Origin of the sequence: Streptomyces sp. NPDC002795 (assembly GCF_042888725.1) — a bacterium.
Classification (GTDB): Bacteria; Actinomycetota; Actinomycetes; order Streptomycetales; family Streptomycetaceae; genus Streptomyces.
On record NZ_JBIAQB010000023.1, the window covers coordinates 1 to 44324 of the forward strand.

40 protein-coding genes are annotated in these 44324 nt (G+C 70.2%); 22 read left to right on the top strand and 18 right to left on the bottom strand.

The features are described from left to right. Positions 1-116: 116 nt before the first annotated feature. The 3 genes from ACFYWS_RS39030 to mce form a co-directional block, all read right to left on the bottom strand. Positions 117-1052 carry a cellulose-binding protein gene (locus ACFYWS_RS39030; protein ID WP_389284435.1) on the bottom strand — a complete coding sequence of 312 codons (936 nt, stop codon included), beginning with the start codon at positions 1050-1052 and terminating at the stop codon, positions 117-119. A 192-nt stretch (positions 1053-1244) separates the two neighbouring features. Further along, positions 1245-5255: a polarized growth protein Scy gene (scy, locus tag ACFYWS_RS39035; protein WP_389284436.1), complete on the bottom strand. Its 4011-nt coding sequence runs from the start codon at positions 5253-5255 to the stop codon at positions 1245-1247. 242 nt (positions 5256-5497) lie between these two features. Next, positions 5498-5938 carry a methylmalonyl-CoA epimerase gene (gene mce / locus ACFYWS_RS39040; protein ID WP_389284438.1) on the bottom strand — a complete coding sequence of 147 codons (441 nt, stop codon included), beginning with the start codon at positions 5936-5938 and terminating at the stop codon, positions 5498-5500. Between the two features lie 137 nt (positions 5939-6075). On the opposite strand from mce, the gene ACFYWS_RS39045 reads away from it, so the two are divergent. The 3 genes from ACFYWS_RS39045 (at position 6076) to ACFYWS_RS39055 (ending at position 9739) form a co-directional block, all read left to right on the top strand. Continuing rightward, positions 6076-7278 (top strand): acetyl-CoA C-acetyltransferase, encoded by a 1203-nt coding sequence (locus ACFYWS_RS39045; RefSeq protein ID WP_389284439.1) that lies wholly within the window; start codon positions 6076-6078, stop codon positions 7276-7278. 60 nt (positions 7279-7338) lie between these two features. Then, complete coding sequence (gene meaB, locus ACFYWS_RS39050) at positions 7339-8295, top strand: methylmalonyl Co-A mutase-associated GTPase MeaB (protein WP_389284441.1); 957 nt, start codon at positions 7339-7341, stop codon at positions 8293-8295. Positions 8296-8434: 139 nt separating this feature from the next. Beyond that, positions 8435-9739 carry an MFS transporter gene (locus ACFYWS_RS39055; RefSeq protein ID WP_389284442.1) on the top strand — a complete coding sequence of 435 codons (1305 nt, stop codon included), beginning with the start codon at positions 8435-8437 and terminating at the stop codon, positions 9737-9739. Here ACFYWS_RS39055 and ACFYWS_RS39060 read toward each other — a convergent pair. After that, positions 9691-10344, bottom strand: coding sequence for a PepSY domain-containing protein (locus ACFYWS_RS39060; protein ID WP_389284444.1), 654 nt, complete (start codon positions 10342-10344; stop codon positions 9691-9693). The two genes, ACFYWS_RS39055 and ACFYWS_RS39060, sit on opposite strands and share 49 nt — an antisense overlap. Before the next feature lie 136 nt (positions 10345-10480). Between ACFYWS_RS39060 and ACFYWS_RS39065 the strand changes: the two genes are divergently transcribed. Both ACFYWS_RS39065 and ACFYWS_RS39070 read left to right on the top strand, forming a co-directional pair. Further along, positions 10481-11206 (top strand): response regulator transcription factor, encoded by a 726-nt coding sequence (locus tag ACFYWS_RS39065; protein WP_389284446.1) that lies wholly within the window; start codon positions 10481-10483, stop codon positions 11204-11206. Positions 11207-11211: 5 nt separating this feature from the next. Further along, positions 11212-12621: a sensor histidine kinase gene (locus ACFYWS_RS39070; RefSeq protein ID WP_389284494.1), complete on the top strand. Its 1410-nt coding sequence runs from the start codon at positions 11212-11214 to the stop codon at positions 12619-12621. A 4-nt stretch (positions 12622-12625) separates the two neighbouring features. Here the strand turns inward: ACFYWS_RS39070 and ACFYWS_RS39075 are convergent, their stop codons facing one another. From ACFYWS_RS39075 to ACFYWS_RS39090, 4 genes are all read right to left on the bottom strand, one after another. Beyond that, positions 12626-13102 carry a MarR family winged helix-turn-helix transcriptional regulator gene (locus tag ACFYWS_RS39075; protein WP_389284447.1) on the bottom strand — a complete coding sequence of 159 codons (477 nt, stop codon included), beginning with the start codon at positions 13100-13102 and terminating at the stop codon, positions 12626-12628. Between the two features lie 95 nt (positions 13103-13197). Beyond that, positions 13198-13944 carry an AIM24 family protein gene (locus ACFYWS_RS39080; RefSeq protein ID WP_389284495.1) on the bottom strand — a complete coding sequence of 249 codons (747 nt, stop codon included), beginning with the start codon at positions 13942-13944 and terminating at the stop codon, positions 13198-13200. Between the two features lie 38 nt (positions 13945-13982). Next, the gene (locus ACFYWS_RS39085) at positions 13983-14636 is read right to left on the bottom strand and encodes an AIM24 family protein (RefSeq protein WP_389284497.1); all 654 of its coding nucleotides are present in this window, start codon (positions 14634-14636) and stop codon (positions 13983-13985) included. Positions 14637-14641: 5 nt separating this feature from the next. Continuing rightward, positions 14642-15280, bottom strand: coding sequence for an AIM24 family protein (locus ACFYWS_RS39090; RefSeq protein ID WP_389284449.1), 639 nt, complete (start codon positions 15278-15280; stop codon positions 14642-14644). 130 nt (positions 15281-15410) lie between these two features. On the opposite strand from ACFYWS_RS39090, the gene ACFYWS_RS39095 reads away from it, so the two are divergent. From ACFYWS_RS39095 to ACFYWS_RS39115, 5 genes are all read left to right on the top strand, one after another. Next, positions 15411-15755: a DUF3817 domain-containing protein gene (locus tag ACFYWS_RS39095; RefSeq protein ID WP_389284451.1), complete on the top strand. Its 345-nt coding sequence runs from the start codon at positions 15411-15413 to the stop codon at positions 15753-15755. Then, complete coding sequence (locus tag ACFYWS_RS39100; RefSeq protein ID WP_389284452.1) at positions 15752-16045, top strand: MTH1187 family thiamine-binding protein; 294 nt, start codon at positions 15752-15754, stop codon at positions 16043-16045. Before ACFYWS_RS39095 ends, ACFYWS_RS39100 begins: the two co-directional genes overlap by 4 nt. A 104-nt stretch (positions 16046-16149) precedes the next feature. Next, the gene (locus ACFYWS_RS39105) at positions 16150-16320 is read left to right on the top strand and encodes a thiamine-binding protein (RefSeq protein WP_389284454.1); all 171 of its coding nucleotides are present in this window, start codon (positions 16150-16152) and stop codon (positions 16318-16320) included. Between the two features lie 115 nt (positions 16321-16435). Beyond that, positions 16436-18214: a glycosyltransferase family 2 protein gene (locus tag ACFYWS_RS39110; protein WP_389284456.1), complete on the top strand. Its 1779-nt coding sequence runs from the start codon at positions 16436-16438 to the stop codon at positions 18212-18214. 3 nt (positions 18215-18217) lie between these two features. Next, positions 18218-20173 (top strand): galactose oxidase-like domain-containing protein, encoded by a 1956-nt coding sequence (locus ACFYWS_RS39115; protein WP_389284458.1) that lies wholly within the window; start codon positions 18218-18220, stop codon positions 20171-20173. A gap of 52 nt (positions 20174-20225) precedes the next feature. On the opposite strand, the gene ACFYWS_RS39120 is transcribed toward ACFYWS_RS39115, so the two are convergent. Further along, positions 20226-21311, bottom strand: coding sequence for a glycoside hydrolase family 6 protein (locus ACFYWS_RS39120; RefSeq protein WP_389284460.1), 1086 nt, complete (start codon positions 21309-21311; stop codon positions 20226-20228). Between the two features lie 207 nt (positions 21312-21518). Here ACFYWS_RS39120 and ACFYWS_RS39125 point away from each other — a divergent pair, with 207 nt between their 5' ends. The 6 genes from ACFYWS_RS39125 to ACFYWS_RS39150 all read left to right on the top strand — a co-directional run bounded on the left by ACFYWS_RS39125 (position 21519) and on the right by ACFYWS_RS39150 (position 26799). Beyond that, the gene (locus ACFYWS_RS39125; RefSeq protein ID WP_389284462.1) at positions 21519-22028 is read left to right on the top strand and encodes a MarR family winged helix-turn-helix transcriptional regulator; all 510 of its coding nucleotides are present in this window, start codon (positions 21519-21521) and stop codon (positions 22026-22028) included. Between the two features lie 67 nt (positions 22029-22095). Further along, entirely contained in the window at positions 22096-22434 is a 339-nt protein-coding gene (locus ACFYWS_RS39130; RefSeq protein ID WP_389284463.1) for a DUF3817 domain-containing protein, read from the top strand. 103 nt (positions 22435-22537) lie between these two features. Beyond that, entirely contained in the window at positions 22538-23119 is a 582-nt protein-coding gene (locus tag ACFYWS_RS39135; protein ID WP_389284465.1) for a sugar O-acetyltransferase, read from the top strand. 10 nt (positions 23120-23129) lie between these two features. Next, entirely contained in the window at positions 23130-23675 is a 546-nt protein-coding gene (locus ACFYWS_RS39140) for a TetR/AcrR family transcriptional regulator (protein ID WP_389284467.1), read from the top strand. Between the two features lie 129 nt (positions 23676-23804). Continuing rightward, positions 23805-25505, top strand: a complete 1701-nt coding sequence (locus tag ACFYWS_RS39145; RefSeq protein ID WP_389284469.1) for a methylmalonyl-CoA mutase — start codon at positions 23805-23807, stop codon at positions 25503-25505. Between the two features lie 199 nt (positions 25506-25704). Further along, positions 25705-26799, top strand: coding sequence for an alpha/beta fold hydrolase (locus ACFYWS_RS39150; RefSeq protein WP_389284470.1), 1095 nt, complete (start codon positions 25705-25707; stop codon positions 26797-26799). A gap of 28 nt (positions 26800-26827) precedes the next feature. On the opposite strand, the gene ACFYWS_RS39155 is transcribed toward ACFYWS_RS39150, so the two are convergent. After that, positions 26828-27490, bottom strand: a complete 663-nt coding sequence (locus ACFYWS_RS39155) for a TetR/AcrR family transcriptional regulator (RefSeq protein WP_389284472.1) — start codon at positions 27488-27490, stop codon at positions 26828-26830. A gap of 417 nt (positions 27491-27907) precedes the next feature. Here ACFYWS_RS39155 and ACFYWS_RS39160 point away from each other — a divergent pair, with 417 nt between their 5' ends. The 4 genes from ACFYWS_RS39160 to ACFYWS_RS39175 all read left to right on the top strand — a co-directional run bounded on the left by ACFYWS_RS39160 (position 27908) and on the right by ACFYWS_RS39175 (position 32109). Further along, a complete protein-coding gene (locus tag ACFYWS_RS39160; RefSeq protein ID WP_389284474.1) occupies positions 27908-28879 on the top strand; it encodes a tetratricopeptide repeat protein in 972 nt (323 codons plus the stop codon). Between the two features lie 646 nt (positions 28880-29525). Next, positions 29526-30143 carry a DUF6230 family protein gene (locus tag ACFYWS_RS39165; protein ID WP_389284475.1) on the top strand — a complete coding sequence of 206 codons (618 nt, stop codon included), beginning with the start codon at positions 29526-29528 and terminating at the stop codon, positions 30141-30143. Between the two features lie 156 nt (positions 30144-30299). Continuing rightward, positions 30300-30866: a DUF6114 domain-containing protein gene (locus ACFYWS_RS39170; RefSeq protein WP_389284477.1), complete on the top strand. Its 567-nt coding sequence runs from the start codon at positions 30300-30302 to the stop codon at positions 30864-30866. A gap of 106 nt (positions 30867-30972) precedes the next feature. After that, complete coding sequence (locus tag ACFYWS_RS39175) at positions 30973-32109, top strand: hypothetical protein (RefSeq protein ID WP_389284478.1); 1137 nt, start codon at positions 30973-30975, stop codon at positions 32107-32109. Between the two features lie 106 nt (positions 32110-32215). On the opposite strand, the gene pyk is transcribed toward ACFYWS_RS39175, so the two are convergent. The 3 genes from pyk to pta all read right to left on the bottom strand — a co-directional run bounded on the left by pyk (position 32216) and on the right by pta (position 37035). After that, the gene (gene pyk / locus ACFYWS_RS39180) at positions 32216-33646 is read right to left on the bottom strand and encodes a pyruvate kinase (protein WP_389284480.1); all 1431 of its coding nucleotides are present in this window, start codon (positions 33644-33646) and stop codon (positions 32216-32218) included. 74 nt (positions 33647-33720) lie between these two features. Beyond that, complete coding sequence (locus ACFYWS_RS39185) at positions 33721-34935, bottom strand: acetate kinase (RefSeq protein WP_389284482.1); 1215 nt, start codon at positions 34933-34935, stop codon at positions 33721-33723. 24 nt (positions 34936-34959) lie between these two features. Further along, positions 34960-37035 carry a phosphate acetyltransferase gene (pta, locus tag ACFYWS_RS39190; RefSeq protein WP_389284484.1) on the bottom strand — a complete coding sequence of 692 codons (2076 nt, stop codon included), beginning with the start codon at positions 37033-37035 and terminating at the stop codon, positions 34960-34962. A 295-nt stretch (positions 37036-37330) separates the two neighbouring features. On the opposite strand from pta, the gene ACFYWS_RS39195 reads away from it, so the two are divergent. Beyond that, the gene (locus ACFYWS_RS39195; RefSeq protein ID WP_389284486.1) at positions 37331-38356 is read left to right on the top strand and encodes an ATP-dependent 6-phosphofructokinase; all 1026 of its coding nucleotides are present in this window, start codon (positions 37331-37333) and stop codon (positions 38354-38356) included. A 13-nt stretch (positions 38357-38369) separates the two neighbouring features. On the opposite strand, the gene ACFYWS_RS39200 is transcribed toward ACFYWS_RS39195, so the two are convergent. The 4 genes from ACFYWS_RS39200 to ACFYWS_RS39215 form a co-directional block, all read right to left on the bottom strand. Continuing rightward, a complete protein-coding gene (locus ACFYWS_RS39200) occupies positions 38370-39056 on the bottom strand; it encodes a helix-turn-helix domain-containing protein (protein ID WP_389284498.1) in 687 nt (228 codons plus the stop codon). Between the two features lie 60 nt (positions 39057-39116). Further along, positions 39117-39941 carry a carbohydrate ABC transporter permease gene (locus tag ACFYWS_RS39205; protein ID WP_389284487.1) on the bottom strand — a complete coding sequence of 275 codons (825 nt, stop codon included), beginning with the start codon at positions 39939-39941 and terminating at the stop codon, positions 39117-39119. Beyond that, positions 39942-40748 carry a carbohydrate ABC transporter permease gene (locus ACFYWS_RS39210; protein ID WP_389284500.1) on the bottom strand — a complete coding sequence of 269 codons (807 nt, stop codon included), beginning with the start codon at positions 40746-40748 and terminating at the stop codon, positions 39942-39944. 104 nt (positions 40749-40852) lie between these two features. Further along, positions 40853-42220, bottom strand: a complete 1368-nt coding sequence (locus ACFYWS_RS39215) for an ABC transporter substrate-binding protein (RefSeq protein ID WP_389284489.1) — start codon at positions 42218-42220, stop codon at positions 40853-40855. A 171-nt stretch (positions 42221-42391) separates the two neighbouring features. Between ACFYWS_RS39215 and ACFYWS_RS39220 the strand changes: the two genes are divergently transcribed. After that, positions 42392-43435 carry a YncE family protein gene (locus ACFYWS_RS39220; RefSeq protein WP_389284490.1) on the top strand — a complete coding sequence of 348 codons (1044 nt, stop codon included), beginning with the start codon at positions 42392-42394 and terminating at the stop codon, positions 43433-43435. Positions 43436-43466: 31 nt separating this feature from the next. Here ACFYWS_RS39220 and ACFYWS_RS39225 read toward each other — a convergent pair whose 3' ends face one another. Then, positions 43467-44150: a response regulator gene (locus ACFYWS_RS39225; RefSeq protein WP_389284492.1), complete on the bottom strand. Its 684-nt coding sequence runs from the start codon at positions 44148-44150 to the stop codon at positions 43467-43469. Positions 44151-44324 lie beyond the last annotated feature (174 nt).

Below are 44324 nucleotides of genomic sequence, written 5' to 3' on the forward strand. Positions count from 1 at the left end.
TCTTCCCTCCGGAGGACTGATCCGCGGCCCGCACCGTGGTTGCGCTCCCGGGGCTCCGCCCCGGACCCCGCTGCTCAATCGCCGCAGGGGCTTGATATGCCGAACCGTCGAACCGGTCAGCGACTCTGCTGGGCCGGCACCCCGCGGGTGGCCGGCTCGTCCTCCGCGGGGGCGCCGGCCGCGGCGACCGCCGCACCGGTGAGGGTGGCCAGCATTTCGCGGACGTTCGTCAGCTGCGCGTTGATCGAGTCGCGGCGGTTCGTGAGAGCCGCCAGCTCGCGCTCGGATTCGCTGCGGATGCGGTCCGCCTTGGCGTTCGCGTCCGCGACGATGTCCTCGGCCTGGCGCTGAGCCGTCTCCACCGTCTGCCGGGCACGGCGCTCGGCGTCGGTGCGCAGCTTCTCGGCCTCCAGGCGGAGCTGCTCCGCGCGGTGCTCGATCTCGGCGAGGCGCTTCTCGGCCTTGGCCTGACGCGAGGCCAGGTCGCGCTCCGACTGCTCGCGGCGCTTGGCCAGGTTCGTCTCGAAGTCGGCGGCGGCCTGGGCGGCCTTGGCGCGCGTCTCCTCGAAGAGGGCGTCCGCCTCCTCGCGCTTGGACTGCGCGTCCTTCTGCGCCTCGGTGCGCAGCGTGGTGGCCTCGCCCTTGGCCTTCTCGACGATCCGAACGCCCTCGTCCTCGGCCTTGGACTTGCGCTCGGCGGCGAACGACTCCGCGTCGTTGCGCACCTGCTGGGCCGCGGACTCGGCGAGCTCCCGGTGCTGCTCGGCCGCCCTGCGGGCCTCTTCGCGCAGGTCCTTGGCCTCCTCCTCGGCGAGGCGGAGAATCTTCTCGACGCGGGCGCCCAGACCGGCGTACGACGGCTCCGCGTCGTTCACCTGCGCCTGAGCGTTCTGCGTCTCGAGGTGGAGTTCCTCGATGCGCTTTTCCAGAGCAGTGATACGGGCAAGAGCGCTGTCACGGTCGGAGACGAGCTTGGAGATCCGTTCGTCCACCTGAGCGCGGTCGTACCCACGCCGCACAAGCTCGAAGCCGTAGGGGGAAGTGTCGCTCATGGGGTTCCTGTCGAATGAGACCGGTGAGGTGATAGGGGGAATCCTAGGGGGCGTAGCGGCGTGTCATCGGGCAGATGTCGGATTGATCAGCCTTCAACTCTAGAATGACCCTCCTTTTGAGTGGCGTAAGGACGGAGCGCTTGCCAGCACAGGACCAAAGGTCCTTGGCGAGCACGGTAGTTGACCGAAAGGCTAGCCCTCCGAGCCCTTGCCACCCGAACGTGTGGCCCCCGCTGCGGCCCCCGCCTTGACGCCGCCCGCGGCGGAGCCGCCATTGGATGCGGTCTTGCCTCCCCCGCCCGTCGGGGCCTCAAAACTCTCCAGCGCCTCCAGTACGTCCTGGACACGGGAGATCTCGGCGTTGATGTCCTCGCGGCGCCTGACCAGCACGTCGAGATCCCGCTGACCCTTTTCGATCATGGCGGTGGCCTCCTGCTCGGCATCCGCCTTGATCTTGTCCGCCTCGCGGGACAACCCGGCCTTCTTCTGCTCGGCTTCCTTGAGAAGTCCTTCGGCCTTCTTCACGGCCGCGATCCGGACCTTGCCGGCCTCCGAATTCGCGTCGTTCAGCAGCTCCTTGGCCTTCGTCTGCGCCTCGGAGAGCTGCTCCTCCGCGGCCTTGACCAGGGCGTCGCAGCGTTCGCCCGCGTTCTTCATGGTCTCCGCCGACTCGCGGCGCGCGTACTCGTGCAGCTCCTCGATCTCGGCCGTGATCCGGTCGCGCAACTCCTCGGCGCGCTCCCTGATCTGCGTCGCGTCCCTGCGGGTGCCGACCAGCAGTTCGTCCGCGTCCGTACGGGCCTTCTCCACGATCGAGTTGCCCTCGACGGTCGACTCAGCGACCAGGCGCTCGGCCTCCGTGCGGGCCGCGCCGACCATCGTGTCGGCCTGCGCCTCCGCGTCGGCGGTCGTCTTCTGCGCCGTCTCCTGCGCCTCGCGGGTCAGCTTGTCGGCCTCGGTCGCGGACTCCGTGATGAGCTTGTCGACCTGCTCCGCGGCCTCCGTACGCCGCTTGTTGGCGTCCTTGCGGGCCTCGTCCAGGGTGTGCTCGGCCTCCTCGCGCGCGGCCGCCGTGATGCGGTCCGCCTCGGCCGCCGCGTCCGCCTTGACGTGCTCGGCGGCGGTGCGGATCCGCTCGGCGTGCTGCTGCGCGGAGGTGACCGTCTCGGCGGCCTCCGCGCGCAGCCGCTCCGCGTCACCGGAGGCGTCCGAGATCAGCTTCTCGGCCTTGGCGACGGAGTCGGTCCGTACGCGCTCGGCCTCGGCCCGCGTCTCGCTGGTCAACTGCTCGGCGGCGGACGTCGATTCGGCGCGCAGCCGCTCCGCCTCGGTGCTCGCGTCACCGACGAGCTTCTCGGCCTTGGCCGTGGACTCGGAGCGGACCCGCTCCGCCTCCGCGTTGGTCTCCGTCGTCAGGCGCTCGGCCTCGGCGGTCGCCTCGGTGATCAGCGTGTCGGCCTGCTCGGCCGCTTCGGAGCGGATCCGGTTGGCGTCATCGCGGGCGTCCGCGCGGGTGCGCGACGCGTCCTGGTCGGCGGCCGCGCGCAGGTCGGAGGCCTCCGTACGGACCTGCTGGGCGTGCTCGGAGGCGTCCGTGCGCAGCCGCTCCGACTCGGTGAAGGCCTCCGAAACGGTGCGCTCCGCCATGGACTTGGCGGCCTCCGCCTCGGCGGTGGCGTCGGAACGGACCCGGTTCGCGTCCTCGGTGGCGCGCTCCCGCTCCGCGTAGGCGTCGGAGCGGACCCGGTCGGCCTCCTCCTGCGCCTCCGTCCGCGTGCGCTCCGCGGCGTGCTCGGCGGCGCTGCGCAGCCCGGTGATCTCCTCCTGGGCCTGCTCGTGCAGCCCGGCCACGGAGTCGCGCACCTGCTGCGCCGTCTGCTCGGCGGTGCCGACCATCTCGGTCGCCCGCTGGTCCGCCTCCTCGACCAGGCGGACGGCCTCGGTCTGCGCCTCGTCGACGCGGGCACGCGCCACGGCGAGCAGTTCCTCGCTCTGCTCGCGGGCCCGCGAGCGCTCCTGCTCGGCCTCCTCGCGCGCGCTGCCGAGCGTCTCCTCGGCCTCGCGGCGGCGCCGCACCGCTTCCTCCTGGGCGGCGGCCAGCGTCTCCGCGGCCTCGGTGGCGATCCGCTCGGCGGCGGTCTGCGCCTCGGCGCGGATCCGGTCGGCGGACTCCTGCGCCTCCGTCTTGAGCCGCTCGGCCTCCGCGGCGGCCTCGGACCGCAGTCGTACGGCGGCGTTCTCGGCCTCGGAGCGGGTCGTCGCCGCGTCGGACGCGGCCTCCGTACGAAGACGCTCGGCCTCCGTCTCGGCCTGCGCCTGCACCGTACGGGCGCGCTCGGAGGCGTCCGCGCGCAGCCGCTCGGCCTCGTCGGCGGCCTCGCGGCGCAGCGTCTCGCCCTGCTCCCGCGCCTCGTTCAGCGCCGTCTCCGACGCGGTCAGGCGCTCCTCGGCCTCCGTGTGCAGACGGGTCAGCTCGCGGGCCGCCTCCTCCTGCTTGGCCCGGGCCGCCTGCTCGGCCTCGTCCTTGAGCTCCTGCGCCGCGCGCTCCGCCTCGGACCTGGTGGCCTCTGCCTGCTCCTCGGCCTCGGTGCGGTACCGCTCGGCCTCCGCGCGCGTGCGCTCCAGCGTCTCCTCGGCCTGCTTGCGCAGCGACGTGGCCCGCTCGATGGCCTCCGTACGGACGCGCTCGCTCTCCGTCGTCGCGGAGGTCCGCAGCTCGTCCGCGTCCGCCTTCGCCTTGGAGAGGAGCTGCTCGGCGGTGCTGGCCGACTCCTCGATCTGCTGGACGGCCTCGCGGCGGGCCTCGGCCCGGATCCGCTCGCCCTCCTCGACGGCCTCGGCCCGCAACTGCTCGGCCTCGCCGCGCAGCCTGCGCGCCTCCTCCTGGAGCTCGACGGTCTTGGCGCGGTACTCCTTGGTGTCGTCCTTGGCCGCACCCTTGAGTTCCGTCGCCAGATCGTGCGCCTCGGCGCGCAGCCGGTCCGCCTCCGACTCGGCGTCGGCGCGCAGCCGCTCGGCCTCGTCGGCCGCCGCCTTCGTCGTCGCCTTGGCTTCCTCGGACGCCTTGTTGAGCACGTCCTCCGCGGTGCGCGCGGCCTTCGCGAGCTCGCCGGCGGTCTCCTCGGCGGTGACCGTACGGGCCTTCTCCTTGGCCGCGGCGATCAGCTTCTCGGCCTCGGCCTTGGCGTCGGCGACGACCTGCTCGGCCTCCGCCTTCGTGGTCTCCGCGTCCTTGGTGGCCTCCTGGACGAGGCGGGCCACCTGCTCCTTGGCGGTGCGCGTGCGCTGCTCGTTGGCCGCCTCGGCGCTCGCGAGCTGCTTGCCCGCCGAGTCCTTCGCCTCCGCGAGCACCTTGTCGGCCTCGGCGCGGGCCTCGCGCAGCGCGCTGTCCGCCTCGGCGATCTTCTGCTCGGCGGCGCGGCTCAGCTCGCCGGACCGGCGGCGGGCCTGCTCGGACTCCTCGCCCGTCGTCGTCCGCAGCTGCTCGGCGTGGTCGGTGGCCTCCTGCGCCTGCGTCGACGCGGCGTTCAGCAGGCGCTCGGCGTCCTGCCGGGCGCGGGCCAGGATCGACTGCGCCTCGGCGCGCGCGTCCTCGGCCTCGGAGGTGAGGCGCCGGCGGGCCTGGTCTGCGACCCGCTCGGCCTCGGTGCGGGCGGCGGCGAGCGCCTGGTCGGCCTCGGCGCGCGACTCGTCGAGGAGGCGGCGGGCCTGCTGCTCGGTGCGGGCACGCAGCTGCTCGGCCCACTGCACGTTCTCGTTGACGTGCGTCTCGACCGTGCGGCGGCGCTCGGAGAGTTCCTGGTCGAGCTGCTGGCGGCGGTTGACGGCCTCCGTGTGCAGCTCGGACTGGAGCCGGGACTGCTGCTCGGCGTGTTCCTGGAGGATCCGCTGGGTCTGCGCGCGGGCGTCGCGGAGCTCGCGCTCGGCGTCGGCGCGCAGCTGGTCGGCCTGGATCTGCGCGTTACGGAGGAGCTGCTCGGCCTGGTAGCCGATGTCCGACCCGTCGTAGGCAGGCCGGGACGCGAGGCTGCGGCGCGCCTCGTGCAGCTTGGCGCGCAACACCTCCACCTGGTAGCCGAGGTCCTCGGCGTGCTGGACGGCCTTCTCCCGATCGGTCTTCAGCCGGTCCATCTCGGCTTCGAACCGCGAGAGATGGTCGGTCTCAGCCGGCCGTCGGCCGTCCTGGCTCTCATAGCCCCGCACTGCGCGGTCCCATCCGTCCCCTGGTCGCAAGTTCTTCTTACGAGCCCCGCCCATCCCGCGAACGGAGCCCCCGGGGAATGGTGTCAGATCGAATCGGACGGTGCCGCCGGACCGGCGCGGCTGATGCCGTGTGCCGCCCGACTTGCCCCGACCCTCGTCCCCCGATACCCGGACCCCGGCCCACGACCGGCCGTTGGAGACGGCAGCCGCCCCACAAGCCTACCGGCCCCACTATGTGGAGGTCAGTGCTCCGCCGAGTCCTTCGGTGCGGCGGTGACGAGTTCGGTGAGTACGCCGTGGCAGTCCTTGGGGTGCAGGAACGTGATGCGGGAGTCCATCGAGCCGCGCCGGGGCTCTTCGTAGAGGACGCGTACGCCCTTGGCCTTGATGTCGTTCGCGTCCGTGTCGACGTCGGCCGTGCCGAAGGCGATGTGGTGCACACCCTCGCCGTTCTTGGCCAGCCATTTACCGACGGCGGAGTCCTCGCGGGTGGGTTCGAGCAGCTGGAGGTAGGTGGCGCCCCCGTCGCTCGTCCCGTTGACCTTGAGCATGGCCTCGCGTACGCCCTGCTCCTCGTTGACCTCGGAGTGGTACACCTCGAAGCCGTACGTGGCCCGGTAGAACTCGACGGTCTTGTCGAGGTCGAAGCAGGCGATCCCGATGTGGTCGATTCGCGTCAGCATGCTGTAAGTGCAGCGCGGTTCGAGGTGGTTACGCAACGTGCGCGCGATCACACCCCGGTGGCGATGACGTGCGCGATACCGGTCAGTACATTCGAGTAAACCCTCGTTCACTCCTCACCACCAAGGGGCCGTGCCTCATGTCAGGAACGACCGGTACCACGTCAGTGATCGTCGCGGGCGCGCGGACGCCCATGGGCCGTCTGCTCGGCTCGCTCAAGTCCTTCTCCGGAGCCGACCTCGGCGGCTTCGCGATCAAGGCCGCCCTCGACCGTGCGGGAATCGGTGGCGACCAGGTGCAGTACGTGATCATGGGCCAGGTGCTGCAGGCCGGGACGGGGCAGATCCCGGCGCGCCAGGCCGCGGTCAAGGCGGGCATTCCGATGAACGTCCCGGCGCTCACGATCAACAAGGTGTGTCTGTCCGGGCTCGACGCCATCGCGCTGGCCGACCAGCTCGTTCGCGCCGGCGAATTCGACGTGGTCGTGGCCGGTGGCCAGGAGTCCATGACGAACGCTCCGCACCTGCTGCCGAAGTCCCGCGAGGGCTACAAGTACGGCGCGGTCGAGATGCTCGACGCGATGGCGCACGACGGCCTCACCGACGCCTTCGAGAACATCCCCATGGGCGCGTCGACGGAGAAGCACAACACCCGCCTCGGCATCGCCCGCCCCGAGCAGGACGAGATCGCGGCACTCTCCCACCAGCGGGCCGCCGCCGCGCAGAAGAACGGCATCTTCGAAGCCGAGATCACGCCCGTCGAGATCCCGCAGCGCAAGGGTGAGCCGGTCGTCTTCAGCAAGGACGAGGGCATCCGCGCGGAGACCACCGCCGAGTCGCTCGGCAAGCTGCGCCCGGCCTTCGCCAAGGACGGCACGATCACCGCAGGCACCTCCTCGCAGATCTCGGACGGCGCCGCGGCGGTCGTCGTCATGAGCAAGGCGAAGGCGCAGGAGCTGGGCCTGGAGTGGATCGCCGAGATCGGCGCGCACGGCAACGTCGCGGGACCGGACAACTCGTTGCAGTCGCAGCCTTCGAACGCCATCCAGCACGCCCTCAAGAAGGAGGGCATCGGAACCGAGGACCTCGACCTCGTCGAGATCAACGAGGCCTTCGCGGCGGTCGCCGTGCAGTCGATGAAGGACCTCGGCGTGTCCTCGGACAAGGTGAACGTCAACGGCGGGGCCATCGCCCTCGGTCACCCGATCGGGATGTCCGGCGCGCGCATCGTGCTGCACCTCGCCCTGGAGCTGAAGCGGCGCGGCGGCGGCATCGGCGCGGCCGCCCTGTGCGGTGGCGGCGGTCAGGGTGACGCGCTGGTGGTGCGGGTACCCAAGGCGTAACGCCTTTCGTATTCGTCCTACGCCTTCGTCGGTGTACGGGAACTGGTGAACGGAGCTGTGATGCAGGACGTCCCCACGCTGGTCGCGCAGGCGAGGGAGGGCAGGCCGCGTGCCGTGGCCCGGCTGATCTCGCTGGTGGAGGGGGCGTCCCCACAGCTGCGCGAGGTCATGGAAGCGCTGGCCCCGCTGACCGGGAACGCGTACGTGGTCGGGCTCACCGGCTCGCCCGGTGTCGGCAAGTCGACCTCCACGTCGGCGCTCGTGAGCGCGTACCGGCGGGCCGGGAAGCGGGTCGGCGTGCTCGCCGTCGACCCGTCGTCGCCGTTCAGCGGCGGCGCGCTCCTCGGCGACCGGGTCCGGATGTCGGAGCACGCGTCCGACCCCGGCGTCTACATCCGCTCGATGGCGACGCGCGGACACCTGGGCGGCCTCGCCTGGGCCGCGCCGCAGGCGATCCGCGTCCTCGACGCCGCCGGCTGCGACGTGATCCTGGTCGAGACGGTCGGCGTCGGGCAGTCCGAGGTCGAGATCGCCTCGCAGGCGGACACGTCGGTGGTGCTGCTCGCGCCCGGCATGGGTGACGGGATCCAGGCGGCCAAGGCCGGAATCCTGGAGATCGGCGACGTGTACGTGGTCAACAAGGCCGACCGGGACGGGGCCGACGCCACGGCCCGCGAGCTGAACCACATGCTCGGCCTCGGCGAATCCCGCGGACCCGGCGACTGGCGCCCCCCGATCGTGAAGACGGTCGCCGCGCGCGGCGAGGGCGTCGACGAGGTCGTCGAGGCCCTGGAGAAGCACCGGGCGTGGATGGAGGAGCACGACGTGCTCTCCGAGCGCCGTGCGGCGCGCGCGGCCCGCGAGGTCGAGACGATCGCGGTGACGGCACTGCGCGAACGGATCGGCGACCTCTCCGGGGACCGCCGCCTGGGCGCACTGGCCGAACGCATCGTGTCCGGCGACCTCGACCCGTACCGGGCGGCGGACGAGCTGGTGAAGGGCCTCACCGAAGCCTGACCGGGGCCCCGGCGGTCTGTTCACCGTCGGGACCCGCTGTTACGGTGCGGCCATGTCTTTCCTCCGTGTGTAGAGAACTCCGGTGCGTCCACGCCCCGTTGAGTTCTCCACGCATGCTTCGCTCCGGAGGAAAACCGTCATGTACGCCGCCGTGTTGCGGACCCCGTACGCCCTGCGCACCTTTGGTGCGGCCCTGCTCGGGCGCCTCTCGTACGGGACCGTCGCTCTCTCCCTGATGCTCGCCGTGACCGCCGCCACCGGCTCGTACGCCGTCGCGGGCGCGGTCATGGCGCTGTACGGCGCCGCCAGCGTGCTGCTGTCGCCGCTGCGCGCCCTGTTCATCGACCGGTACGGGCCGCGCCGCGCGCTGCCCCCGATGGCCCTGTCCTACGCCGCGTTGCTCGCGGTACTCGCCGCCGTCGCCTGGCGGCCCGGGGCCCCTGGCTGGCTGCTCGTCGCCCTCGCCCTGCCGACCGGGGCGCTGACGCCGCCGCTCGGGCCCGCCATGCGCACCGTGTGGGGCCAACTTCTGTCCGACCGGCGGCTGTTGCAGCGTGCCTACAGCCTCGACGGGGTCGCCGAGGAGTTGCTGCTGGTGTGCGGCCCCGTGCTGGTGGGTGTGCTGGTGCTGTGGGCCCCTGCCGCTTTCGGCGTCGCCTTGAGCGCCGGGCTCGTGGCCGTCGGAACGCTGGTGTTCGTCGCCTCGCCCGCCGTCGCGGGGGTGGCCCCGGTACCGCGGGAGGCCGGGCGACGTCGTACGGCCCGGGGGAAGGTCGCCCGTCGCCTCTGGCGGCCCGTCGTCGTGACCCTCGGCGTCGGGATCGCGCTCGGAGCGGCCGATCTGCTCGTCCTCGCGTTCGCCGAGGACCGGGGCCGGGGCGGGGCCGCCGCGTGGATCCTGGCGGCGCTCTCGGCGGGCAGCGCGGTGGGCGGGCTCGTGAACGGGGCCGTGGACTGGCGCGGGGCGCCTCGTGTCCGGCTGGCGTTCCTTGCGGTCGGCCTCGCGGCGGCGCTGGGGGGAGCGGCGCTGGCGCCGGGCCTCGTCGCGCTCGCGGTGGCGGCGGCGTGCGTGGGCCTGTTCGTCGCGCCGGCCCTGACCACGGCGTACCTGATCGCGGACGATGCGGTGGACGCGGGGTTCCGTACGCAGGCCGGGGCGTGGGTCAACACGTCCCTGAACGCGGGCTGTTCGGCCGGTACGGCGGGCGTCGGACTGCTGGTCGGCCACGTTCCGCTGTCGCTGTGCTTCGCGGCGGCGGCGGTGGCTCCGCTGGTGGCGGGGATCGTGGCAGCCAAGCCATTGCGGAGCCCCGGGAGCGCAACCCCGCCGGGGCTGAGGCCGCGGGGCTCCGCCCCGGACCCCGCGCCTCAATCGCCGGCGGGGCTTGAGGTGGCTCAGTCGTCGTCGCCGTCGTCGTCCGAACCGTCGTCGTCCGACGAGTGATCCACGGTCACCGCACCCGACTGGAGGTCCACATGCCAGTCGTGCTCCGTGCCGTTCTTGGACGTCGTCTCGACCTCCCAGACCTTGACCGAACCGTCGTCGTCGGCGTCCACAGAGGTGACCGTGCCCTTCGAGGCCGCGGCCTTGGCGGCGTCCTCGGCCGACGTCGACGCGTCCTTCAGGGTCGCCGCGACGCGGGCCGCGCTGTCGTCGCCGTCGTCGTCGCGCTCGGTGTGGGAGCCGAGCACCTTGCCGGTGCCCGGGTCGATCTCGACGTGCTGCCACTTGTCGCCGGAGCCGATCACGTCGACGTCCCAGACGAGCCGGCCGTCGTCGGAGTCGAGGTCGGCGCCGACGGCCGTGCCGGGCGTGTGCTTGAGGGCGGCGGCGATGGCGTCCTCGGCCTTCACCTTGGCGCCCTTCGCCTCGTTGATCTCCTCCTGGTCGTCGCTCACGCCGTCGTCGTCCTTGACCCGAACGGACGACTGCTTCGCCGAGCTCGACGAACCGTCGTCGCCGGAGACCGCGACCGCGGTGGCCGTGCCCCCCGCGCCGAGCAGGGCCACGGCGGCGATGGCGGAGATGACAGTGGTACGGCGCTTCATGAGCTTCTCCCGTGTCTGGTGGGCGGCTTCGGGCCGCCCTGTCCGTCCTTCGAGAAACACATTGCCCTGACGACCCTGAAGCCCCGCTGAAGGACCCTGAAGGGTTCTTCAGGTTCGACCTGCCACCCTTGCCCACATGCGCCCACCCGTCTCCCACCACCGCCCCACCGGAGGCGCTTCGCGCCGCCCCTTTCGATTCTTGATCGTCGAGGACGAGAAGCGGCTCGCCCTGTCGCTCGCCAAGGGACTCACCGCCGAGGGCTACGCCGTCGACGTGGTCCACGACGGCCTGGAGGGCCTGCACCAGGCGAGCGAGGTGGCGTACGACCTGGTCGTGCTCGACATCATGCTGCCCGGCATGAACGGCTACCGGGTCTGCGGTGCCCTGCGCGCCGCCGGCAACGACGTGCCGATCCTGATGCTGACCGCGAAGGACGGCGAGTACGACGAGGCCGAGGGGCTCGACACCGGCGCGGACGACTACCTGACCAAGCCCTTCTCGTACGTCGTGCTGGTCGCGCGCGTGAAGGCGCTGCTGCGGCGCCGGGGAAGCGCCGGTGGCGCCAGCCCCGTGCACACCGTCGGGCCCTACGCCGTCGACACCGCCGCGCGCCGCGTCACCCACGCCGACGACGGTGAAGTCCCGCTCACCACCAAGGAGTTCGCGGTCCTTGAGCAGCTCGTGACACGCGCCGGTGAGGTCGTGTCCAAGAGCGAGATCCTCGACCACGTATGGGACTTCGCGTACGAGGGGGACCCGAACATCGTCGAGGTGTACGTGAGCGCCCTGCGTCGCAAGCTCGGTTCCTCCCTCATCCGCACGGTGCGCGGCGCCGGATACCGACTTGAGGTGCCCCGATGAGCAGGCTGCGCAGGCCCTTCAGCTCGGTGCGGGCCCGCGCCGCTCTCGCCGCGACCCTCGTCGTCGCGGTCGCCCTGGTCGCGGCCGGCGCCACCGTGCTGCTCTCGCTGCGCGGCAACCTCACCGATCAGGCGGGCGGCGACGCCGACTCCACGGCCCGCCGCGTCGCCACCTCCCTGGCCACCGGCACCGCGCCCGACGCGCTCGACCTGGACGACGAGGACCCGGTGCAGGTCGTCGACGAGGACAACAGGGTGCTGGCCACGTCCGAGGACCTGGAGAAGATCTCCGGCACCGGCGTGAGCGGCGTCAAGCCGGGTGCGGCGCGCCCCGATGACGACGGCGACGACGACGGGGGAGACGACAGCAGGCAGAACGGCAGCGTCTCCAACGACACCGACTACACCGACGGCAGCGCCACCATCGACGGTGACAGCGCCGACTACCGGTTCGCCGCGGTCGAGGCCGAGGACACCGCGTACGGGGATCTGACCGTCCACGCGGGCGGCTCCCTCGAAGCCGAACAGAGCGCGGTCAACACGGCGTTGACCTCCATGCTGATCGGTTTCCCGGTGCTGCTCGTCATCGTGGGCGGGGTGACGTACCTGGTGACCCGGCGCGCGCTGCGGCCCGTGGAGGGCATCCGCGCCGAGATGGCCGCGATCACGGCGTCGCAGGACCTGGGAAGGCGGGTGCCGGAACCGGACACCCACGACGAAGTGGCCCGGCTCGCCGGCACCACCAATGAGACGCTCGCCGCGCTTGAAGCCTCCGTTGACCGCCAGCGCCGGTTCGTCGCCGACGCCTCGCACGAGCTGCGCAGCCCGATCGCCTCGCTGCGCACCCAGCTCGAAGTCGGCGCGGCCCACCCGGAGTTGCTCGATGTGGACGGCGCGGTCGAGGACACGGTGCGTTTGCAGGAGCTGGCCGCGGATCTGCTCCTCCTTGCCCGGCTCGACGCGGGGGAGAAGCCCGGCGGCGCCGAGGTCGACCTCGGCGCCCTGGTGCGCGAGGAGCTGTCCCAGCGCATCGGCGACCGTGTCCCCGTCACCGTGGACGTGACTGCCGTGCCCCAGGTCAGCGGCTCCCGCGGGCAGTTGGCGCGGGTCCTCGGCAACCTCGTGGACAACGCGCAGCGGCACGCCCGCGCCGGGGTCCGGGTGGCGGTGCGTGCGGAGGACGGCCGCGTGGTGCTGAGGGTCGCCGACGACGGGCAGGGTGTGCCGGAGGGTGAGCGGGAGCGGATCTTCGAGCGGTTCGTACGGCTCGACGACGCGCGCACCCGGGACGGCGGCGGGGCCGGTCTCGGTCTCGCCATCGCCCGGGACGTGGCGGAGCGGCACGGCGGCTCGCTCACGGTGCGCTCCGCGCCGGAGGGCGGCGCGCTCTTCGAGCTCGCGCTGCCCTCCGACTGACGGACTATGGTTTGCCGCGTTGCGAACGCAGGTGTTCCGCGATCGGGGAGAGGGCCTGGCGCAGGCTGCCCAGCTCCTGTGCGGAGACGAGGTCCACGAAGTTCCTGCGGACGGACGCCACGTGGTGCGGGGCGACCTTCCGCATGGTCTCCATGCCGTGGTCGGTGAGCACGGTGTAGAGGCCCCGGCGGTCCGACTCGCAGTTCTCGCGGCGGACCAGGCCCGCGTTCTCCATGCGGGTGATCTGGTGCGAGAGCCGGCTCTTGGACTGCAGGGTCGCGGCCGCGAGGTCGCTCATCCGCATCCGGAGATCCTCGGCCTCGGAGAGGTTCACGAGGATCTCGTAGTCGTTCATCGTCAGGCCGAAGGGCTGGAGATCCTTCTCCAGCTGGTAATTGAGCAGTCTGTTGACCTCCAGGTGGGTGCGCCAGGCGCACTGCTCCTCGTCGGTCAGCCACGGTGTGGCCGTCTCGGTCTCCATGGAATCGATTCTACCTAAGAAGTTGAAAGGTGAACGAATGTGGGGGGTGACACACTACGCACTCGCGTTCGACGTCACACTCCGCAGGTTACCGCTCACAGCCCGAAGCGACGCTGGAGGTCGCCGAGCTGTCCGGGAAGACGCGGTGCCGCCGATTGACCCGGGGACGCGCCGGGTCGGCCAGGAACTCCTCCCTGGTGAGGTACGTCACCCACCGGCTGTTCCGGCATCAACGACTCGCTGGATTGCAGCAGCACCGTCCCGGCGCCCACGAACTCGAACTGATGCTCCTCGCCCGAGACCCCGCCGACGCCCGTCATCGCACGTAGACCGCCGATCACGCCCGTCAGATATCCGTGGTCGTAGTGATGGCAGGGCGAGGGGCAGTCGGCCCAGCCGACGAGCGCCTGCGGATCGACCCGGATCGGCGGCTCCATGAACACAACCGGACCGTTTGATGCCGCGACGAATTTGCCGGTGCCAATGAGTGTGAGGAAGCCGGGAACGATCGATTGCTTCAGCGCGAGAGTTGGCTGAAAAGCGAGCAGATTCCCCGCGCGGACGGTCAGGTTCCCGTCCTGAAGGTCGTACGAGTTCACATCGAAGGCCCGGTCCGCGAGCAGCATCTTGCCGCTGCCCTCCGCGACCACCCAGTCGCTCGCGTGCAGCGGCGAGTGGAACGCGGTGCGCACGAGCCGGTCGAGCCGGCCGTGCCCGATGCCGTTGAAGTCGATCCGCCCGTAGTGGGCGATCATCTTCCCCTTCTGCAGGAACCACTGGCTGCCCCGTAGCTCCACGCAGAAGGTGTACGCGTTGACGTTGTCGTCGACCGGCAGGGTCATCGGGTCGAAGATCGCCGGGCCCCCGGCCGCATGAGCGTTCACAGTTTGTCCTCCGACGCCTGTACGTACACCGCACCGCTTCCGCTCAGCTCCAACTGGAACGCCTCGCCGCTGCCGCGTCCCACCATGTCCCGCCAGCCGAGCGCCGTGGACAGCTTGTTGCGTACGTCGCCGTGGTGCGCCACGTACGCCTGCGGGTCGACGTGCACGGACCGGCCGGGGGTGATCGGGACCTCGATGACCCCGCCGTGCGCCATCACCGCCACCGAGCCGTGTCCTTGCAGCGTGGTCGTGAAAAGGCCCTGCCCGGTCACCTGGCCGCGCACCATGCCCATCACCCCGCCCTGCGCGCCCATGAACATCGTCCCCTGCCGCAGCGCCCCGTCGAAGGCGAGCAGGCGGTCCGCCTCCACGTACAGCGTGTCGCCGGACAGCGTGATCACCTGCACGTGGTGCCCGCCGTGCCCGAACAGCACGGTGCCGCTGCCCTCGACCGTCATCAGCGGCGTCGCCTCGTTCGCGACCCGCCGCCCGATCATGCCCATCACCCCGCCCTGTCCGCCCTGGACGTCGGGGGTGAAGGAGACGTCTCCCCGGTACGCGAGCATCGCGCCGCGCTGGCTGTAGAGCCGCTGCCCCGGCACGACGGTCGCCTCAACCATCTTCGAGTTGATCTCACGGAAGGCCGCCATGGTGGTCACACGTCCCCCGCGATCGTGTTGCGCTCACTGGGCTGTACGTAGACGAGCCCGTCGCCCTCGAAGAGGATCTGGAAGGCCTCGCCTCCGCCTTCCCCCAGGAACGTACGGAAGGTCACCCCCGATTGGAACGACTGCCGCAGATTGCCCTGGTGCGCGATGTACGCGCCGGGGTCGACGGTCAGCGGGTAGTCGTGGCCGACGCGCAGGACGACGGCCGGGCCCTCGCTCGTGATCGCCGCCTGCCCGTGGCCCTCGACGGTCGTCGTGAACAGGCCGTTGCCCTGGGAGGCGCCGCGTACGCCGGTGAAGGAGGTGCCGGTGCGCAGGCCGGCGTCCGTGCAGAGCAGATTGCTCGACTCGACGTAGAGCTTGTCGCCCCGCAGTTCGACGAGGTTGATCTCGCTCGCCCGGTCCGCGAACCAGCAGGTGCCCTCCCCTTTGACCTCCATCACGGTCATCTGCTCGCCGGTGACGCGGCGGGTCACCATGCCCCGGACCCCCTCGCCGCCCCCGCTCAGCTTCTTGAACGCCATCCGGCCGTCGTAGGCGACCATCGAGCCGTTCTTCGCCTTCACGCTGTCGCCGCTCATGTCGACGGCCAGCACCTTGCTGCCCTGCAGTCGGAACGTAGCCACGAGGTCGAAGGTAGCCGCCAAGGAGAGCCCGCCGACAGGCCCCCATCGGCGCGATGCCACAATGGGAAGACGCTTGTGCGTACATTCACAAGATCAACGACCGTCCGCCCCGCTTAGCCGAAGGTGCACCGTGGACCTCAAGACCGCCTCCGCCCTCCGACGCCTCCGCCTGGTCTCCGCCCCGGAGGCCGTCTCCTTCCTCCTGCTGCTGGTCTGCTCGGTCCTGAAGCGGACGACGGACTTCAACGCGGTGCCCGCGATGGGCATGATCCACGGCGTCCTCTTCGTCCTGTACGTGATCTTCTGGCTCGACGCCTGGAACCGTACGAAGTGGAGCTTCGGCACCGCCGCGCTCTACTTCGTCCTCTCGGTCCTGCCCACCGGCGGCTTCTTCGCCGAGCGCAAGCTCAAGCGCGAGGGCGAGGCCGCGGTGATCGCGGGCCGCGCCCGCCAGGAAGGTGTCGTGAGCGCATGATCGTCGCCTTCTCCGTGACCCCGCTCGGGGTCGGCGAGGACGTGGGGGAGTACGTCGCCGAAGCGGTCCGCGTGGTCCGCGAATCCGGCCTCCCGAACCGCACCGACGCGATGTTCACTTCCGTGGAAGGTGAGTGGGACGAGGTGATGGCGGTGGTGAAGCGTGCCGTCGCGGTGGTGGAGGCGCGGGCTCCGCGTGTGTCGGTCGTCATGAAGGCGGACATCCGCCCGGGTGTGACGGACGGCCTGACCTCGAAGGTCGACACGGTCGAGCGGCACCTCTCCGCGTAGCTGTGTGGTGTGATCCCGGCCCGGCCCCCTTGCGGGGTGCCGGGCCGGTTGGCGTTTGCGGCCGGGGGTCCGGGGGTTGTCCCCCCGGGAGATGCAGTACCTCCGTGGAAGGTGAGTGGGGCGAGGTGATGGCGGTGGTGAAGCGTGCCGTCGCGGTGGTGGCGGCGCGGGCGCCTCGCGTCTCGGTCGTCATGAAGGCGGACATCCGCCCGGGCGTGACGGACGGCCTGAACTCGAAGGTCGAAACCGTGGAGAGGCAACTCTCCCGCGGCTGACTGGCGTAGCCCTCGCCATACCTCACTCGTACGCCCTCCTCTGGTCGACACGCCCGTAGAAGTCCCCTTTTGTTGGGGTACCGAGACGGTCGAACACCAGATCCTGGAGGGCGCTGTGCGGCCTGACGAGGGCTACGACTACGACACCTACAGCAGGCTCGCCGGGCCACTCACCGAGCCGCCCGGCAAGGGCGGCTACCGGGTGCAGTACACCTCGCTGCTGGCGAACGAGCCGCACCGAATACGAGCCGTCCTGCTGATGACGCTCGCACCCCTGCTCACCGGGGCGCTCCTCGTGTACCTGGTGTGGCCCAGCCACTGGGTGGAACGCGAGGGCGGCGAGCGCTGGATGGTCTCGCTCGACATCGTGATGCTCGTCGCGATCGGCCTCATCGAGCTGTTCATGCTCGTCAACGTCATCTCCATCGCCCACGCGACGATGGTCGCCAGGGACCCGGTGCCGGTGCGCGCCGAGCCCGGCACCCGCGTCGCGTTCCTCACGACGTACGTCCCCGGCAAGGAACCCCTCCCGATGGTGCGGGCCACCCTTGAGGGCGCCGTGCGCATCACGCACGACGGGCCGCTGGACATCTGGCTCCTGGACGAGGGGGACGACCCCGACGTCAGGAGGCTCTGCGCCCAGCTCGGCGTCCGGCACTTCACCCGCAAGGGCGTCCCGGAGTGGAACCAGAAGAAGGGCCCCCACAAGACCCGTACCAAGCACGGCAATTACAACGCCTGGCTCGCCGCGCACGGCGCGGACTACGACTTCTTCGCCTCCGTCGACACCGACCACGTGCCGCACCCCGAGTTCCTGGAGCGGATGCTCGGCTACTTCCGCGACCCGGACGTCGCGTTCGTCGTCGGCCCGCAGGTCTACGGCAACTACAACTCCCCGGTCACCAAGGCCGCCGAGTCCCAGCAGTTCCTCTTCCACGCGCTGATCCAGCGCGCGGGCAACCGCTACCGCGCCCCCATGTTCGTCGGCACCAACAACGTCGTACGGATCTCCGCCCTGAAGCAGATCGGCGGGCTCGTCGACTCGATCACCGAGGACATGGCGACCGGCTTCGAGATCCACCGCCACCGCAACCCCGACACCCACGAGCGCTGGCGCTCCGTCTACACGCCCGACGTGCTCGCGGTCGGCGAGGGCCCCGCCTCCTGGACGGACTTCTTCACCCAGCAGACCCGATGGTCGCGCGGCACCTACGAGACGCTGTTCCGGCAGTTCTGGAAGGCGCCGGCCTCGATGCCGCCCGGACGCCTCTTCTCGTACTCGATGATGCTCGTCTACTACCCGATGACGGCCGTCAACTGGCTCCTCGGCGTGCTGAGTTGCGTGCTGTTCCTGTGGACCGGCGCCTCCGGCACCCAGGTGACCGCGTCCGTGTGGCTCATGCTCTACAGCGACGCGGCCGCCCTCCAGATCGGCCTCTACCTCTGGAACCGTCGGCACAACGTCTCGCCGCACGAACCCGAGGGATCGGGCGGCCTCGCCGGCATGGGAATGTCCGCGATCTCCGCGCCCATCTACCTCAAGTCGCTCGGCGCGGCCCTCCTCGGCCGCCCCAGCCGCTTCGTCGTCACCCCCAAGGGCGGCGACGCCAGCGCCGACCGGCCGCTGACCTTCCGTATCCATCTGTGCTGGGCGGGCGTGCTCGCCGCGTCGCTCGTGGCGTCCGTCGTCCTCGACCACACCCACGTGGCCATGCGCACCTGGGCGGTCCTCGCCCTGTGCATCGCGCTCGCGCCGCCGGTCGTGTGGTTCGGCGCGAGGCGCCGCGAGGCCGCGGCCGCCGCGACGGCATCGGCCGTCACGAGGACGGAGGCCGAACCGGTGCGCGCCGTGCAGCAGGCGACCCCCAGTACATCGACCACAGGAGGGAACTGACCCATGGCGTACAGACCTTCACGCCGGATGAAGAAGACCGTCCTCGGAGCGGGCGGCGTCGCCCTCCTCGTCGGCCTGAACGCCCCGGCCGCCTGGACCTTCGCCAGCGAGAGGTACGAGGACTGGAAGATCGCCCAGCCCGGCTACAAGGCCAAGTACGGCTCCTGGTCGCAGATCGACATCCCGGAGGAGTACCGCACCAACGCCATCCACGCGGCGCTCCTGCACACCGGCAAGGTCCTCATCGTCGCGGGCTCCGGCAACGAGCAGAAGAAGTTCGACAAGGGCACCTTCGACACCGTCCTGTGGGACCCGAAGGCGAACACCTTCAAGAAGATCCCCACCCCCGCCGACTTCTTCTGCGGCGGCCACGCCCAGCTCCCCGGCGGACGGCTCCTGGTGGCGGGCGGCACCGCCCGCTACGAGCGGCTCGACGGCGAGGTCGAGAAGGCCGGCGGCGGCATGCGCGTCAAGAACGAGAGCCCCGACAAGGCGGTGCACCTGAAGAAGGGGACGAAGTTCCGCTCCCCTGCCGGCACCGAGTACGTCTCGAAGTTCGACGTCACCGTGCCCAAGGCGAAGCGCACCTTCGACAAGCAGCGCAACGCCGCAGGCGTCATGCAGCCGTGGAAGACCAAGGTCAAGGCGAGCGAGGCCCGCGTCTTCGTCGAGGCCACCAGGAAGGGCAAGCAGTTCGTCACCGACGACAACGCCCAGTACGAGATCGAGGGCCTGCGGGGCAAGGCCGCCGACAACACGTACGGCCTCTCCGAGAAGATCACCATGGAGAAGCAGGACTTCCAGGGGATCAAGGAGGCGTACGAGTTCGATCCCGTCGCCGAGCGGTACATTCCGGTCGACCCGATGGAGAAGGCCCGCTGGTACCCCACGCTGGTCGGCCTGGAGGACGGCAAGGTGCTCGCGGTCTCCGGGCTCGACGACGTCGGCAAGATCGACCCCGGCGACAACGAGATCTACGACCCGAAGACCAAGAAGTGGTCGATGGGCCCGAAGCGGTACTTCCCGACGTACCCGGCGCTCTTCCTCACCAAGGGCGGCAAGCTCTTCTACCCGGCCTCGAACGCCGGTTACGGCCCCGCCACCAAGGGGCGCGTCCCCGGTCTGTGGGACCTGAAGACCAATGAGTTCGAGAAGGTCCCGGGGCTCACCGACACGGACCAGACGGAGACCTCGTCCTCGCTGCTGCTGCCGCCCGCGCAGGACCAGCGGTTCATGATCCTCGGCGGCGGCGGTGTCGGCGAGTCCAAGAAGGCGACGTCCCGCACGGCGGTCGTGGACCTGAAGGAGGAGAACCCCTCCTTCAAGACCGGTCCCCAACTGCCGCAGGGAACCCGCTACTTGAACTCCGTCATCATGCCGGACGACTCCGTCTTCACGACGAACGGCTCCTCCGACTACCGCGGCCGCAGCGCCAGCAACATCTTCAAGGCGCAGTTCTACGATCCCCAGCAGAACGCCTTCCACGAGGCCGCCGCCCCCAAGGTCGGCCGCAACTACCACTCCGAGGCGCTGCTGTTGCCCGACGGCCGGATCGCCAGCTTCGGCTCCGACCCGCTCTACGACAACCAGCAGAACACCAAGCTCGGCCACTTCGAGCAGCGCATGGAGATCTACACGCCGCCCGCCCTGCACCGCGGCGGCGACCAGCGGCCCGTCCTCGGCGCGGGTCCGAAGGACCTGCCGGCGAGCGGCGCGGCCACGTTCCGCACGAAGGACGCCGACAGCATCGTCAAGGCCCGCCTCATGCGGCCGTCCGCCGTGACCCACACGATGGACGTCGAACAGCGCTCGATCGCCCTCGACGTCAAGAAGTCCAAGGGCTCGGTGACGGTGGACGTCCCCAAGGACCCGACGCTGGTCCCTCCGGGTTGGTACATGTTGTTCGTGTCCGACGCGGACGGTGTCTCGTCCGAGGCGAAGTGGATCCAGGTGAAGTAGGGCTCACGGAGCCGGCGTCGCGGTCCCGGGGCTCTGCCCCGGACCCCGCGCCTCAATCGCCGGCGGGGCTGGATGTGTTCCGGGCGAGCCCCAGCGCGTAATCCGCCCACCAGGTCCCGGCGGCCGGCCCGCCCCGGCACGTGCCGTCCGACTCGCCGGGCCGCTTCACCCACAGGTTCGCGTCGATGAGGGCGTTGCCCGTCCTCGTGGTCGGGGTGGAGCCGAGCGCGCGGCCCGGCGGGTTGCACCACGCGTCGCCCTGGCCGTCCCCGTAGGGGCCCGCGCCGTTGCGGCTGGTGTCGACCACGAAGTGCGCGCCGTCGAGCAGCCCGGACAGCCGGCGGCCGTACGCGGCGCTGTCCTTGTCCGTCTGGAAGTTGGAGACGTTCAGGGCGAACCCGTCCGCCTTGCCGATCCCGGCCCGCCGCAGCGGCTCCACCAGCTTGTTCGCGTCGGGGATCCAGGCGGGGTTCCCGGCGTCGACGTACACCTTCGTGTTCGGCTGGCGCTTGAGGCGGTCGATCGCCGACGACATCAGGGCGTACCGCTCGTCCTCGTACCGCGCCGGAGTGCAGCCGCTGACGATGTGTCCGATCGCGTCCGGTTCGAGGACGACGACGGCCTTCGCCTTCCCGATGCCGGAGGCGAACGCGTCGATCCACTGGTGGTAGAAGTCCGCGCTGTGCGCCCCGCCCGCCGAGTGCTGGCCGCAGTCGCGGTGCGGGATGTTGTACGCGACCAGGACCAGCGTCTTGTCCGCCTTCGCGGCTTGCGCGGCTGCCTCGGAGATCGGCGGCCGCGGATAGTCGCCCGGCGCCCACATCGCCTGCGGGTGCAGGGCGATGCGCTCGATCAGGGCGGCGTCGGAGCCGCGGCCCGCCCGCTTCCACTTCGCGGCCTGGGCGGCGGCCGCGCTGTCCGGGTCGACCCAGAACGGCGAGGAGTCGGTGACGGCGCCGGAGGGGGCGGTCCGCTGCGCGGCCTCCCCGGCCGAGTCGCGGCCGCCACCGCTGCTGCCCGCGCCGCCACCGCCACCGCCGTCGGAGCAGCCGATGGCGAAGGTGGACAGGAGGATCGCGGCACCGGCGAGCGCGAAGGTGCGGGTGCGGGCGGGCGTGTGGGCGGGTGGGACGGGCATCCTGCCCCCTGGTTCGGAGCGCGTGCAGGGCATCTGACGACATGCGAAGACATACAAAGACGTACAAAAGCGTAAATACCGGGCAATCGTTGCACGGGGTTGTCGTTCCGCTGTGCATTAAGCGCCGCGACGGCGACAGCAAGCCGCCGGAGCCCAAAGAACGAGACCGGGCTGACCGCCATATGACCGCCCGGTAAGGTCGGGGACGTGCCGAAGCCCCTCTCTCTCGCCTTCGATCCGATCGCCCGCGCCGACGAACTCTGGAAGCAGCGTTGGGGGTCCGTGCCGTCCATGGGCGCGATCACCTCGATCATGCGCGCGCACCAGATCCTGCTCGCCGAGGTCGACGCGGTCGTCAAGCCGTACGGGCTCACGTTCGCGCGCTACGAGGCGCTGGTCCTGCTCACCTTCTCCAAGGCGGGCGAGCTGCCGATGTCGAAGATCGGCGAGCGGCTCATGGTGCACCCCACGTCCGTGACGAACACGGTCGACCGGCTCGTGACGTCCGGCCTCGTCGACAAGCGCCCCAACCCCAACGACGGGCGCGGCACGCTCGCCACCATCACGGAGAAGGGCCGCGAGGCCGTCGACGCGGCCACCCGCGACCTCATGGCGATGGACTTCGGCCTCGGTGTGTACGACGCGGAGGAGTGCGGCGAGATCTTCGCGATGCTGCGGCCCCTGCGGGTGGCGGCGCGGGACTTCGAGGACGAGTGATCCTCGGACGGCGCCGACCACCCGGCCCGCCCGAAGATCGCTCAAAACGGGTGGTTACCCTCGACCCATGAAGAAATCCGTGCTGACCCGCTACCGCACGATGGCCTATGTGACCGGTGTGCTTCTGGTCCTCCTGTGCCTCGGCATGATCGCCAAGTACGCGTTCGGCATGGACGGCGCCGCGGACTTCACGCGCGTCATCGCCATCGCGCACGGCTGGCTGTACATCCTCTACCTGGTCTTCGCCTTCGACCTCGGCTCCAAGGCGAAGTGGCCGGTCGGCAAGCAGCTGTGGGTGCTGATCGCCGGCACGATCCCGACCGCCGCGTTCTTCGTGGAGCGCAAGATCTCCGCGGAGCTGGAGAGCAAGGTCGCCGACGGCGACGCGAAGCTCGCCAAGGCGTAGGACCCGCACCGGACCACGCGCGCGTCCCTCCGTGGAGCGGATGCGCGCGTTTTCTGCGACCAGGAGTGTACGTTCGTACGCTCCTCGGTGTACGTTCGTCCGCATGCCCACGGACCACTTCGCCGACGACCCGCGCGGCAACCTGGAGCGGATGCTCGCCGGTGACCTCTACATCGCCGACGACCCGGAGATCGCCGCCCGCCAGCAGCACGCCATGCGGCTCGCCGCCCGGTACGAGGAGGCCTTCCTCGACGACCCCGGCAAGGCGGGCGAGGTGCTGGCCGAGCTGCTCGGGTCCGTCGGCGAGGGCGTCGAGCTGCGGCCGCCGCTGTACGTCGACTACGGCAGCAACATCTCCATCGGCGCCCGCACCTTCGTCAACTACCGGCTCACCGCCCTCGACGTCGCCCGGATCACCATCGGCGAGGACTGCCAGATCGGCCCCGGCGTGCAACTCCTCACGCCCACCCATCCGGTGGAGCCAGGACCCCGGCGCGACAAGCTGGAGGCCGCGCTGCCCATCACCGTCGGGGACAACGTGTGGCTCGGCGGCGGCGCCATCGTCTGCCCCGGCGTGACCATCGGCGACAACAGCGTGATCGGCGCGGGCGCGGTGGTCACCAGGGACGTACCGGCGAACGTGGTGGCGGTCGGCAACCCCGCCCGCCCGATCCGCGAGATCTGAGGCGCGCGGCATGGCCACAGGACAGGCGGACCCGCGCCGCCGCGAGCGCATCCTCGCGGCGACCCTCGACCACATCGCCGACGAGGGCGTCGCGGGGGTCTCGCACCGCAAGATCGCCGCGCGCGCAGGGGTGCCGCTCGGCTCGATGACGTACCACTTCGCGGGCATCGACGACCTGCTGCGCGAGGCCTTCACGGGGTTCGCCGACCACATCGTGGCCGTCTTCGAGCGCCACCTGGCGGACGTCGGCACCCCGGACGAGGCACGGGAGGCCGTCACCGGGCTGATCCACGCGCTCTCCGAAGGCCCTCGGCGCGACCTGGTCCTCACCCAGGAGCTGTACACCCTCGCCGCCCGCCGCCCGGAGTACCGGGAGCTGACGCGGGCCTGGATGGCGCGCAGCAGGGAACTCCTGGAGCGCCACTTCGACCCGGCCACGACGCGTCGGCTCGACGCCCTCATCGAGGGCCTCGCCCTGCACCGGGCCCTGGGCGACGCCGACTCCTACACCCGCGAACTGACCGCTGAGGCGGTGCGCCGCCTCACGGTCGACTAGACCGCCTGTGGGGGCACGGACCTGACACCGTGCTCCCACAGGCACGTACGGCCGAGTGTGTCGCGGTTCGTGGTGATCGGGCGCCGTGGCCCATCGACATTTAGTAGGACGTCCAAGTAAATTTGAAGCATGGACGCTGACGCGATCGAGGAAGGCCGCCGACGCTGGCAGGCCCGCTACGACAAGGCCCGCAAGCGCGACGCGGACTTCACCACACTCTCCGGGGACCCGGTCGACCCCGTCTACGGGCCGCGGCCCGGCGACACGTACGAGGGCTTCGAGCGGATCGGGTGGCCGGGCGAGTACCCGTTCACCCGCGGCCTGTACCCGACCGGGTACCGGGGGCGCACGTGGACGATCCGCCAGTTCGCCGGTTTCGGCAACGCCGAGCAGACCAACGAGCGCTACAAGATGATCCTCCGCAACGGCGGCGGAGGCCTTTCGGTCGCCTTCGACATGCCGACGCTGATGGGGCGCGACTCCGACGACCAGCGCGCGCTCGGCGAGGTCGGGCACTGCGGAGTCGCGATCGACTCGGCGGCCGACATGGAGGTCCTGTTCAAGGACATCCCGCTGGGCGACGTCACGACGTCGATGACGATCAGCGGCCCCGCCGTACCGGTCTTCTGCATGTACCTGGTGGCGGCGGAACGCCAGGGCGTCGACCCGGCCGTCCTCAACGGCACGCTCCAGACCGACATCTTCAAGGAGTACATCGCGCAGAAGGAGTGGCTCTTCCAGCCCGAGCCGCATCTGCGCCTGATCGGCGACCTGATGGAGCACTGCGCGGCCGCCATCCCCGCGTACAAGCCGCTCTCGGTCTCCGGCTACCACATCCGCGAGGCCGGCTCGACGGCCGCGCAGGAGCTGGCGTACACCCTCGCCGACGGATTCGGTTACGTGGAGCTGGGGTTGAGCCGCGGCCTGGACGTGGACGTCTTCGCCCCCGGCCTCTCCTTCTTCTTCGACGCGCACGTGGACTTCTTCGAGGAGATCGCCAAGTTCCGTGCCGCGCGCCGCATCTGGGCCCGCTGGATGCGCGACGTGTACGGGGCGGAGAGCGAGAAGGCGCAGTGGCTGCGCTTCCACACCCAGACCGCGGGCGTCTCGCTGACGGCCCAGCAGCCCTACAACAACGTCGTCCGTACGGCGGTGGAGGCGCTGGCGGCGGTCCTCGGCGGCACGAACTCCCTGCACACGAACGCCCTCGACGAGACCCTCGCGCTGCCGAGCGAGCAGGCCGCCGAGATCGCGCTGCGCACGCAGCAGGTGCTGATGGAGGAGACCGGCGTCGGCAACGTCGCGGACCCGCTGGGCGGTTCCTGGTACATCGAGCAGCTCACGGACCGCATCGAGGCCGACGCCGAGAAGATCTTCGAGCAGATCAGGGAGCGTGGGCTCCGCGCGCACCCGGACGGGCAGCACCCGATCGGGCCGATCACGTCCGGGATCCTGCGCGGGATCGAGGACGGCTGGTTCACCGGGGAGATCGCCGAGTCGGCGTTCCGGTACCAGCGGTCCCTGGAGAAGGGCGACAAGAGGGTCGTCGGCGTCAATGTGGCGGAGGGCTCCGTCACCGGTGACCTGGAGATCCTGCGGGTCAGCCATGAGGTCGAGCGGGACCAGGTGCGGGTGCTCGGCGACCGCAAGTCGGCGCGGGACGACGCGGAGGTGCGGGTGGCCCTCGACCGGATGGTGGGGGCGGCGCGGGACGGTTCCAACATGATCGCCCCGATGCTCGACGCGGTCCGCGCGGAGGCGACACTCGGCGAGATCTGCGGGGTGCTCCGCGAGGAGTGGGGCGTGTACACGGAACCGCCGGGCTTCTGACCGGCGCCGTGGCGGGGCCCCGTGTTCTCGTTGCGCGGCACCGGGGGCAATTTAAGCCCCTGCGGCGATTGAGCAGCGGGGTCCGGGGCGGAGCCCCGTGGGCGCAACCCCGGTGTCCCCGGGGGAGTGACAGGTGTCACCAGGTGATCTTGGGGTAGGCGCGGGCACGTCAAGTGCCCGTGAATACCCAGGAGTCACCGTGCCACTGCCCGCGCTCAACCGCACCGCAACCACCACCGTCGCCATCGCCACGGCCGCCCTCCTCGGCGGCATCGCCATCGGCGGCTCGGGCGCGGTGAGCGCGAGCCCGCCCGCCGAGCCGAAGGTGCAGAACAGCTTCGACTCGCTCGGCGCGGACGTACGCGCCGCCGACCTGTCCTCGGGCCGCACCGCGCACTACACGGACTCGGGCCCGGCCGACGGCACCCCCGTTCTCTACATCGGCGGCACCGGGACCAGCGCCCGCGCCGTCCACATGACCGACTTCATGCGCACCACCAGAGAGAACCTGGGCCTCCGCATGATCACGGTCGAGCGCAACGGGTTCGGCGACACCGACTACGACCCGAAGCTCGGCAAGGCCGACTACGCCAAGGACGCCCTTGAGGTCCTCGACAAGCTCGGCGTGAAGAAGTTCAAGGTGATCGCGATATCCGGCGGCGGCCCGTACGCCGCCGAGATCGCCGCCACCGCCCCCGGGCGGATCAGCGCCCTGCACCTCGGCGCGGCCCTGCCGCCGTACGGCGAGAAGTCCGCCTCCTGCGCCCTGACGGACGACCAGATGGCGGCCGCCGTCAAGGATCAGATCAAGGACCCGCGCAAGTGGTGGGCCTTCCCCGACGACAGCCCGGTCAAGTCGATCCCCGGCTTCGCCGACACCGCGTACGAGGAGGGGGCGCGGACCTACAACCAGCGCGGCCAGCAGGCCGACCCGGCGCCGCAGGTGCACGAGCAGCGGCTGTACTGCGACCGTCCGGGTCCCGACCTGTCGAAGCTGAAGGCGCCGGTGTTCCTCTACCACGGCGACAAGGACACGACCGTGCCCGCGAGCACGCTCAAGGCCTGGCGCGACAACCTTCCCGACACGGCGCCCGTGAAGACCCGTACGTACGCCGACACCGGGCACGACGTCCAGTACCGCCACTGGGACCAGATCCTGGTCGACCTGGCGGGCCGCTCCGACCGCACGGTGGTCTGCCACGACAAGCGGACGCGCGCGCTGCCGGCGGGCGAGGCGGACGCCCTGGTGTCCAAGAAGCGCGCCACGCTCGGCAGTTGTGCCTGGAACGACTAGGACGCACCCGTACCACCGGGAAACACCACTAGTCGGTCGCGGCGGCCGCGAGTCCCCCCAGTAGGAGGGCCGTGAACCGCCGCACCCACTCCGCGTCCGCCGGCTCCGCGCTCACCAGGGTGCGGTGCACGACCGCCCCCGCCGCCACGTCGTAGATGAGATCCGCCGTGGCCGCGGCGGCGGCCGGGTCGGGGGCCCGCGGGAGTTCGCCGCGGCGCTCGGCCCGCGCCCGCCCCTCCAGTACGAGCCGCTTCTGGCGGTCGACGATCGACGTGCGGATCCGGTCCCGCAGCGGGGCGTCGCGGGTGGACTCGGCGACCACGGCCATCAGCGCCGTCTTCGTCTCGGGCCGGTCCAGGATCGCCGCGAACTGCCGCACCACGCCCTCCACATCGGCGGCGAGCGAGCCCCGGTCGGGCAGTTCGAGCTCGTCGAAGAGGACCGCGACCGCGTCCACGACGAGCTCGCTCTTGCCCGGCCAGCGGCGATACAGCGTCGTCTTCGCGACACCCGCGCGCGTGGCCACGTCGCCGAGCGTCAGCTTCGACCAGCCGAGCTCCACGAGCGCCGCCCTGGTCGCCTCAAGAATCGCTTCGTCCGCCGCCGCGGAACGCGGACGCCCCGTCCGAACGTTGGAGGGGGGAGAGGGGCGAGACGAAGGGGACGAGGGAGACGGCGTGCGGCTCTGCATGGTCGTCGACCATACCGGCGGGTAGGACCCCTCTGACGGATCAGGCTGGATCCGGGTGGCCGCAGATGTGCGTGCCAGGGCCCGCGACTCCAGCAGGATCCGTCAGAGGGGTCCTGAGGACGAAAGATCGCGTGAGGCAGATCACCGGGTGATCGCCGGGCCCCTGTTCCCGCGTCCCGGCCATGGCAGTTACGCTACGAGGCGTAGCGAAAGCTCGATCTCGTACGAGCGTCTCGGATCTGCACCCCGAGGCGGCCCGGACGAGCGGCAACCACTAGGTGCCGGGTGGGGACCCGGTGCCGAAAGCGCAACAGGCCGAGTCCGCTCCGTGCCTCCAGATGCGTCTCGCATTCCGGCGGGAGGTGCACGGGGCAGGACCCGGCCCACAACTGTCCGCGGAAGGGGGAGACTGTACGCATGCAGCCACGGAACATGTCCATGAGCGGAGTCGTCGACCTCGCCGCGGTGAAGGCGGCCCAGGAGGCCAAGTCGAAGGCGGAGCAGACGCGCGCCGAGCAGGCCCGGCAGGGCGGTGGCGGCGCCGTGCCGCCGTCGAGCCTGGTCATCGACGTCAGTGAGGCGGACTTCGAAAGCGCGGTACTCCAGCGCTCCGCCGAGGTGCCCGTCGTCATCGACTTCTGGGCCGAGTGGTGCGAGCCCTGCAAGCAGCTCAGCCCGCTGCTCGAGCGGCTCGCCGCCGAGTACAGCGGCCGCTTCGTGCTCGCCAAGATCGACGTAGATGCCAACCAGATGCTGATGCAGCAGTTCGGGGTCCAGGGGATCCCGGCTGTCTTCGCCGTCGTCGCGGGGCAGGCTCTGCCCCTCTTCCAGGGCGCCGCCCCCGAGGAGCAGATCCGCGGCACGCTCGACCAGTTGATCCAGGTCGCCGAGGAGCGCTTCGGGCTCACCGGCATCGCGGTCGACGCCCAAGCGGAGGGCGAGGCGCCGGTCGTGGAGGAGGTCCCGGCGGGCCCCTACGACGCGCTCCTCGAAGCGGCCGTGCAGGCGTTGGACGCCGGCGACCTCGACGGCGCCGTGCAGGCGTACAAGAACGTCCTGTCCGACGACCCCGGCAACAGCGAGGCCAAGCTCGGCCTCGGCCAGGCGCAGCTCCTCCAGCGCGTGCAGGGGCTCGACCCGCAGCAGGTCCGCAAGGACGCCGCCGAGAAGCCCGCCGATGTGCAAGCCCAGATCGCGGCGGCCGACCTGGACCTGGTCGGCGGTCACGTCGAGGACGCCTTCGGGCGGCTCGTCGAGACGGTGGGGCGCTCGGCCGGCGAGGACCGGGACGCGGCGCGTGTGCGACTGCTCGAACTGTTCGAGGTCGTGGGCGCCGACGATCCGCGCGTCACAACGGCGCGTACGGCTCTGGCCCGAGTTCTCTTCTGAGTCGTCAGTGACCAGTTGTTAAACGCTGCGGCTTGTGATGCCGGAGTGAAAATTCTGTCCCCTGGGGCGCACAGCGGCCGCGTTTTACCAAAACTTGGTAATCGCGGCCGCTGTTACTTGGAGTAAGTCGGACTCGATCTTCTGTCCGGTTCCGTCACGTATTCAACCTGTATAACAACTCCGTTAGCGGCACCCTGGGTTGCTGTTCGGTGCCGCTCCGTCGGTGTTCGGTTATCCGTCCGTTACCCGCCAGTAACGAACCCCCTTGTGTCTGCGCCTCGAATGCACCACGATCGGGCACGCTCGGTCCTCTCCCCACCGTCCGACAGCCAATCGCGCGGCGGGGTTTTTGGGTCCCCACCGGGCGGTCGACGGCGAACCAAAGGGGAGCGCCGGCGGCCCATGGACAGGGGGGTCTCAGCCGTTCGGCTGGGCCTGTCCGGCAGGTTGCGCGTGATGGCTCAGGTGCGACCAGTGGTTGTCGCTCGGGGGTGATCGCCGGTGATCAGGGTGCGGACAAAGACCAGCACTCCCGATGCGGGCGCTCTCCTTCCCGAGGACGTAGCACTTCTCCCATCCCTGCCCGGCTGAGCCGCCTCTAGGGGCAGTCAGGGCCGGAGATGTACGTCCGAGAAGGAGGAAAGTCATGAAGTCCGTGACTCGTGGCGGAACCAGATGGAAGCGGTTCGCCGTAGTCATGGTGCCGAGCGTCGCGGCGACTGCCGCGATAGGTGTCGCCCTGTCCCAGGGCGCGCTTGCGGCATCGTTCAGTGTGTCGGGCCAGTCGTTCAAGGTGACGGCGGACGCCCTCGATGGCAAGGGCTTCGTCCAGTACGGAGCCGTCGACTCCGGCAAGACGGGTAACCACCCGGTCGCCGTGGTCGGCATGAAGACCGCGACGATCAACAACCTCTGCCAGTCGGTGGTTGTCCCCGTCCCGGTCTTCGGCGATGTGTCGATGAAGCTGTCGGCCGGTGCGGACAAGAGCGCCCCGGTCGAGGCCAAGACCCTCTACATCGACGCCGATGACCTGAAGGCCGATGCGACCTTCAAGAACATCGACATCGGTGTGGCGGCGGGTGACGCCAAGAAGGGCCCCGGTATCCACCAGGGCGACAAGGCCGACCCCAACGCGTTCGCCCAGCAGGCCGACTCGGTGCACTTCGAGAACGTCCAGCAGCGTGCGTGGGCCACCACGGCCGGCACCTTCAAGCTCTCCGGCCTCAAGATGAAGGTCCAGAAGGGCAAGCACGAGTGCTACTAGGCCCACAGGGCCCGTAAGGGGCCGGGGTCTTGTGCACTTGATGTGCTGAACGGCCGGGCGCGGGGGCACTCGCAGTGACGTGGGGTCGTCCCCGTGCCCGTTTCCGGACAGCCACCATCACCACAGATCAACGCCTTTCCCGAGGAGCTGTACGACATGAGCGCCGAAGCGCACGCAGGACTGGGCCCCAAGCTTGGTCAGATGCGCCAATCGTTCCGAGGGTGGCGCGGTCAGCGCCCGTTCTGGGGCGGTCTGCTGTCAATCCTCGGCGGCCTCCCGATCATGTACTTCCCGTACGCGAACCTCGCGATCGGCAATATGACGATCAAGATGGCGACCACGGCCGGTGCCGGTTCGCTCATCATCGGCGTCTTGCTGGTCGTGCTCGGCCTGACGATGTGGTTCCAGCCGCATTCCCGTGTGTTCGCGGGTGTCGCGGCGATTCTTCTCGCCCTGGTCTCCCTCGTGGTGTCGAACTTCGGCGGCTTCGTCATCGGTTTCCTGCTCGCCCTCGTCGGCGGTGGCCTCGGTATTTCCTGGGCGCCGGCGGAGCAGCAGGACGACTCGGCAGGGAAGGGCGGTGACCGTGCCACGTCCTCCCCGGACGCGGCGCCGGTCGTGCCGCCGGTTGCGGGAGCCACCTATCAGGTCGCGGGCGTAAACGACGACGTGTCAGGGACGAGCCCGAACAACGGGACGAACGGGAGGCACCGTGCCGGCTGACGAGGTGCACCACGAGGACTCCGCGGAGCCTCGTGCGAGAACCGGGCCGCGGCATGCGGCGCGGCGGCATGCGGCACCAAAGAAGCATCTCTTCACCAAGATGCACATGCCGGCGGGCAAGGCGGTGGCCCTCGCGGCCATGCCCACCGCCGTGCTCATGGGACTTGGCCTGACGCCGACGCTCGCGTCGGCCAAGGACAACCCGATGAAGTTCTCGGTGGACGACTACAAGGCGTGCGCCGACGCCATCGACTCGAACGAGGACGACGGGTCCGACGAGGCCAAGGACAAGGCCAAGGAGTCGGCGAAGCCGACCCCGACGCCGTCCGCCTCCGCCTCCAAGGACAGCGCGGAGGAGAAGAAGGAGAAGGCGACCCCGACTCCTTCGCCGTCCGCCTCCGATGACTCCGACGACAAGGACGCGGCCACACCGTCGCCCTCGGCGTCGGAGACCAAGAACCCCTTGGACCCGCTGGGCGTCGGCGACGCCCTGAAGAAGGCGTTCACGCCCGACGACAAGGAGTCCCAGAGCGCGACTCCCTCGCCGTCGGAGTCGTCCGGCGGTCTGCTCGGTGGCACCACCGACAAGGTGGACGACACGGTCAAGGACACGACCGGGTCGGTGAAGGACACCACCGACAAGCTCGGCGACACGGTCAAGGACACCACCGACAAGGTCAAGGACACGACCGACAAGGTGGGGGACGCGGCCAAGGACGCGACCAAGAACGTGGGCAACCCGCAGGGCTCCGGCAATGTGCCGGAGAACTGTCCGGCGGCCACGGACGCGTCGGGCGCCGACGAGGACACCCCGGCGCCGCTTCCGGACAAGTCCTGGAAGCTGCAGGCCAGTTCGCTCCTGCTCAAGGGGGCGGACTACAAGGGCCTGGTGGATGTCCGGATGGCCGACGGGTCGACCAAGCGCGTCATGAAGTACATCATCTCCAAGGGCACGGACATCGGTGATCTGCACCAGATCGCCCCGGGCCCGAACGGGAAGTTCTTCCACATCCGGTCGGACAAGGGCTCCACGTCCACCATCCGCGATGGGCAGACGACGATGTACACGGAGGAGCTCTCGGGCAATCTGTTCGGGCTCGTTCCGCTGACGTTCAACGCCAAGAACCCGCCGCCGCTCAACCTGCCGACCCTGTTCTTCACGAACGTCAAGGTCACGCAGGCCTCGCAGTTCGGCGGGACCCTGCACGTGCCCGGCCTGCACACCACGATCGAGGACAGCTGATCGTAGCGAGGCCCGTTCGGGAGCCGCGCATGACAAAGGGCGCCCCCCTCAGGGGGGCGCCCTTTGTCATGCGCTCAAGGCCGTGCGCTCGGGCGAAGGCGGCGTGTCAGTCGCGCTCGCCGCCGCCCAGGCGGTGCACCCGGACCATGTTGGTGGTGCCGGGGACGCCGGGGGGCGAACCGGCGGTGATGACCAGGGTGTCGCCGTCGTCGAAGCGGGCCAGCTTCACGAGCTCGGCGTCGACCAGGTCGACCATGCCGTCGGTGTTGTCCACGTGCGGCACGACGTACGACTCGACGCCCCAGCTCAGCGCGAGCTGGTTGCGGGTCTCGTCGTCCGTGGTGAACGCGAGGATCGGCTGGGCCGCGCGGTAGCGGGAGAGACGGCGGGCCGTGTCACCGGACTTGGTGAAGGCGACCAGCGCCTTGCCGTCCAGGAAGTCCGCGATCTCGCACGCGGCACGGGCCACCGAACCACCCTGCGTACGCGGCTTCTTGCCGGGCACGAGCGGCTGAAGCCCCTTGGAGAGCAGCTCCTCCTCGGCCGCGACGACGATCTTCGACATCGTCTTCACGGTCTCGATCGGGTACGCGCCGACCGAGGACTCGGCGGACAGCATGACCGCGTCGGCACCGTCCAGGATCGCGTTGGCGACATCGGACGCCTCGGCGCGCGTGGGGCGCGAGTTGGTGATCATCGACTCCATCATCTGGGTCGCGACGATCACCGGCTTGGCGTTGCGGCGGCACATCTCCACGAGGCGCTTCTGCACCATCGGGACCTTCTCGAGCGGGTACTCGACGGCGAGGTCACCACGGGCGACCATGATCCAGTCGAAGGCGGCGACGACGCCTTCCATGTTCTCGACGGCCTGCGGCTTCTCGACCTTGGCGCCGACGGGGACCCGGCGGCCCTCCTCGTCCATGATCTTGTGGACGTCCTTGACGTCGTTCGCGTCGCGCACGAAGGACAGGGCGACCATGTCGCAGCCCATCTTCAGGGCGAAGCGCAGGTCCTCGATGTCCTTCTCGGACAGGGCCGGTACGTTCACCGCCGCGCCGGGCAGGTTGATGCCCTTATGGTCGGAGATGACACCGCCCTCGACGACGATCGTCTTCACGCGCGGTCCGTCGACCTCGACGACGCGCAGCTCGACGTTGCCGTCGTTGATCAGGACCTGGTCGCCCTTGGAGACGTCGCCGGGCAGACCCTTGTAGGTCGTACCGCAGATCGACTTGTCCCCGGGCACGTCCTCGGTGGTGATGGTGAACTCGTCACCGCGCACCAGCTCGACGGGGCCCTCGGCGAAGGTCTCCAGGCGGATCTTCGGGCCCTGGAGGTCGGCGAGCACACCCACGGCGCGGCCCGTCTTCTTGGCGGCGGCGCGAACACGGTCGTAGCGACCCTGGTGCTCGGCGTGGGTGCCGTGGCTGAAGTTGAATCGGGCCACGTTCATGCCGGCCTCGATCAGCGAGACGAGCTGCTCTTCGGAGTCGACGGCGGGGCCCAGCGTGCAGACGATTTTGGAACGGCGCATGGGGGCGATCCTATCGGTTTGTTTCGCTACGGAATATTCCGTCTGGTGGAATCTACAAATGGGCGGGCGGGCGCTCAGTCGTTGCGGTTCTGTACCAGGGCGTAGGTCTGCTGCGCGATCTCCAGCTCCTCGTCGGTCGGCACCACGGCCACGGCCACGCGGGCGTATTCGGGGGAGATGAGCCGCGGTTCGTCGGAACGTACGGAATTGAGCTCGCCGTCGACCGCGAGGCCCAGCTCCTCAAGGCCCGCGACCGCAGCCTCGCGCACCGGCGCCGCGTTCTCGCCGACCCCGGCCGTGAACGCGACCGCGTCCACCCGGCCGAGCACCGCGTAGTAGGAGCCGATGTACTTCTTCAGGCGGTGCACGTAGATGTCGAAGGCGAGCCGCGCCTCCTCGTCGCCCTCGTCGATACGGCGACGGATCTCCCGCATGTCGTTGTCCCCGCACAGCCCGATCAGGCCGGACTTCTTGTTGAGCAGGTCGTCGATCTCGTCCGCCGACATCTTGCCCACGCGCATCAGATGGAAGATGACGGCAGGGTCGACATCTCCCGAACGCGTACCCATCACGAGCCCCTCAAGGGGGGTCAGGCCCATCGACGTCTCCACGCACTGCCCGCCGCGGACCGCCGATGCGGAGGCGCCGTTGCCCAGGTGCAGCACGATGACGTTGACGTCCTCGGGCCGCTTGCCGAGCAGCTCGGCGGTCTTGCGGGAGACGTACGCGTGCGAGGTGCCGTGGAAGCCGTAGCGGCGCACGCGGTGCTCGTCGGCGGTCTTCACGTCGATCGCGTAGCGCGCGGCCGACTCCGGCATCGTCGTGTGGAACGCCGTGTCGAAGACGGCGACCTGCGGCAGGTCCGGGCGCAGCGTCTGGGCGGTGCGGATGCCGGTCAGGTTCGCCGGGTTGTGCAGCGGCGCCACCGGGATGAGCCGCTCCACCTCCTTGAGCACCGCGTCGTCGATCACGGTCGGCTGTGTGAACAGCTTGCCGCCGTGCACCACGCGGTGGCCGATCGCGGCCAGCTCGGGGGAGTCCAGGCCGAGCCCGTCCTCGGTCAGCTCCGCGGCGACCGCCTTGAGCGCCTCTTCGTGGTCGGTGATCGGCCGGTTCTGCTCGCGGGCGTCGCCGCCCGTGGCGAGCGGCGTGTGCTTCAGGCGGGAGGTCTCCTCACCGATCCGCTCGACCAGGCCCACGGCGAGGCGAGTGCTGTCCGCCATGTCGAGGAGCTGGTACTTCACCGACGAGGAGCCGGAGTTGAGGACGAGGATGCGAGTCGCGGTCACGGGTACTGCTTTCGGTGGTGGGGATCAGTTGGCGGGCGTCTGGGCCTGGATCGCCGTGATGACGACCGTGTTGACGATGTCCTGCACGAGCGCGCCGCGGGACAGGTCGTTGACCGGCTTGCGCAGGCCCTGGAGGACCGGTCCCACGGCGATCGCGCCGGCCGAGCGCTGCACGGCCTTGTACGTGTTGTTGCCGGTGTTGAGGTCGGGGAAGATCAGCACGCTCGCCTGGCCCGCGACCTCGGAGTCGGGCAGCTTGGTGGCGGCGACGGACGGCTCGACCGCGGCGTCGTACTGGATCGGCCCCTCGATCCTCAGGTCGGGGCGGGCCTCCTTGACGATCTCCGTGGCCTCGCGGACCTTGTCGACGTCGGCGCCGGAGCCGGAGGTGCCGGTGGAGTACGACAGCATCGCGATCCGCGGCTCGACGCCGAACCGGGCGGCGGTGCCGGCCGACTGCGTGGCGATGTCGGCGAGCTGCTGGGCGTTGGGGTCCGGGTTCACGGCGCAGTCGCCGTAGACGAGGACCTTGTCGGCCAGGCACATGAAGAAGACCGACGAGACGATCGCGGCGTCCGGCTTCGTCTTGATGATCTCGAAGGCGGGCCGGATCGTGGCGGCCGTGGAGTGCACGGAGCCGGAGACCATGCCGTCGGCGAGGCCCTCCTGGACCATCAGCGTGCCGAAGTAGTTCACGTCCGCGACCACGTCGTGGGCCAGCTCCGGGGTGACGCCCTTGTGGGCGCGCAGCGCGGCGTACGCGTCGGCGAACCGTTCCCGCAGCGCCGAGGTCTGCGGGTCGATGATGTCGCTGTCGGCGAGGTCGACGCCGAGGTCGGCGGCCTTCTTGCGGATCTGCTCGACCGGCCCGAGCAGGGTCAGATCGCAGACGCCGCGGCGCAGGAGCACGTCGGCGGCGCGCAGCACGCGCTCCTCGGTGCCCTCGGGCAGCACGACGCGGCGCTTGTCCGAGCGGGCCCGCTCCAGGAGCTTGTGCTCGAACATCATCGGCGTCAGGCGGTCGGAGGACGGCGCCTGGATGGTCTTCAGCAGGCCCGCGGTGTCGACGTACTTCTCGAAGACGCCGAGGGCGGTCTCCGCCTTGCGCGGCGTCGCGGCGTTCAACTTGCCTTCCATGGCGAAGAGTTCGGCCGCCGTCGGGAAGGAGCCGCCGGCCACCGCGATCACCGGAGTGCCGGGCGCGAGGCGCTCGGCGAGCTTGAGGATCGCTTCGCCGGGCTGCTCGTTCAGGGTCAGGATGACGCCCGCGATCGGCGGGGTCCCGGCGCTGTGCGCGGCGAGCGCGCCGACGACGAGGTCGGCGCGGTCGCCGGGGGTGACGACCATGCAGCCGGGGGTCAGGGCGTTGAGGAAGTTCGGCAGCATGGCGCCGCCGAAGACGAAGTCGAGGGCGTCGCGGGCGAGCCCCGAGTCGTCGCCGAGCAGCACCCTGCCGCCCAGCGCGTGGGTGATCTGGGCGACGGTCGGCGCGGCGAGCGCGGGCTCGTCGGGCAGTACGTAGCAGTCGACCGGCAGCCGCCCCGCGAGCCGCTCGTGCACATCGTCCCGGTCGGCGGGCGCCACGCGGTTGACGACCATCGCGAGGACGTCGCAGCCCAGGCCGTCGTAGGCGCGGTAGGCGTTGCGGGCCTCGGCGCGCACCGATTCGCCCGTCTGCTTCTTGCCGCCGACGACGGGGATCACGGAGGCGCCGAACTCGTTGGCGAGCCGGGCGTTGAGGGCCAGCTCGTCCGGGAGCTGGGTGTCGGCGAAGTCGGTGCCGAGCACGAGCACGACGTCGAAGTCGCGGGCCACCTCGTGGAACCGGTCGACCAGCCGCGAGACCAGCTCGTCGGTGCCCTGCTCGGCCTGGATCGCGGAGGCCTCGTGGTAGTCGAGCCCGTACACCGTCGCCGGGTCCTGCGACAGCCGGTAGCGGGATCGCAGCAGGTCGAAGAGCCGGTCGGGGCCGTCGTGGACGAGCGGCCGGAAGACCCCCACCCGGTCGACCTGACGGGTCAGGAGCTCCATGACCCCAAGCTCCACGACCTGGCGGCCGTCGCCGCGGTCGATCCCGGTCACGTACACGCTGCGCGTCACGCGTGCTCTCCGTTTCCCTTGAGGTTCTTCTCGTTCGAACCCGACTTTTCCGGGTCGATTCGGTCTCTTCCGGGTCAAAAAAAGGCGCGCAATGGAAGCCGTGCCCCCTTGACAATACCTCTGACGGTGGCTAGGTCGCCCGCCGGACAGAAGGCCTTTTCTACAGGGTCCAAGTGCCCATGGAACCCCTGCCGAAGCTCCCTGCCCAGCCGATCGCGAGCGCGTCGCCTCCGGGAGCGTGGAACAATCGACATCGCTCACCGATGTACCAGTAGCGAGCAGGAGAAACAGCACGATGCGTATCGGAGTTCTCACCGCAGGCGGCGACTGCCCTGGCCTGAACGCCGTGATCCGGTCGGTCGTGCACCGCGCCGTCACGCACTACGGCGACGAGGTGCTCGGTTTCGAGGACGGCTACGCGGGGCTGCTCGACGGTCGGTACCGACCGCTCGATCTGAACGCGGTCAGCGGCATCCTCGCCCGCGGCGGCACCATCCTCGGCTCCTCCCGCCTGGAGCGCGACCGGTTCCGGGCGGCCTGCGAGAACGCCAAGCAGCTCGCCGAGGAGATCGGCTTCGACGCCCTCATCCCGATCGGCGGCGAGGGCACGCTCACGGCGGCCCGGATGCTGTCCGACGCGGGCCTGCCGGTCGTCGGCGTACCGAAGACGATCGACAACGACATCTCCTCCACCGACCGCACCTTCGGCTTCGACACCGCCGTCGGCGTCGCCACCGAGGCGATCGACCGGCTCAAGACGACCGCCGAATCCCACCAGCGCGTCATGGTCGTCGAGGTCATGGGCCGGCACGCGGGCTGGATCGCCCTGGAGTCCGGCATGGCGGGCGGCGCCCACGGCATCTGCCTGCCCGAGCGGCCCTTCGACCCGGCCGACCTGGTCAAGATGGTCGAGCAGCGGTTCGCGAACGGCAAGAAGTTCGCCGTCATCTGCGTCGCCGAGGGCGCCCACCCCGCCGAAGGCACCATGGACTACGGCACGGGCGCGATCGACCAGTTCGGCCACGAGCGCTTCCAGGGCATCGGCACCGCGCTCTCCTACGAGCTGGAGACCCGCCTCGGCAAGGAGGCCCGCCCGGTCATCCTCGGCCACGTGCAGCGCGGCGGCACCCCCACCGCGTACGACCGCGTGCTCGCGACCCGGTTCGGCTGGCACGCCATGGAGGCCGTGCACCGCGGCGAGTTCGGCAAGATGACGGCGCTGTACGGCACCGACATCACGATGGTGCCGCTCGCGGAGGCGGTCACCGAGCTGAAGACGGTCCCGAAGGACCGGATGGACGAGGCGGAGTCGGTCTTCTAGAGCCGCACTTCTCTTACGGATGACGGATCCTGGACCAGAACTCGTCCAGGATCCGCTCCAGGAACTGCCGCCCCGCGTCCCCGGACCCCGGGGACGTGCCACCGCCCCAGCTCAGCGTGGCGGCCATCAACGCCTGATACTCCAGGTGCATCTCGTGCAGTACGTCCTCCAGCTCGCGGCGCTGCACCGGCACGAGCCGGGCGATCGGCCGCACGGACCCCTGCCAGCGCGTCCGCGCCGCGTCCCGCAGCAGCTCCGCGAGGTGCGCGTCGCGCCCGGTCACCGTCGCGAGCGCGCGCGGGGTGAGCCGCAGCGTGTCGGCGAGCGCCGTCGACTGCCGGTCGTTGCCCTGCCAGTCGCCCGTCTCCTCCATCCGCAGATACGAATGGATCTCCAGGCCCACGGAGCGGGCCACGTCCTCGGGTGCGAGCCCCAGCGCGAGCCGGTGCTCGCGCAAGGTCCGCGGGACGCCGATGAGTTCGCTCAGCGAGCACCACAACGCTCCGGCGAGCGCGGTGAGTTCTCCCGAGGAGGGCGCCGCGTCGCCCCGCTCCCAGGCGACGATGACGTCCGGCGTGATGTGTCCGAGCCCGTAGGAGGCACGCATGCCGTACGCGACGTGCCCCGGCGCCATCCCGAGCGCTTCGCGCAGGCGCCGGGCGGCGGGGGCGTTGAACGGTGGGGTCGGCTGGTTGGGCATGGCCTCGTGCTGCACGGCCACAAAGTAGGGGGTCACGGGGCGTTTGGCTACAGTCCGCGCTCAACCCTTTACGGCACCGCTCAACGCGAAACCGCCTCCAAAGCGCCGTGACACCAGGACGTACAGCAGCACCACGGGTGTCGAGTAGATGATGGAGAACGCGGCGAGCTGCCCGTACACGACGGTGCCCCGGTTGCCGAAGAAGTCGTTGATGCTGACCGAGGCCGGCATCTGGTCGGGGGAGAGCAGCAGCATGAACGGGACGAAGAAGTTGCCCCACATCATCGCGAACGAGTACACGGTGACGACGGCGACCCCGGGCCCCATCAGTGGCAACACGATCCGGACGAGCCCCTGGAAGGTGTTCGCGCCGTCCGTCCAGGCCGCCTCCTCCAGCTCCTTCGGCACGCCGTCCATGAAGTTCTTCATCAGCCATACGGCGAACGGGAGTTGGGACGCGGCGAAGAAGTAGATCGTGCCCGCCATCGTGTCGATCAGGTTCACCTGCACGAACAGCGCGTACACCGGGACCATCACCGCCGTGATCGGCAGACAGGTCGCGAACAGCGTCGTCGCGAGAAACGGGTTGTTCAGGCGCGAGCGGTAGCGCGAGAGCGGATACGCGGCGAGCGCGGCGCAGCCGACCGTGAGGGCCGTCGCGCCGCCGCACAGGATCAGCGAGTTGAGCAGCGGCGTGAAGGTGACGTCGGGCTTCAGTACGTCGTCGAAATTGCCGAACGTCAGCTCGGAGGGCCACTTCACCCGCAGATTCGCGTCCGCGTCGAGCGACGAGAGCACGACCCAGGCGAGCGGCAGCGAGAAGGCGAGCGCGACGAGGAGCAGCGCCGCGTCCGCCGAAAGTCGTCTACGGATACGGGTCTTCACTCAGTCCTCCGTACGCAGCAGCCGCATGTACACCAGCGAGAACAGGGAGCCGACCACGAGCAGCAGCAGCGCCACCGCGGTGCCGTAGCCGATCATGCTCTTCTGGAAGGCCTGCTCGTACATGAACAGGGGCAGGGTCTGGCTGTGATTGCCGGGGCCGCCGCGGGTCATCACCCAGATCAGGCCGAAGACCGACAGCGTCTGAAGGGTGTTCAGCATCAGGTTCGTGCCGATGGAGCGGCGGATCATCGGCAGCGTGATGTGCCACAGCCGCTGCCAGGCGTTCGCGCCGTCCACCTCGGCGGACTCGGTGACCTCCGTCGGGATCTCGCGGAGCGCCGCCGAGTAGACGAGCATCGAGAAGGCGGTGCCGCGCCACACGTTCGCGAACGACACGGCCAGGATCGGCAGCGTGAACAGCCAGTTCTGGCCGGGCAGTTGGAGCCAGTCGAGGATCGCGTTGAGGGTGCCCTCGCGGCGGAAGAACGCGTACAGCAGAAATCCGGCGACGACCTCCGGCAGCACCCACGCCGTCACCACGACCGCCCCGGTGACCGTCCTGACCGGCTTCGACGCGCGCTGCATCAGCGCCGCGAGCGCCAGCCCCAGCGTGTTCTGCCCGACGATCGACGACAGGAACGTGAAGACCAGCGTCAGCCATACGGCGTTCAGGAACGCGTCGTCCTTGAACGCCGCCGTGAAGTTGTCGAAGCCGACGAAGGACGACTCCGCCTGCCCGGTCAGCTGCAGATCGGTGAAGGCGATATAGGCGCAGTACGCGATCGGGCCCGCGAGGAAGAGGGCCATGAGGACGGTCGCCGGGGCGACCGGTACGAGCCGCAGGACTGCCTTGCGACGGGTGCGAGGCACTGCTCCGCCCGCTTCCCGGCTTCTCTTCAACTCCCTCCCGGTCAAGGCTTCTTGACGACCTTTCCGTCCGTCGCCGTCCTCACCTGCTCGTCGTACGTCGACGCCGCCTTGTCGACCGAGGCGTCGCCCGTCGTCACCGACTCCATCGCCTCCTGGATCGCGGTGGAGACCTTCGGGTACGCGGGGTAGGCCGGGCGGTAGTGGGTGCTCGCCACCAGGTCCGTGAAGAACTTGATGCCGGGCTGCGCCTTCACGTACGCGGGGTCGGCGGCGACGTCCTTGCGGACCGCGATGCCGGAGTTGGCGATGTACCAGCGCTTCGCGTTCTCCTTCGTCTGCATCGTCTTGATGAAGTCGAAGGCCAGATCGGGATTGGCGGACTTGGCCGGGATCGCCCAGGTCCAGCCGCCGGACATGGAGACCTTGCCGGGCGCCTGCCCGGTTTGCGTCGGCATGTGGGCGAGCCCGAGCTTCTGCGACCACTCGGGCCACTCGTGCCCGCTGCCCTTGATCCAGTCCTGCGGGAGCCAGGAGCCGTCGAGGTTGATGCCGAGCTTGCCCTCGGGCAGCAGCTCACCGCGCACCTGAGTGGGGTAGTTCGGGTCGAGGGAGTCGGAGACGTCGGGGCCGAGCTTCTCCTTGAAGACGGTCTCCACGAAGTTCAGGCTGTCCTTGAACGCCTTCGAGCCCGTGACCCACTTGCCCGTGCTCTTGTCGTAGAGCGGGTCCGCGGTCCCCGCGCCGGTCCCGTACAGGAGCATCTGGAAGCCCTGCATCGTCGAGGCCTCGCCGGCCGGCTTTCCGGTGTAGACGTTCAGCGGGGTGACGCCGGGGACCTTCTGCTTGATGGTGCGGGCCGCGTCCAGGACCTCGTCCCAGTTCTTCGGCTGCCAGGGCAGTGCGATGCCGGCCTTCTTCAGGATCGCCTTGTCGTACCAGAGGCCGCGGGTGTCGGTGCCGTCCGGGACGCCGTACGTCTTCCCGTCCCGCGCCTTGGCCGCGGTCTTAGCCGTGTCGATGAACCGGCCCCAGTCCGACCACTTCTCCAGATATGGGTCGAGGGGCTTCAGATACCCGCTGGCGATGTCGGAGTTGATGAGGAAGGTGTCCTCGTAGACGAGGTCGGGGGCCGTCCTCGGGGAGCGGAGCATCTGCTGGAGCTTCGTGTAGTACTCGGCGTCCGGCGCCTTGATCGGGACGAACTCCACCTTCTTGCCGGGATGCGCCTTCTCGAACTTCTTCTTCATCCCGGCCAGGTAGTCGTCCATGACCTTGACCTTGTTGTCCATGGACTGCTTGAAGGAGACCTTGATGGTGTCCGAGTCGCTTCCGGAGCCGCCGCCGCAGGCGGTGAGCGTCGCGGCGGCCAACAGGGCGGTGGCGGTGAGGATCGGGGCGGTGGGGCGCACGGGCACGACCTCCTACGGAGCATCGCGGGCTCCGTTGCCCGCGGGGCTGCACAGGAACGTATGGGCGTGACCGATCAGGGTCAATGGGTGTGGAAAGTTAGGTAAGGCTAAGCTAAGTTAATCTTTGGGTGGCGTCGCAACGCCCCCATCCGTAAAGGAGATTGACGCAGCATGCCTCGAATCACCCCCAGGATCCGCCGTTCCGCCGCTGTCGCCGTGGCCCTCGTCGCGGGCGGCACACTCGCCCCGGCCGGCGTCGCGAGCGCCGACACCGGCGCCGCCGCTACCGCCTCCGCCCCCGTCACCAAAGGCCTCTACCAGTCGGCGTACTCGGAGCGGAACCACGCCCTGTGGACCACGTCGGCGGTGGGCCGCCCTCCGGTGACCAGCTCCGCGCTCACCAAGCTCGACCCCGTCACGCTCAAGGTCGAGGCGACGTACACGCCGCCGGTCACCGACGCGGCCACCGGCGCCGTCGAGGCGGTCTACGGCATCGCGGTCGACGACGAGCACAACACCGTGTGGGTCACCAACACCCGTGACAACTCGGTCGCCGTCTACAGCCAGCGCGACGGCTCCCACCTCGCCACGCTGCCGAACGTCGCCCACGCCCGCGAGATCGTGGTCGACGACAAGCACGACACCGTGTGGGCGAGCGGCTTCGGCGACGGCAGCGTCGTGGCCTTCGACAGCCGTACGTTCACCGAGAAGAAGCGCGTCACCGTCGAAGGCGCGGGCCCGACCGGCCTCACCGTCAACGAACGCACCGGCACGGTCTACGCCGCCGACCTCACCAACGACCAGCTGATCGAGGTCACGCGGAAGTCCACGAAGCCGCGGCTCATCCCGGCAGGCGACGGCCCCATCTCCGTGGCCCTCTCGAAGAACGGCCGCACCGCCTACACCGCCGACAACACCGCGGGCACCGTCTCCGTCGTCGACCTGGACAAGGGCCTCGTCACCAAGTCCGTCCCGACGGGCGCGGGCGCGCTGTCCGTGAAGAGCGACGACCGGTCCGGCAAGCTCGTCGCCGTCAACCGCACCGACGCGACCGCCACCGTCGTCGACCCGCGCAAGGGCTCCGTCGTCAAAACGGTGAGCACGGGGGCCAACCCGAACCACGTCGAGATCGCGCGCGGCACGGCGTACGTCGTGGACAAGTCGGGCACGGGGCCGGCGGGCGAGGACACGCTGACGCGCTTCCGCGTCCGCTAGGTTCTGTCGCTTCCTCTGGTTCCCGGCCGGGCTACTTCCAGGTGTAGACGAGCTCCGGGCGGCCCACCTGCCCGTACTGCGGGCTGCGCACGGCCCGCCCGGAGTCGACCAGGTGCTCCAGATACCGGCGGGCCGTGATCCGCGAGATGCCCACCGTCTCCGCGGCGGCCGCCGCCGTCATGCCCTCGGGCGCCTCGCGCAGCGTGTGCGTGACCCGTTCGAGGGTGGGCGCGCTCAGCCCCTTGGGCAGCGCGGCGGGCGCCGGAGAGCGCAGCGTCGCGATCGCCCGGTCGACCTCGTCCTGCCCGGACGCCTCGCCGGACGTCGCGCGGTACTCGGCGTAGCGCACCAGGCGGTCCCGCAGCGTCGCGAACGTGAACGGCTTCAGCACGTACTGCACGACCCCGAGCGACACCCCCTCCCGGACCACCGCGAGATCACGCGCGGACGTCACCGCGACGACGTCCGCCTGATGCCCGGCCGCGCGCAGCGACCGGGCGAGCGAAAGCCCGTGGCCGTCCGGCAGGTGCAGGTCGAGCAGGAGCAGGTCCACGGGGTTGCGGTCCAGGAACCTCCTGGCCTGCGCCGCCGAGTGCACCTTGCCCACGGCGGCGAACCCGGGAACCCGGCCGACGTACAGCGCGTGCGCGTCCGCCGCGACGGGGTCGTCTTCGACGACGAGGACCCGGATGGTGTTGCGGTCGACGTCACTCATGGGGTTCCTCCCTTTCAGCCCCGCCGGCGATTGAGGCGCGGGGTCCGGGGCAGAGCCCCGTGGCCGTAACCCCATCCGGGGCTGAGGACTGGGGGGGGCGCCCCCCCCCCCCCCCGGGCGGCGGCCCCCCCGGGGGGGGGGTGGGGGGACGGCGCCGCCCCCCACAGGCGGCCC

Bases quoted from the DNA above. Each gene is read 5' to 3' on its own strand.
- ACFYWS_RS39170 (WP_389284477.1), top strand. From the start codon at position 30,300: ATGAGCGCCGAAGCGCACGCAGGACTGGGCCCCAAGCTTGGTCAGATG.
- ACFYWS_RS39135 (WP_389284465.1), top strand. From the start codon at position 22,538: ATGCCCACGGACCACTTCGCCGACGACCCGCGCGGCAACCTGGAGCGG.
- ACFYWS_RS39155 (WP_389284472.1), bottom strand. From the start codon at position 27,490: ATGCAGAGCCGCACGCCGTCTCCCTCGTCCCCTTCGTCTCGCCCCTCT.
- ACFYWS_RS39120 (WP_389284460.1), bottom strand. From the start codon at position 21,311: ATGCCCGTCCCACCCGCCCACACGCCCGCCCGCACCCGCACCTTCGCG.
- ACFYWS_RS39130 (WP_389284463.1), top strand. From the start codon at position 22,096: ATGAAGAAATCCGTGCTGACCCGCTACCGCACGATGGCCTATGTGACC.
- ACFYWS_RS39225 (WP_389284492.1), bottom strand. From the start codon at position 44,150: ATGAGTGACGTCGACCGCAACACCATCCGGGTCCTCGTCGTCGAAGAC.
- ACFYWS_RS39140 (WP_389284467.1), top strand. From the start codon at position 23,130: ATGGCCACAGGACAGGCGGACCCGCGCCGCCGCGAGCGCATCCTCGCG.
- ACFYWS_RS39055 (WP_389284442.1), top strand. From the start codon at position 8,435: ATGTACGCCGCCGTGTTGCGGACCCCGTACGCCCTGCGCACCTTTGGT.
- ACFYWS_RS39100 (WP_389284452.1), top strand. From the start codon at position 15,752: ATGATCGTCGCCTTCTCCGTGACCCCGCTCGGGGTCGGCGAGGACGTG.
- ACFYWS_RS39145 (WP_389284469.1), top strand. From the start codon at position 23,805: ATGGACGCTGACGCGATCGAGGAAGGCCGCCGACGCTGGCAGGCCCGC.
- ACFYWS_RS39075 (WP_389284447.1), bottom strand. From the start codon at position 13,102: ATGGAGACCGAGACGGCCACACCGTGGCTGACCGACGAGGAGCAGTGC.
- ACFYWS_RS39115 (WP_389284458.1), top strand. From the start codon at position 18,218: ATGGCGTACAGACCTTCACGCCGGATGAAGAAGACCGTCCTCGGAGCG.
- ACFYWS_RS39210 (WP_389284500.1), bottom strand. From the start codon at position 40,748: ATGGCCCTCTTCCTCGCGGGCCCGATCGCGTACTGCGCCTATATCGCC.
- ACFYWS_RS39060 (WP_389284444.1), bottom strand. From the start codon at position 10,344: ATGAAGCGCCGTACCACTGTCATCTCCGCCATCGCCGCCGTGGCCCTG.
- ACFYWS_RS39175 (WP_389284478.1), top strand. From the start codon at position 30,973: ATGCCGGCGGGCAAGGCGGTGGCCCTCGCGGCCATGCCCACCGCCGTG.
- pyk (WP_389284480.1), bottom strand. From the start codon at position 33,646: ATGCGCCGTTCCAAAATCGTCTGCACGCTGGGCCCCGCCGTCGACTCC.
- ACFYWS_RS39160 (WP_389284474.1), top strand. From the start codon at position 27,908: ATGCAGCCACGGAACATGTCCATGAGCGGAGTCGTCGACCTCGCCGCG.
- ACFYWS_RS39045 (WP_389284439.1), top strand. From the start codon at position 6,076: ATGTCAGGAACGACCGGTACCACGTCAGTGATCGTCGCGGGCGCGCGG.
- ACFYWS_RS39030 (WP_389284435.1), bottom strand. From the start codon at position 1,052: ATGAGCGACACTTCCCCCTACGGCTTCGAGCTTGTGCGGCGTGGGTAC.
- ACFYWS_RS39165 (WP_389284475.1), top strand. From the start codon at position 29,526: ATGAAGTCCGTGACTCGTGGCGGAACCAGATGGAAGCGGTTCGCCGTA.
- ACFYWS_RS39080 (WP_389284495.1), bottom strand. From the start codon at position 13,944: ATGACCCTGCCGGTCGACGACAACGTCAACGCGTACACCTTCTGCGTG.
- ACFYWS_RS39065 (WP_389284446.1), top strand. From the start codon at position 10,481: ATGCGCCCACCCGTCTCCCACCACCGCCCCACCGGAGGCGCTTCGCGC.
- mce (WP_389284438.1), bottom strand. From the start codon at position 5,938: ATGCTGACGCGAATCGACCACATCGGGATCGCCTGCTTCGACCTCGAC.
- meaB (WP_389284441.1), top strand. From the start codon at position 7,339: ATGCAGGACGTCCCCACGCTGGTCGCGCAGGCGAGGGAGGGCAGGCCG.
- ACFYWS_RS39195 (WP_389284486.1), top strand. From the start codon at position 37,331: ATGCGTATCGGAGTTCTCACCGCAGGCGGCGACTGCCCTGGCCTGAAC.
- ACFYWS_RS39085 (WP_389284497.1), bottom strand. From the start codon at position 14,636: ATGGCGGCCTTCCGTGAGATCAACTCGAAGATGGTTGAGGCGACCGTC.
- ACFYWS_RS39200 (WP_389284498.1), bottom strand. From the start codon at position 39,056: ATGCCCAACCAGCCGACCCCACCGTTCAACGCCCCCGCCGCCCGGCGC.
- ACFYWS_RS39220 (WP_389284490.1), top strand. From the start codon at position 42,392: ATGCCTCGAATCACCCCCAGGATCCGCCGTTCCGCCGCTGTCGCCGTG.